The 56,827-nt window shown below is 60.4% G+C and carries 48 protein-coding genes; 25 read left to right on the top strand and 23 right to left on the bottom strand.

Features of this window, described 5'->3' with window-relative positions; genetic code table 11:
* Positions 1 to 241 precede the first annotated feature (241 nt).
* Genes ccoP through ccoN form a run of 4 tightly spaced genes read right to left on the bottom strand, consistent with a single transcriptional unit; the run spans position 242 to position 3,436 of the window.
* On the bottom strand, positions 242 to 1,198 hold the full coding sequence (ccoP, locus tag KGB07_RS14540) for a cytochrome-c oxidase, cbb3-type subunit III (RefSeq protein ID WP_223465741.1): 957 nt from the start codon (positions 1,196 to 1,198) through the stop codon (positions 242 to 244).
* Positions 1,195 to 1,389, bottom strand: coding sequence for a cbb3-type cytochrome oxidase subunit 3 (locus KGB07_RS14535; RefSeq protein ID WP_046041353.1), 195 nt, complete (start codon positions 1,387 to 1,389; stop codon positions 1,195 to 1,197). Before KGB07_RS14535 ends, ccoP begins: the two co-directional genes overlap by 4 nt.
* A gap of 3 nt (positions 1,390 to 1,392) precedes the next feature.
* Complete coding sequence (ccoO, locus tag KGB07_RS14530) at positions 1,393 to 2,001, bottom strand: cytochrome-c oxidase, cbb3-type subunit II (protein WP_008020035.1); 609 nt, start codon at positions 1,999 to 2,001, stop codon at positions 1,393 to 1,395.
* 10 nt (positions 2,002 to 2,011) lie between these two features.
* On the bottom strand, positions 2,012 to 3,436 hold the full coding sequence (gene ccoN, locus KGB07_RS14525) for a cytochrome-c oxidase, cbb3-type subunit I (protein ID WP_046041357.1): 1,425 nt from the start codon (positions 3,434 to 3,436) through the stop codon (positions 2,012 to 2,014).
* A 94-nt stretch (positions 3,437 to 3,530) separates the two neighbouring features.
* Between ccoN and KGB07_RS14520 the strand changes: the two genes are divergently transcribed.
* A complete protein-coding gene (locus KGB07_RS14520; RefSeq protein ID WP_223465738.1) occupies positions 3,531 to 4,208 on the top strand; it encodes an alpha/beta fold hydrolase in 678 nt (225 codons plus the stop codon).
* A gap of 112 nt (positions 4,209 to 4,320) precedes the next feature.
* Here KGB07_RS14520 and KGB07_RS14515 read toward each other — a convergent pair whose 3' ends face one another.
* From KGB07_RS14515 to acnA, 4 genes are all read right to left on the bottom strand, one after another.
* Positions 4,321 to 4,782, bottom strand: coding sequence for a hypothetical protein (locus tag KGB07_RS14515; RefSeq protein ID WP_046041361.1), 462 nt, complete (start codon positions 4,780 to 4,782; stop codon positions 4,321 to 4,323).
* Between the two features lie 222 nt (positions 4,783 to 5,004).
* Positions 5,005 to 6,570 (bottom strand): methyl-accepting chemotaxis protein, encoded by a 1,566-nt coding sequence (locus tag KGB07_RS14510; RefSeq protein ID WP_046041362.1) that lies wholly within the window; start codon positions 6,568 to 6,570, stop codon positions 5,005 to 5,007.
* 105 nt (positions 6,571 to 6,675) lie between these two features.
* Positions 6,676 to 7,467 carry a CPBP family intramembrane glutamic endopeptidase gene (locus tag KGB07_RS14505; RefSeq protein ID WP_046041363.1) on the bottom strand — a complete coding sequence of 264 codons (792 nt, stop codon included), beginning with the start codon at positions 7,465 to 7,467 and terminating at the stop codon, positions 6,676 to 6,678.
* A 244-nt stretch (positions 7,468 to 7,711) separates the two neighbouring features.
* A complete protein-coding gene (acnA, locus tag KGB07_RS14500) occupies positions 7,712 to 10,453 on the bottom strand; it encodes an aconitate hydratase AcnA (protein WP_046041364.1) in 2,742 nt (913 codons plus the stop codon).
* Positions 10,454 to 10,940: 487 nt separating this feature from the next.
* On the opposite strand from acnA, the gene rlmM reads away from it, so the two are divergent.
* Entirely contained in the window at positions 10,941 to 12,014 is a 1,074-nt protein-coding gene (rlmM, locus tag KGB07_RS14495) for a 23S rRNA (cytidine(2498)-2'-O)-methyltransferase RlmM (RefSeq protein ID WP_046041367.1), read from the top strand.
* A 92-nt stretch (positions 12,015 to 12,106) separates the two neighbouring features.
* Complete coding sequence (gene tusA / locus KGB07_RS14490) at positions 12,107 to 12,358, top strand: sulfurtransferase TusA (protein ID WP_056721984.1); 252 nt, start codon at positions 12,107 to 12,109, stop codon at positions 12,356 to 12,358.
* A gap of 49 nt (positions 12,359 to 12,407) precedes the next feature.
* Here tusA and KGB07_RS14485 read toward each other — a convergent pair whose 3' ends face one another.
* A complete protein-coding gene (locus KGB07_RS14485; protein WP_046041428.1) occupies positions 12,408 to 13,817 on the bottom strand; it encodes an MATE family efflux transporter in 1,410 nt (469 codons plus the stop codon).
* A gap of 164 nt (positions 13,818 to 13,981) precedes the next feature.
* Here KGB07_RS14485 and pdxB point away from each other — a divergent pair, with 164 nt between their 5' ends.
* Complete coding sequence (gene pdxB, locus KGB07_RS14480; RefSeq protein ID WP_046041372.1) at positions 13,982 to 15,124, top strand: 4-phosphoerythronate dehydrogenase PdxB; 1,143 nt, start codon at positions 13,982 to 13,984, stop codon at positions 15,122 to 15,124.
* Positions 15,125 to 15,207: 83 nt separating this feature from the next.
* Here pdxB and KGB07_RS14475 read toward each other — a convergent pair whose 3' ends face one another.
* The gene (locus KGB07_RS14475; protein WP_046041374.1) at positions 15,208 to 15,387 is read right to left on the bottom strand and encodes a PA1571 family protein; all 180 of its coding nucleotides are present in this window, start codon (positions 15,385 to 15,387) and stop codon (positions 15,208 to 15,210) included.
* Positions 15,388 to 15,638: 251 nt separating this feature from the next.
* Here KGB07_RS14475 and KGB07_RS14470 point away from each other — a divergent pair, with 251 nt between their 5' ends.
* Complete coding sequence (locus KGB07_RS14470; protein WP_185754797.1) at positions 15,639 to 17,432, top strand: ABC transporter transmembrane domain-containing protein; 1,794 nt, start codon at positions 15,639 to 15,641, stop codon at positions 17,430 to 17,432.
* 103 nt (positions 17,433 to 17,535) lie between these two features.
* Here the strand turns inward: KGB07_RS14470 and KGB07_RS14465 are convergent, their stop codons facing one another.
* A complete protein-coding gene (locus KGB07_RS14465) occupies positions 17,536 to 19,464 on the bottom strand; it encodes a transglycosylase SLT domain-containing protein (protein ID WP_046041379.1) in 1,929 nt (642 codons plus the stop codon).
* Between the two features lie 214 nt (positions 19,465 to 19,678).
* On the opposite strand from KGB07_RS14465, the gene KGB07_RS14460 reads away from it, so the two are divergent.
* Positions 19,679 to 21,598: an ATP-binding cassette domain-containing protein gene (locus KGB07_RS14460; protein WP_223465737.1), complete on the top strand. Its 1,920-nt coding sequence runs from the start codon at positions 19,679 to 19,681 to the stop codon at positions 21,596 to 21,598.
* Positions 21,599 to 21,786: 188 nt separating this feature from the next.
* Here the strand turns inward: KGB07_RS14460 and KGB07_RS14455 are convergent, their stop codons facing one another.
* Complete coding sequence (locus KGB07_RS14455) at positions 21,787 to 22,227, bottom strand: universal stress protein (RefSeq protein WP_046041383.1); 441 nt, start codon at positions 22,225 to 22,227, stop codon at positions 21,787 to 21,789.
* A 104-nt stretch (positions 22,228 to 22,331) separates the two neighbouring features.
* Between KGB07_RS14455 and KGB07_RS14450 the strand changes: the two genes are divergently transcribed.
* From KGB07_RS14450 to KGB07_RS14420, 7 genes are all read left to right on the top strand, one after another.
* A complete protein-coding gene (locus KGB07_RS14450) occupies positions 22,332 to 22,769 on the top strand; it encodes a hypothetical protein (protein WP_046041384.1) in 438 nt (145 codons plus the stop codon).
* Between the two features lie 514 nt (positions 22,770 to 23,283).
* Entirely contained in the window at positions 23,284 to 25,431 is a 2,148-nt protein-coding gene (gene fadB / locus KGB07_RS14445) for a fatty acid oxidation complex subunit alpha FadB (protein ID WP_046041387.1), read from the top strand.
* A 29-nt stretch (positions 25,432 to 25,460) separates the two neighbouring features.
* Positions 25,461 to 26,636, top strand: coding sequence for an acetyl-CoA C-acyltransferase FadA (gene fadA, locus KGB07_RS14440; protein ID WP_008023006.1), 1,176 nt, complete (start codon positions 25,461 to 25,463; stop codon positions 26,634 to 26,636).
* A 99-nt stretch (positions 26,637 to 26,735) separates the two neighbouring features.
* Positions 26,736 to 26,972 carry a DUF1653 domain-containing protein gene (locus tag KGB07_RS14435; protein ID WP_046041390.1) on the top strand — a complete coding sequence of 79 codons (237 nt, stop codon included), beginning with the start codon at positions 26,736 to 26,738 and terminating at the stop codon, positions 26,970 to 26,972.
* A 114-nt stretch (positions 26,973 to 27,086) separates the two neighbouring features.
* A complete protein-coding gene (gene topA / locus KGB07_RS14430; RefSeq protein ID WP_046041393.1) occupies positions 27,087 to 29,714 on the top strand; it encodes a type I DNA topoisomerase in 2,628 nt (875 codons plus the stop codon).
* Between the two features lie 160 nt (positions 29,715 to 29,874).
* On the top strand, positions 29,875 to 30,399 hold the full coding sequence (locus tag KGB07_RS14425) for a DUF6586 family protein (protein WP_223465736.1): 525 nt from the start codon (positions 29,875 to 29,877) through the stop codon (positions 30,397 to 30,399).
* A 94-nt stretch (positions 30,400 to 30,493) separates the two neighbouring features.
* Positions 30,494 to 30,727, top strand: coding sequence for a hypothetical protein (locus KGB07_RS14420; protein WP_046041430.1), 234 nt, complete (start codon positions 30,494 to 30,496; stop codon positions 30,725 to 30,727).
* 93 nt (positions 30,728 to 30,820) lie between these two features.
* Here the strand turns inward: KGB07_RS14420 and sulA are convergent, their stop codons facing one another.
* The gene (gene sulA, locus KGB07_RS14415; RefSeq protein ID WP_046041397.1) at positions 30,821 to 31,297 is read right to left on the bottom strand and encodes an SOS-induced cell division inhibitor SulA; all 477 of its coding nucleotides are present in this window, start codon (positions 31,295 to 31,297) and stop codon (positions 30,821 to 30,823) included.
* 10 nt (positions 31,298 to 31,307) lie between these two features.
* Positions 31,308 to 31,916, bottom strand: coding sequence for a transcriptional repressor LexA (gene lexA / locus KGB07_RS14410; RefSeq protein WP_007974043.1), 609 nt, complete (start codon positions 31,914 to 31,916; stop codon positions 31,308 to 31,310).
* A 229-nt stretch (positions 31,917 to 32,145) separates the two neighbouring features.
* On the opposite strand from lexA, the gene KGB07_RS14405 reads away from it, so the two are divergent.
* The 3 genes from KGB07_RS14405 to KGB07_RS14395 all read left to right on the top strand — a co-directional run bounded on the left by KGB07_RS14405 (position 32,146) and on the right by KGB07_RS14395 (position 34,772).
* A complete protein-coding gene (locus KGB07_RS14405; RefSeq protein WP_007974041.1) occupies positions 32,146 to 32,853 on the top strand; it encodes a TetR/AcrR family transcriptional regulator in 708 nt (235 codons plus the stop codon).
* A 170-nt stretch (positions 32,854 to 33,023) separates the two neighbouring features.
* The gene (gene nagZ / locus KGB07_RS14400; protein WP_185754798.1) at positions 33,024 to 34,022 is read left to right on the top strand and encodes a beta-N-acetylhexosaminidase; all 999 of its coding nucleotides are present in this window, start codon (positions 33,024 to 33,026) and stop codon (positions 34,020 to 34,022) included.
* A 12-nt stretch (positions 34,023 to 34,034) separates the two neighbouring features.
* Positions 34,035 to 34,772: an S-methyl-5'-thioinosine phosphorylase gene (locus tag KGB07_RS14395; protein ID WP_046041401.1), complete on the top strand. Its 738-nt coding sequence runs from the start codon at positions 34,035 to 34,037 to the stop codon at positions 34,770 to 34,772.
* 71 nt (positions 34,773 to 34,843) lie between these two features.
* On the opposite strand, the gene KGB07_RS14390 is transcribed toward KGB07_RS14395, so the two are convergent.
* From KGB07_RS14390 to mfd, 3 genes are read right to left on the bottom strand one after another with little or no spacing between them, the layout of a single operon-like run.
* Positions 34,844 to 37,537 carry a DEAD/DEAH box helicase gene (locus KGB07_RS14390; RefSeq protein WP_223465735.1) on the bottom strand — a complete coding sequence of 898 codons (2,694 nt, stop codon included), beginning with the start codon at positions 37,535 to 37,537 and terminating at the stop codon, positions 34,844 to 34,846.
* Positions 37,538 to 37,543: 6 nt separating this feature from the next.
* On the bottom strand, positions 37,544 to 38,122 hold the full coding sequence (locus KGB07_RS14385) for a CsiV family protein (RefSeq protein ID WP_046041404.1): 579 nt from the start codon (positions 38,120 to 38,122) through the stop codon (positions 37,544 to 37,546).
* A 10-nt stretch (positions 38,123 to 38,132) separates the two neighbouring features.
* Positions 38,133 to 41,582: a transcription-repair coupling factor gene (gene mfd / locus KGB07_RS14380; protein WP_223465733.1), complete on the bottom strand. Its 3,450-nt coding sequence runs from the start codon at positions 41,580 to 41,582 to the stop codon at positions 38,133 to 38,135.
* A gap of 363 nt (positions 41,583 to 41,945) precedes the next feature.
* On the opposite strand from mfd, the gene KGB07_RS14375 reads away from it, so the two are divergent.
* From KGB07_RS14375 to sthA, 3 genes are all read left to right on the top strand, one after another.
* Positions 41,946 to 43,409 carry a glyceraldehyde-3-phosphate dehydrogenase gene (locus KGB07_RS14375; protein ID WP_046041409.1) on the top strand — a complete coding sequence of 488 codons (1,464 nt, stop codon included), beginning with the start codon at positions 41,946 to 41,948 and terminating at the stop codon, positions 43,407 to 43,409.
* Positions 43,410 to 43,591: 182 nt separating this feature from the next.
* Complete coding sequence (locus KGB07_RS14370) at positions 43,592 to 44,608, top strand: FAD:protein FMN transferase (protein WP_223465731.1); 1,017 nt, start codon at positions 43,592 to 43,594, stop codon at positions 44,606 to 44,608.
* Between the two features lie 207 nt (positions 44,609 to 44,815).
* A complete protein-coding gene (gene sthA / locus KGB07_RS14365; protein WP_223465729.1) occupies positions 44,816 to 46,210 on the top strand; it encodes a Si-specific NAD(P)(+) transhydrogenase in 1,395 nt (464 codons plus the stop codon).
* Positions 46,211 to 46,252: 42 nt separating this feature from the next.
* Here sthA and KGB07_RS14360 read toward each other — a convergent pair whose 3' ends face one another.
* Positions 46,253 to 46,975 carry a glycerophosphodiester phosphodiesterase gene (locus KGB07_RS14360; RefSeq protein ID WP_223465727.1) on the bottom strand — a complete coding sequence of 241 codons (723 nt, stop codon included), beginning with the start codon at positions 46,973 to 46,975 and terminating at the stop codon, positions 46,253 to 46,255.
* A gap of 14 nt (positions 46,976 to 46,989) precedes the next feature.
* A complete protein-coding gene (locus KGB07_RS14355) occupies positions 46,990 to 47,571 on the bottom strand; it encodes a PilZ domain-containing protein (protein ID WP_046041414.1) in 582 nt (193 codons plus the stop codon).
* Positions 47,572 to 47,665: 94 nt separating this feature from the next.
* On the opposite strand from KGB07_RS14355, the gene KGB07_RS14350 reads away from it, so the two are divergent.
* The 3 genes from KGB07_RS14350 (at position 47,666) to KGB07_RS14340 (ending at position 50,915) form a co-directional block, all read left to right on the top strand.
* On the top strand, positions 47,666 to 48,916 hold the full coding sequence (locus KGB07_RS14350) for a lipoprotein-releasing ABC transporter permease subunit (RefSeq protein WP_046041416.1): 1,251 nt from the start codon (positions 47,666 to 47,668) through the stop codon (positions 48,914 to 48,916).
* Positions 48,917 to 48,923: 7 nt separating this feature from the next.
* Positions 48,924 to 49,607, top strand: a complete 684-nt coding sequence (gene lolD, locus KGB07_RS14345) for a lipoprotein-releasing ABC transporter ATP-binding protein LolD (RefSeq protein ID WP_173677889.1) — start codon at positions 48,924 to 48,926, stop codon at positions 49,605 to 49,607.
* A gap of 63 nt (positions 49,608 to 49,670) precedes the next feature.
* Positions 49,671 to 50,915, top strand: coding sequence for a lipoprotein-releasing ABC transporter permease subunit (locus KGB07_RS14340; protein WP_046041417.1), 1,245 nt, complete (start codon positions 49,671 to 49,673; stop codon positions 50,913 to 50,915).
* A gap of 113 nt (positions 50,916 to 51,028) precedes the next feature.
* On the opposite strand, the gene KGB07_RS14335 is transcribed toward KGB07_RS14340, so the two are convergent.
* Together KGB07_RS14335 and KGB07_RS14330 are read right to left on the bottom strand one after the other, a co-directional pair.
* A complete protein-coding gene (locus tag KGB07_RS14335; RefSeq protein WP_046041420.1) occupies positions 51,029 to 52,378 on the bottom strand; it encodes a heavy metal sensor histidine kinase in 1,350 nt (449 codons plus the stop codon).
* Positions 52,378 to 53,058: a heavy metal response regulator transcription factor gene (locus KGB07_RS14330; protein ID WP_008053332.1), complete on the bottom strand. Its 681-nt coding sequence runs from the start codon at positions 53,056 to 53,058 to the stop codon at positions 52,378 to 52,380. Before KGB07_RS14330 ends, KGB07_RS14335 begins: the two co-directional genes overlap by 1 nt.
* A 155-nt stretch (positions 53,059 to 53,213) precedes the next feature.
* Between KGB07_RS14330 and KGB07_RS14325 the strand changes: the two genes are divergently transcribed.
* Together KGB07_RS14325 and queF are read left to right on the top strand one after the other, a co-directional pair.
* Positions 53,214 to 53,750: a plastocyanin/azurin family copper-binding protein gene (locus KGB07_RS14325; RefSeq protein WP_046041423.1), complete on the top strand. Its 537-nt coding sequence runs from the start codon at positions 53,214 to 53,216 to the stop codon at positions 53,748 to 53,750.
* Positions 53,751 to 53,811: 61 nt separating this feature from the next.
* Positions 53,812 to 54,642, top strand: coding sequence for an NADPH-dependent 7-cyano-7-deazaguanine reductase QueF (gene queF, locus KGB07_RS14320; protein WP_223465725.1), 831 nt, complete (start codon positions 53,812 to 53,814; stop codon positions 54,640 to 54,642).
* Positions 54,643 to 54,696: 54 nt separating this feature from the next.
* Here the strand turns inward: queF and KGB07_RS14315 are convergent, their stop codons facing one another.
* Entirely contained in the window at positions 54,697 to 54,960 is a 264-nt protein-coding gene (locus KGB07_RS14315; protein WP_008053327.1) for a DUF4404 family protein, read from the bottom strand.
* A gap of 112 nt (positions 54,961 to 55,072) precedes the next feature.
* Positions 55,073 to 55,693: a hypothetical protein gene (locus KGB07_RS14310; protein ID WP_046041425.1), complete on the bottom strand. Its 621-nt coding sequence runs from the start codon at positions 55,691 to 55,693 to the stop codon at positions 55,073 to 55,075.
* A 201-nt stretch (positions 55,694 to 55,894) separates the two neighbouring features.
* Here KGB07_RS14310 and KGB07_RS14305 point away from each other — a divergent pair, with 201 nt between their 5' ends.
* The gene (locus tag KGB07_RS14305; protein WP_046041426.1) at positions 55,895 to 56,584 is read left to right on the top strand and encodes a VacJ family lipoprotein; all 690 of its coding nucleotides are present in this window, start codon (positions 55,895 to 55,897) and stop codon (positions 56,582 to 56,584) included.
* Positions 56,585 to 56,827: the final 243 nt, after the last annotated feature.

Genomic DNA, 56,827 nt, shown 5'->3' with positions numbered 1-56,827 from the left:
GACAGCCGGTATCTACCAGCCTTTGCGGCCTGTCATCGGGCAGATTCGTCGAACACATCGTTCAGGGTCGACCTGGAACCGGCACCGGCCAGTCCGCATCGGGGGAAGCTTAGACCCGAATCCGGTGATCCGAAAGAAAGAGTCAAAGAGGGTGCGACAATGCGTCGCAAAGAGGCAGCGGCAAGCTTCAAGCTGCAAGCTTCAAGAGAAATCCCGTTGCTTGCAGCTCTGGCTTTTGACTTTACTTGCCGCTTGTAGCTTGAAGCTTGCCGCTCAACGGCTCATCACCTCTGGAAAGGCTGTACACGTAAGCCGCGAGCAGCTGCACCTTATCGTTGCCGAGCAGTTCGTTCTGCGCCGGCATATGGCCCTGGCGGCCATGCCGAATCGTCTGCTCAAGCTGCGTCAGGCTTGTACCGTAAATGAAGCCGGCCGGGTGCGTCAGGTTCGGCGCGCCCATGGCTTCGGTGCCCTGGCCATTAGCTCCGTGACAGGCGACGCAGGTGGTGCTGAAGGCTTGCTGTCCGGCTTGCAGGTCGGCTTTGCTGTCGGCAGGCAATGGCAACTTGGCCAGGCCATGGCGCACATAAGCGGCGACGTTTTTCACACCGTCCTCCCCCAGGACTTCACCCCAGGCCGGCATCATCGCCATCCGGCCACCCATGATGGTGGTCTTGAGGGTTTCTGCATTGCCGCCCCAGCGCCAGTCGCTGTCGGTCAGGTTGGGGAAACCGTATGCACCCTTGGCGTCCGAGCCGTGGCACACCGAGCAGTTGGAGGCAAACAGGCGGCCGCCCATTTTCAGTGCCTGCGGGTCCTTGGCCACTTCTTCCACGGGCATCGCCGCGAACTTGGCGAAGATCGGCCCGAACTTCGCGTCAGCCTTGTCCATCTCCTTTTCCCATTCGTGCACGCCGGTCCAGCCGTTTTCGTAGCCGGGGAGGACGCCTTTCCAGCTGCCCAGGCCCGGATAAAGGATCAGATAACCGACGGCAAACACCAGGGTGCCAGCGAACAGCATGAACCACCATTGCGGCAACGGGTTGTCGTACTCCTCGATGCCGTCGAAGCTGTGGCCCATGGTCTGGTCGACACTGCCCTTGGTTTCACCCTTGCGGGTGCCGATCAACAGCCAGGTCAGGCCGATCAGGCTGCCGATGGTCAGTACGCAGATCCACGTACTCCAGAAGGTGGTCATGGCCGGGTACTCCTTGTTGCTGATTCTTCAGTGATGTCGGGTTGTGGCTCGTCGGCGAACGGCAGCAGGCGCGCTTCGGCGAATTCCGGGCTGCGCTTGCCGTTGAATACCCACAGGGTCAAGCCAATGAACGCGACGAATACGACGACAGTGCCAAGGCCGCGGATCATTCCAGTGCTCAATTCAAACATTGCTCACCTCTTGCTCTTGATGGCAGTGCCGAGCACTTGCAGGTAGGCGACCAGTGCATCCATCTCGCTCTTGCCCTTGAGGGACGCGACGGCGCCGGTGATGTCTTCGTCGGTGTACGGCACGCCCAGGGTGCGCATGGCCTTGATCTTGGTTTCGGTATGACTGCTGTCGAGTTGATTGGCCACCAGCCACGGGTAGGCCGGCATCTTCGACTCCGGCACGACGTTGCGCGGGTTGTACAAGTGCGCGCGGTGCCAGTCGTCCGAGTAGCGCGCGCCGACCCGCGCCAGGTCCGGCCCGGTGCGTTTCGAGCCCCACAGGAACGGGTGATCCCAGACGCTTTCACCGGCCACCGAGTAGTGTCCGTAGCGTTCGGTCTCGGCGCGGAACGGGCGGATCATCTGCGAGTGGCAGCCGACGCAGCCTTCGCGGATGTAGATGTCGCGACCTTCCAGTTGCAGTGCGGTGTAGGGCTTCATGCCTTCCACCGGTTTGTTGGTCACGTCCTGGAAGAACAGCGGGACGATCTGGGTCAGGCCGCCGATGCTCACGGCCAGGATCATCAGCAGCAGCAACAGGCCGACGTTTTTCTCGATAGTTTCGTGTTTCATGGCGGACTCCTCAGGCCATCTGCGCGGCAGCGGCGACTTCGGCAGGCTGCGAGGCCCGCACGGTGCGCCAAGTGTTGTAGGCCATCAGGAACATGCCGCTGAGGAAAATCGCACCGCCCACCAGCCGCACGACGAAGCCAGGGTGGCTGGCCACCAGGGTCTCGACGAAGGAGTAAGTCAGCGTGCCGTCTTCGTTCACCGCACGCCACATCAGACCCTGGGCGATGCCGTTGACCCACATCGAGGCGATGTACAGAACGGTGCCGATGGTGGCGAGCCAGAAGTGCGCGTTGATCAGGCCGATGCTGTGCATCTGCTCGCGGCCGAAGATTTTCGGGATCATGTGGTACAGCGCGCCGATGGAAATCATCGCCACCCAGCCCAAGGCGCCGGCGTGTACGTGGCCGATGGTCCAGTCGGTGTAGTGGGAGAGGGCGTTGACCGTCTTGATCGCCATCATCGGCCCTTCGAAGGTCGACATGCCGTAGAACGCCAGGGACACCACGAGGAAGCGCAGGACCGGGTCGCTGCGCAACTTATGCCAGGCACCCGAGAGGGTCATCATGCCGTTGATCATCCCGCCCCAGCTTGGTGCCAGCAGGATCAGCGACATCACCATGCCCAGCGACTGCGCCCAGTCCGGCAATGCGGTGTAGTGCAAGTGGTGCGGACCGGCCCAGATGTACAGGGTGATCAGCGCCCAGAAGTGCACGATCGACAGGCGATAGGAGTACACCGGACGCTCGGCCTGTTTCGGCACGAAGTAATACATCATCCCGAGGAAACCGGCGGTGAGGAAAAAGCCCACGGCGTTGTGCCCGTACCACCACTGCACCATCGCGTCAGTGGCACCGGAGTACAGCGAGTAGGACTTGGTGAAGCTGACCGGCAACTCCATGTTGTTGACGATGTGCAGGATCGCCACGGTGATGATGAACGCACCGAAGAACCAGTTACCGACATAAATGTGCTTGGTCTTGCGCTGCATGATCGTACCGAAGAACACGATGGCGTAAGCGACCCAGACGATGGTGATCAGGATGTCGATCGGCCATTCCAGCTCGGCGTATTCCTTGGAGCTGGTGTAGCCCAGCGGCAGGCTGATGGCTGCCAGCAGGATCACAAGCTGCCAGCCCCAGAAACAGAACGCGGCAACTGCGGGAGCAAATAAGCGTGTTTGGCACGTCCGTTGTACGGAGTACAACGAACTGGCGAACAGTGCGCAGCCGCCAAAGGCGAAGATCACCGCGTTGGTGTGTAGCGGGCGCAAGCGGCCGAAGCTGGTCCACGGCAAATTGAAGTTGAGTTCGGGCCAGACCAACTGGGCAGCGAGAAAAACCCCGAGCCCCATGCCGACGATGCCCCACACCACCGTCATAATGGCGAATTGGCGGACCACCTTGTAGTTGTAGGCGGTACTGATAGAAGTGTTCATGGTTCCCCATCCACGGTTCAGCCGAAGTGAGCGCGCAGCGCAAGGCAGTGCACCCTTCGGCCGGAGTTATAGGCAGACTAAAAGCGAGGCAAGCATGGACAAAGGGCACAAGGCCGGTATTGACGGGGATCAATGGGTGCAGTGCGTGCGGGATCATGGATGGTTGTGGAATGCCGCCGCTGGCAAGGCTACTGCGACGTTGATCCTCGCCCATGGCGCTGGCGCACCGATGGACAGCGACTGGATGAGCGACATGGCTGCACGCCTCGCCGCGCAAGGCGTCAACGTGTTGCGCTTCGAGTTTCCCTACATGGCGCAGCGGCGCCTCGATAGCGGCAAACGCCCGCCGAACCCGGCGCCGAAACTGCTGGAGTGTTGGCGTGAGGTGCATGCCATGGTGCGACGCCATGTCACTGGGCCGCTGGCCATTGGCGGCAAGTCCATGGGCGGGCGGATGGCCAGTTTGCTGGCCGAAGAATTGGGGGTGGATGCGCTGGTGTGCCTGGGGTATCCGTTTTATGCAGTGGGTAAACCGGAGAAGCCACGGGTTGAGCATTTGGCGGGGTTGAAGACACGAACCTTGATCGTGCAGGGTGAACGCGATGCATTGGGCAACCGGGAGGCGGTCGAGGGGTATGCGCTATCGCCGGGTATCGAGGTGTTCTGGCTGGTGGCGGGGGATCATGATTTGAAGCCGTTGAAGGCTTCGGGGTTTAGTCATGAGCAGCATTTGGTGGCTGCGGCACAGAAGGTGGCTTCATTCCTTCAATGAAGTTTTCGGCAGCAATCATCGCCTCATCGTGAGTAAGCCCACAATGGATTGGATATGCCTGATCCATTGTGGGGGGAACTACGCCGCTTGGGGGACTTGCGATGTACTAACTTCAGGATGTTTGTCTTGTTAAGTTGAATACGCCATTGGGGGATTCAAATTCGGGACTGAATGTCGCTTCAAAGTCGCCCGTGCTGATGCCGTCTTTCGGATCGAGTTTGATGGAAACTTTAGCTGATAGTGCGTCTATGCATTTGAAATGACCATCGCTGGTCATATAACAGTGCGTAAAGGTAAGACCCTGTTCTCCCAAGTTGAATGTCTTGTCAATGATGTTTTCGTCAATGTAGTCAAGGGTGAAGTCATAGAGGAAAATGTCCCCTGTATTATTGGAGCCTGTCGAAGCGTTCCACGCCCAGAAATCCCTCCCATTAAAGCGGATGCGTTGAAGGGATGCGGTGGTCGCTTCGATCCAGGCGGGTTCTGTGTTGAAACGCCACCTGAACGTGCCGGGGGGTACCGGATAAAGTTTTTGTTTCGTTGCCGCTAATAGGCGTTCCAGTTTGCTATCCATCTTGGTTAAAGACCTCATAGATGTTGACACGTGACGTTCTGTCGATGTCGGGATGAATAGCGTAAGATTTTTATCGGAGCAATTTAACTATCAAGGTTGATAGTGGATTTTTTGGTTTTTATGTGAGTTATGAGATGTCGTTTTTTAAGGTGAAGCTTTATGCAATAAAAAATCCCCGATCATTGGTCGGGGATTATAGGGAAGTAGACGGCGCGCAATCGGCTAGCGGTTAAACCGCTCCACTAACGAATACTGGGTATTCGCGGTTTTGGTCAGCTCTTCACTCAGCAACGCCGAGTTCTGCGCCTGTTCCGAGGTCTGGTCCGCCAGCTCCGAAATGTTGCTGATGTTGCGGCTGATTTCTTCGGCCACGGCACTTTGCTCTTCAGTCGCGGCGGCAATCTGGGTGGTCATGTCGGTGATGTTGGCCACCGCTTCACTGATCCCCACCAGTGCCTGGTCCGCTTCCAGTACCCGCGCCACGCCTTCTTCCGCCTGACGATGCCCGGCTTCCATGGTCTGCACGGCGGTGCTGGCGGTTTGCTGGAGCTTGGCGATCAGCGCATGAATCTGCCCGGTGGACTCGCTGGTACGTTGCGCCAGCTGACGGACTTCGTCGGCCACCACCGCAAAACCACGACCCATCTCGCCGGCACGGGCCGCTTCGATGGCGGCGTTCAGGGCCAGCAGGTTGGTCTGGTCGGCGATGCCTTTGATCACGTCGACCACGCCGCCGATTTCGTTGCTGTCCTTGGCCAGTTGGGTCACGGTCACGCCGGTTTCACCGACTACCACCGACAGGCGCTGGATGGCTTCGCGGGTTTCCCCGGCGATATCACGACCGCGACCGGTCAGGCGATTGGCTTCCTGGGTGGCGTCGGCGGTGCGTTGCACGTGGCTGGCGACTTCCTGGGTGGTAGCTGCCATCTGGTTGACCGCAGTGGCCACCTGTTCGGTCTCGACCCGTTGACGTTCCAGGCCGCTGGAGCTGTTGTGCGCCAGGGCGTCGGACTGCCTGGCTTGATCGGTCAGGTGTTCGGCCGTGTCCTGCAGGCGCGTCAGGCAGGTTTTCAGGCGTGCTTCCTGACTCAGGATGGACATTTCCAAACGCGCCTGGGCGCCGCGACTGTCGGTGTACATCTGTGCGATCAACGGATCGGAGGTGGTCTGCTCGGCCAGGCGCAGCAAACGCTTGAGGCCACGCTGTTGCCACTGAAGGCCCATCAGGCCCAGCGGCACCGAAAGACCGGCAGCCAGGGCAAACCCCCAATGGGAGTTCAGCGATGCACCGATCATGAAGCTTAATTGGCTGACCAGGATGAACGGCAGCCAGTCCTGCAGGATCGGCAACCATTTATCCGAGGAGGGAATGGCCGACTTGCCCTGGTTGATGCGTTGGTAGAGCGCTTCGGCACGGCGGATCTGTTCGGCGCTGGGCTTGACCCGCACCGACTCGTAACCGATCACCTGATTGCCTTCGAAGATCGGTGTCACATAGGCGTTCACCCAGTAATGATCACCGGTCTTGCAGCGATTCTTGACGATGCCCATCCATGGCAAGCCTTGTTTCAGCGTGTCCCACATGTGTGCGAACACCGCGGCCGGGACGTCGGGGTGACGGACCAGGTTGTGCGGTGCACGGATCAGTTCCTCTCGGGAAAACCCGCTGATCTCGACGAAAGCGTCGTTACAGTAGGTGATCATGCCCTTGGCATCGGTGGTGGAAATCAACCGTTGCTGAGCCGGGAAGGTCCGCTCGCGTTGTGTAATTGGCTGGTTGTTACGCATGGCTTTTTTAATCCGCAAGGCTTTCAAGTGCTGTATCGGCAAGGCCGGCGGATTGTTGAGATTATTTTTCGATAATCAGCGATGCGTCGCAAAATGACCCTTGCGTCAGCTGGTGAGCATCGGATAGGTGAACAGGCCGAAATGCAGCAGGTTCAAGCCAAAGTGGCTGGCAATGGCGGCGCCCAGCCCGCCGAACCGGTAGGCCAGGCCATAGCCGACCCCGGCCAGCGTCGCCAGCAACACCCACTGCCATCCTGCGCCGATATGGGCCAGGCCGAAGACCAATGACGCCAGCAGCAGGGCGAGGTGTTCACCGTAGGGCCGGTCTTTGAGGTACCGGCTCAGTCCGCCCTGGATGTAGCCACGGAACAGCGCTTCCTCGACCAGCGTCACCAGAAGCAGATTGTTCAGCAACCACAGCCAGGCTTGATCCGGCCATTTCGGCGCCCAGGCGATTACGCCCAGCAACAGCGCGCCGCCCAATGCCAGCACGGCGCTCAAGGTCAGTGCCAGTGCGGTGGCATACAGGGACAACCGAAGCGAACGTCGGCCGACAATCCACGGACAAACCAGTAACAGCCAGAAGCCGATCAGCGGTTTGTCCAGATTCAGGTGCATGGCGAATGACACGGCATCGTCGGTAAAGCGTTGGGGATTGATACCGCGACCGTTATAGAAACCGGGTAGCCAATGCGTCGCCAAGGCCAGGGCCAGGACGATGAACAGTCCGTGGCCGAGGTAGCGGACAAATGGGATCTCGCGTTGGCGAACCGCTGCGCCGGCGACCAGCAACAAGAACACCGAAATTGCCGAGAGCCAGCCGAGATGGCCGTAGGTCAGCGCCAGGCCGTAGCCGAAGGAAAGCAGGGCCAGAAACGTCCATGGCAGGGCAATCATTTGAAGTCCTTAGAGATGAACAGCTTTTGTGGCGAGGGAGCTTGCTCCCGCTGGGTTGCGAAGCGGCCCCAATAACAATCAACCCGTTGTGCCAGATGAAATGCATCTGCAGGGCTGGCGACTGCTTCGCAGTCGAGCGGGAGCAAGCTCCCTCGCCACAGATGGGGGTATCCTGAGGGCTGCGATTATAAGCGTGGCCCAAACAAAAACACCGCCCGAAGGCGGTGTCTTTGTCAGCGGTCGGTCAGGACGCGATCAACTGCCGCAACACGTAATGCAAAATCCCTCCGGACTTGAAGTACTCCACCTCATTGAGCGTATCGATGCGGCACAACACCTCGATCTTCTCGCTACTGCCGTCTTCGCGGGTGATGACCAGCGTCAGGTTCATCCGTGGCGTCAGCTCGACGCCGGTCAAGCCGAGGATGTCCAGGGTTTCACTGCCGTTGAGCTTCAGGCTCTTGCGGTTCTGATCCAGCTTGAACTGCAACGGCAGTACGCCCATGCCGACCAGGTTGGAGCGGTGAATCCGTTCGAAGCTTTCGGCGACGACCGCTTTCACCCCCAGCAGGTTGGTGCCCTTGGCGGCCCAGTCGCGACTCGAGCCGGTGCCGTATTCCTGGCCGGCGATCACCACCAGCGGGGTACCTGAAGCCTGATAACGCATGGCGGCGTCGTAGATCGGCATTTTCTCGCCAGTGGGAATGTAGCGGGTGTTGCCGCCTTCTTCGCCGCCGAGCATTTCGTTGCGTATGCGAATGTTGGCGAAGGTGCCGCGCATCATCACTTCATGGTTGCCACGCCGCGAACCGTAGGAGTTGAAGTCCCGCGGTTCCACGCCTTTGTCGCGCAGGTATTGCCCTGCCGGGCTGTCGGCCTTGATGTTGCCGGCCGGGGAGATGTGGTCGGTGGTCACCGAGTCGCCGAGCAGTGCGAGGATCCGCGCACCGGTGATGTCCTTGACCACGGGCGGCGGGCCGCCGATGTCGTCGAAGAACGGCGGGTGCTGGATGTAAGTCGAATCGTCCTGCCAGACATAGGTCGCCGCCTGCGGAACCTTGATCGCCTGCCATTGCGCGTCTCCGGCAAACACTTCGGCGTATTCCTTGTGGAACATGGCGGTGTTGACCTGATTCACGGCGTCGGCAATTTCCTTGCTGCTTGGCCAGATGTCCCGCAGGTAAACCGGCTTGCCGTCCTTGTCATCGCCTAGCGGCTCGCGGCTGAGGTCGGTGCGCACCGTGCCGGCCAGCGCGTAGGCCACTACCAGCGGCGGGGAGGCCAGCCAGTTGGTTTTAACCAGTGGATGCACCCGGCCTTCGAAGTTGCGATTGCCTGAGAGCACGGAGGCCACGGTGAGGTCGGCTTGCTGGATGGCTTTCTCGATGGGCTCCGACAGCGGTCCCGAGTTGCCGATGCAGGTGGTGCAGCCATAGCCGACCAGGGCAAAGCCCAATTCGTCAAGGTAATGGGTCAGCCCGGCCGCCTTGTAGTAGTCGGTGACCACTTTCGAGCCGGGGGCCAGCGAGCTCTTCACCCAGGGTTTGCGTTTCAGGCCTTTTTCCACGGCCTTCTTCGCCACCAGTCCGGCCGCCATCATTACGCTGGGGTTGGAGGTGTTGGTGCAGGAGGTGATCGCGGCGATGACCACGGCGCCGTTTTTCAGGCGATAGGTCTGGCCTTCGTAGTCGTAATCCACTTCGCCGGCCATATCGGCATTACCGACGGCAACACCGCCACCGCCTTCACTTTCCAGGCGGCCTTCTTCCTTGTTGGTGGGCTTGAATTGCAGGTCGGCGAAGTCGCTGAACGCTTGCGCGACATTGGGCAGCGACACCCGGTCCTGTGGGCGTTTTGGCCCGGCGAGGCTGGCTTCGACGCTGTCCATGTCCAGCGCCAGGCTGTCGGTGAACAGCGGTTCCTGGCCGGGCAGGCGCCACAGGCCCTGGGCCTTGCTGTAGGCCTCGACCAGTTGCACCGTTTCCAGGGGCCGTCCGGACAGGCGCAGGTAGTCCAGCGTGATGTCGTCCACCGGGAAAAAACCGCAGGTGGCGCCGTATTCCGGGGCCATGTTGGCGATGGTCGCACGGTCGGCCAGGGGCAGGTCGGCAAGGCCGTCGCCGTAGAATTCGACGAATTTGCCCACCACGCCTTTCTTGCGCAGCATCTGGGTCACGGTCAGCACCAGGTCGGTGGCGGTGATGCCTTCCTTGAGTTTGCCGGTGAGTTTGAAACCGATGACTTCGGGAATCAGCATCGACACCGGTTGCCCGAGCATTGCCGCTTCCGCCTCGATACCGCCTACACCCCAGCCGAGCACGCCGAGGCCGTTGATCATGGTGGTGTGGGAATCGGTGCCCACCAAAGTGTCGGGGAAAGCATAAGTACGGCCGTCCTCGTCCTTGGTCCAGACCGTGCGGCCGAGGTATTCAAGATTCACCTGGTGGCAGATCCCGGTGCCCGGCGGCACCACGCTGAAATTGTCGAAGGCACTCTGGCCCCAGCGCAGGAACGCATAGCGCTCGCCATTGCGCTGCATTTCAATGTCGACGTTCTGCTCGAAGGCGCTGCTGCTGGCAAACTTGTCGACCATCACCGAGTGGTCGATCACCAGGTCCACCGGCGACAGCGGGTTGATCCGCTGCGGATTGCCGCCGGCCTTGGCCATCGCCGCGCGCATGGCGGCCAGGTCGACAACCGCCGGTACGCCGGTGAAGTCCTGCATCAGCACCCGCGCCGGGCGGTACTGGATTTCGCGGTCGGAGCGACGCTCCTTGAGCCACGCGGCCAGTGCCTTGAGGTCGGCGCCGGTGACGGTTTTTTCGTCCTCCCAGCGCAGCAGGTTTTCCAGCAGGACTTTCAACGACATCGGCAACTTGTCCAGATCACCCAGGCTTTTGGCGGCATCGGGCAGGCTGAAGTAGTGGTAGGTCTTGTTGCCGACTTGCAGGGTCTTGAGCGTATTCAGGCTATCGAGGGACGGCATTGCGATCACTCCTTTGAGTCCGCACGGCTACGGACAGAGGGAACGGATAGAGGACTAAACCTAGCCCTCTTTGGTGCTTAAGGCTAATAACTGGACTCTATGGGCAAGTCCAGGGTCTGTTAACGCTTGCTGTCGAACCGCGTTGCGATGCCAAAGTGTGCGAGGCAAGGCGCGGGATGCCGCCAATGGTTGTTCCCTTGGCAAATCCCGCAACGCGGCCTCGCACACTTTGGCGCGCAACCCGAAGGGACGCGCCCCATTTTCCGCTGGGCGGCGTTGCTCGGAACTTATTTGGAACAACCAAACTGCGTTCCTCGCGCCTTGCCCAGCGGAAAATGGGGCTGCGTCGCGGTCGACAGCAAGCGTTAACAGACCCTGGGTTCCGAAGTCGGCTATCATGCGCCGGTTTTCGTGACAGGCTTTGCTGTAGAGCAAGCCTGGGCATCGCGCAGTGGTTGAATGTCTCGCCATCTGCCCAGGAGTAAGAATGAACACCCTTTTTATGCATTGCCGGCCGGGCTTCGAAGGCGAAGTCTGTTCCGAGATTTCCGACCTCGCTGCGCGCTTGAACGTGGCCGGATATGCCAAGGCCAAGGCTGCAACTGCCTGCGCCGAGTTTGTCTGCACCGAAGAAGACGGCGCCGAGCGCCTGATGCGCGGGCAGCGTTTCGCCGAGCTGATCTTCCCGCGCCAGTGGGCTCGGGGGATATTCATCGATCTGCCGGAAACCGACCGCATCAGCGTGATCCTGGCGCATATGGCGGACTTTCCGCTGTGCGGCAGCCTGTGGCTGGAAATGGTCGACACCAACGACGGCAAGGAACTGTCGAACTTCTGCAAGAAATTCGAAGTTCACCTGCGCAAGGCGCTGATGGCCGCCGGCAAGCTGGTGGAAGACGCTCACAAGCCGCGCCTGCTGCTGACGTTCAAGAGCGGCCGCGAAGTGTTCATGGGCCTGGCGGAGTCGAACAACTCGGCGATGTGGCCGATGGGCATTCCGCGATTGAAATTCCCCCGCGAGGCGCCGAGCCGCTCGACCCTCAAGCTGGAAGAGGCCTGGCACCACTTCATCCCGCGCGACCAGTGGGACGAGCGCCTGCACGGCGACATGACCGGCGTCGACCTCGGGGCCGCCCCCGGTGGCTGGACCTGGCAACTGGTCAATCGCGGCATGCTGGTGACCGCCATCGACAACGGCCCGATGGCCGAAAGCCTGATGGACACCGGTCTGGTGCAGCACTTGATGGCTGACGGTTTTACCTTCAAGCCCAAGCAACCGGTGGACTGGATGGTCTGCGACATCGTCGAGAAGCCGGCGCGCAACGCCGCGATGCTGGAAGAGTGGATTGGCGAGGGGCATTGCCGCGAAGCGGTGGTCAACCTCAAGCTGCCGATGAAACAGCGCTATGCCGAAGTGAAGCGCTTGCTCGAGCGCATTGCCGATGGCTTCAAGGCCCGGGGCATCAAGGTTGAGATCGGCTGCAAGCAGCTGTACCACGACCGCGAGGAAGTGACCTGCCATTTGCGTCGACTGGATGTGAAGAAGCCGAAATCCCGCTGATATCCATCCATGGCTTTTGTGGCGAGGGAGCAAGCTCCCTCGCCACAAACCCGGCAATGCGCGACAATGCCGGCCAGTTTCAGGAGTGAATCATGAGTGAAATGCTTGATACGCCGGTAGACGGCACCCTCGACGCCACCGGCCTCAACTGCCCCGAGCCGGTGATGATGCTGCACCAGCACATCCGTGACCTGGTGCCCGGCGGCCTGCTCAAGGTGATCGCCACTGATCCGTCGACCCGTCGCGACATTCCCAAGTTCTGCGTGTTTCTCGACCATGAACTGGTGGCGCAGCACGAAGATGAGGGCACCTACCTCTACTGGATTCGCAAGAAGTCCGTTTAACGGTAGCCAAAAAAAAGACCTGCAAAAGCAGGTCTTTTTGTTTGTGCAGTCAACCCGCCGAGCGGCTGTTACGAATTCGCCTGCGCGCACTGAGCGTCAGGCGGATCGACAGCATCAGCGCCGCGCAGCTCAAGCCGGCAATCAACCCTTCCCATAGCCCGCTCGGGCCGCTGGCCGGACCGAACCAATCGGTCAGTCCCAGCACGTAACCGACCGGCAAGCCGATACCCCAATAGGCGAACAGGGTCAGGATCATCGTCACCCGGGTGTCCTGGTATCCACGCAGCGCGCCCGCGCAGATCACCTGGATGGCATCGGAAAACTGATACAGCGCGGCATACACAATCAACATCGACGCAATCTGGATCACGGCCTTGTCAGGCGTGTAGATCGAGGCGATAGGTTCGCGCAGGAGCAGGATCAGGGCCGCCGAGAACGCCGCGAACACCAGTGCCGCGCCGAGCCCGACCTTCGCTGCGAAGCGCGCCTGCCAGGGATTGCCGGCCCCCAGTGCCTGGCCGACGCGCACGGTCACCGCCATGCCCAGCGAGTAAGGAATCATGAACAGCAACGAGCTGATATTCAGGGCGATCTGGTGCCCGGCCACCACGGTAGAGCCGAGACTGCCGATCAACAGGGCAATGACCGCGAAGATGCTGGACTCGGCAAACACGGCGATACCGATCGGCAGGCCGATGCTGACCAGGCGCTTGATCACGGCCCATTTTGGCCGATCGAAGCGCACCAGCACACGGGTGCGGGCATAGAAGGGGGCCCAGAAGGTCCAGCCGGCCATGCTCAACGCCATGAACCACATCACGATGCCGCTGGCCCAGCCACAACCGACGCCGCCCAGGGCCGGTGCGCCGAAATGGCCATAGATCAACGTGTAGTTCAGCGGAATGTTCAGCAGTAGCCCGCACAAGCCGATGACCATGCTCGGACGGGTCCGCCCCATGCCATCGCTGTAGCAGCGCAGCACGTAATAGAACGCCATGCCCGGCAAGCCGAAGGCGATCCCGTGCAGGTAACCCATGCTCGGCTCGATCAATTGTGGGTCGACTTTCATCCAGTGCAGGATCGGCTCGGCGCCGAGCAGCAGGCCACTGCCGATCAACCCGACGCACAGTGCCAGCCACAGCGCCTGGCGTACCAGCGGGCCGATTTCGTCAAGCTGCCCGGCGCCAAAGCGTTGCGCGACCTTGGGTGTGGTTGCCAGCAGGACGCCGGACATCAACAGGTAGACCGGAATCCAGATCGAGTTGCCCAGGGCCACCGAGGCCAGGTCCCGTGGGCTGACGCGGCCGGCCATCACCGCATCGACGAAGCCCATGGCCGTGGTGGCCAATTGCGCGATCATGATGGGCAGGGCCAGGCTGAGCAGGCCTTTGAGCTCCAGGCGAACAGGTGTCGTCCGCGCCGGAGCAATGGCGGCGGTATTCTCAATTACAGGATTCAATGGCGAAACGTCCAAAAGGTATTGATGCACAGGCGCGCATTCTACGCGTTGACGCGCCAGTCAGGAAAAGACCCGTGTTGTGGATTTGTAATCATCTGCGAGCGGCGTGCTAGGCGCGATGAGGTATCTACGCCTAAACTGCCGATCCGCCAAAGGAGCCTGCCATGCTGATTGTTGCCGACGAAAATATCCCCCTGCTCGATGCCTTCTTCGGAGGCTTCGGAGAAATCCGCCGGGTACCGGGTCGCGCCATCGACCGTGCCACGGTCGAGCAGGCCGATGTGCTGTTGGTGCGCTCGGTGACCAACGTCAATCGCGCGCTGCTAGAGGGCAGCAAGGTGCGCTTTGTCGGTACGTGCACCATTGGCACCGATCATCTGGACCTGAATTACTTTCAGCAGACCGGTATCACCTGGTCCAGCGCACCAGGCTGCAATGCCCGCGGCGTGGTCGACTATGTGCTCGGCAGTCTGCTGACCCTGGCCGAAATCGAAGGTGTCGACCTGACCCGGCGTACCTACGGCGTGGTTGGTGCCGGCGAAGTGGGTGGACGGCTGGTCAAGGTCCTGCAAGGCCTGGGCTGGAAGGTGCTGGTGTGCGATCCACCTCGGCAAGCTGCAGAAGGTGGGGATTACGTCAGCCTCGAGCAGATCATCGACGAGTGCGACGTCATCAGCCTGCACACGCCATTGACTAAACAGGGTCCGCAATCGACCTGGCATTTGTTCGATGAAAAACGCCTGAACCAGCTCAGGTCCGGCACCTGGCTGATCAATGCCAGTCGCGGGCCGGTGGTCAACAACGCGGCGCTGCGCGATGTGCTGCTGGAGCGCGAAGACCTGCAAGCAGTGCTCGATGTCTGGGAAGGCGAGCCAGAAGTCGACGTGGCGCTGGCCGAACTCTGCGTGCTGGCAACGCCACACATTGCCGGCTACAGCCTCGACGGCAAGCAGCGGGGGACCGCGCAGATCTATCAGGCCTATTGCGATTTCCTCGGGCAACCGGCCCGCGTCAGCCTGGGCGATTTGCTGCCGGCACCGTGGCTGTCGCACGTGACCCTCAATGCGCAAAGCGACCCGGCCTGGGCGTTGGCCATGCTGTGCCGTGGCGTGTATGACCCGCGTCGTGACGATGCGGATTTCCGTCGCAGCCTTGTCGGCAATGTCAGCGAACAGCGTGCGGCATTCGATGTGCTGCGCAAGCAATACCCGTCGCGCCGTGAGATCGACGGGTTGCAGGTGCGAATCGAGGGAGATGCGCCTGAGTTGCAGAAAATTGTGGCGGCGTTGGGGGCGACGGCAATCTGATAGGCCGTGGCGGCCCCGGATTGGATAAGCAGGCATAAAAAACCCGGCCAACAAAGGGCCGGGTCAAGAAGACGGTGGCTATATCACTTTTGTTCGGCAGGTTTGACCAATCGCTTTTCCAGTTCGCTGCAAGCTTTCTGGATCATTTCTTCAGTGATCGGTACTTCGCGGCCCTGCTCGTCAATAATCGAGCAACCCAGAGACTGGTCTGGTTGCGTGCGGATCACTTGAATCTTGTCATCGCTGCTGTGTTGCAAGGACATGGCCTGTCTCCTCATCAGGTTGTTAGCTTACTGTAGAACCACCAGGTGACCGGGCTATGACAACTCCCTGCGATCTTTCCGGGGGGACAGAACCAGTCCAGCAGAAATGCCTTCGCCTGGCTACCCGAACTTTAGACCAATAATGTCTAGCCTCTAGTGTTGCTGGACATAATCAACCCGACTCATTGTGATTTACAACGAGCCACCCCATTGAGCGGTATAGGCTGACCCTAATGACTGCCTTGTCCAGGATGATTACGATGCTCTCTGCCCGTCACCGCCGTGCCATTCGCCTGGCCAGTCGTTTCATCGCGCCGTATCGCTGGCAGGCCTTTGGCGCCTTGCTGGCGTTGATCGCCACCGCCGGCATTACCTTGTCCATGGGGCAGGGCATCCGTCTGCTGGTGGACAAGGGGTTCATGACCCAGTCACCGCACCTGCTCAATCAGTCCATCGGTCTGTTCATGCTGCTGGTGGCGGGGTTGGCGATCGGAACCTTTGCACGGTTTTACCTGGTGTCGTGGATCGGCGAGCGCTGTGTCGCCGACATCCGGCGCAACGTGTTCAATCATCTGATTTACCTGCACCCGGGGTTTTACGAAGACAATCGCAGCTCGGAAATCCAGTCCCGCCTGACCGCCGACACCACGCTGCTGCAGTCGGTCATCGGCTCTTCGCTGTCATTGTTCCTGCGCAATCTGTTGATGGTGATCGGCGGTATCGTCCTGTTGTTCATCACCAACCCCAAGCTCACCAGCATCGTGGTGGTCGCCTTGCCCCTGGTGATCGCGCCGATCCTGATCTTCGGGCGCCGGGTGCGTAACCTCTCACGTCTGAGCCAGGACCGGATTGCCGACATCGGCAGCTATGTGTCGGAAACCCTGGGGCAGATCAAGACCGTGCAGGCCTACAACCATCAGGCCCAGGACGAGCGCCGGTTTGCCGTGACGGTGGAAGATGCGTTCAACACCGCACGCAAGCGCATCTTCCAGCGGGCGTGGTTGATTACCCTGGTGATCGTGCTGGTCCTGGGTGCGGTGGGGGTGATGCTCTGGGTTGGCGGCATGGACGTCATCGCCGGGCGAATCTCCGCTGGCGAGCTGGCGGCGTTCGTGTTCTACAGCCTGATCGTCGGCAGCGCGTTCGGCACCTTGAGCGAAGTGATTGGTGAATTGCAGCGGGCAGCCGGCGCGGCCGAGCGGATTGCCGAATTGCTGCGTTCGGAAAACATCATCCTGCCCCCGGTGGCGGGCGCGGTGAAACTGCCGGAGCGGGTCGATGGCCAACTGCAACTGCACAATGTGCGTTTTTCCTACCCGTCGCGGCCGGAAAGCTATGCCGTCGACGGGTTGAGCCTGACCATCAATGCCGGTGAGACGCTGGCGCTGGTCGGGCCATCAGGGGCCGGCAAATCCACGGTGTATGACTTGCTGCTGCGTTTTTACGACCCGGCGCAGGGGCGCATCCTGCTCGATGGCGTGCCGTTGACTCAACTCGATCCGCTGGACCTGCGCCGCTGTTTCGCTCTGGTATCGCAGACTCCGGCGCTGTTTTTCGGCAGCATTGAAGAAAACATTCGCTACGGCAATCCGCAGGCGACCTTGGCCGAGGTGCAGGAAGCAGCAAAAATCGCTTACGCCCATGACTTTATCGAAGCCATGCCCAACGGTTACCAGACTCATCTGGGGGACGGCGGCCTCGGCTTGTCCGGCGGCCAGCGCCAGCGCCTGGCCATCGCCCGCGCGTTGCTGGTGGACGCCCCGATCCTGCTCCTGGACGAAGCCACCAGCGCCCTCGACGCCCAAAGCGAGCACCTGATCCAGCAGGCACTGCCGGGCCTGATGAAGAATCGAACCACCCTGGTGATCGCCCATCGCCTGGCCACGGTGAAAAACGCCGACCGAATCGCGGTGATGGACCAGGGGAAACTGGTGGCGGTGGGCACGCATCAGGAACTGATTGCCAGCAATGCCTTGTATGCGCGGTTGGCGGCGTTGCAGTTCAGTGATGGGCAGAATGCCGTTTCCGACCAAATAACCGGCTAAGAAAAGCGCAATAAAAATGCCCGCATCTTTCAATGCGGGCATTTTTATTGCGGTTTACCAGAACAGCTTGCGGCTTGTAGCTTAAAGCTTGCCGCTGCTCCTCTTATTGATCATCAAAATACCGCTCATGCCAATCCACGATCGGCTGCGGTGAGTTGAGCTTGTCGCCATAGATCACCGAATACGACAGCACGTTTTGCACGTACTGGCGGGTTTCGTCGAACGGAATGCTTTCCACCCACACGTCGAAACTCAGGTGATCGGCACCGCGCAGCCATTGGCGTACGCGGCCGGGGCCGGCGTTGTAGGCGGCGGAGGCGAGGACGCGGTTGCCGTTGAACTGGCTGTGCACCTGGCTCAGGTAAGCGGCGCCGAGCTGGATGTTCTTGTCCGGATCCAGCAGTTGCTGTGGCGAGCTGTAGGGAATGCTGAACTTGCGCGCGGTTTCCTTGGCGGTGGCGGGCATCAGTTGCATCAGGCCCGAGGCGCCGACCCCGGAGCGGGCGTCGTCCATGAACGCACTTTCCTGGCGGGTGATGGCGAACGCCCAGCTCGGATGCAGGCCGCGGTTCTTCGCTTCACGCACCAGCGTATTGCGGTGGGCCATCGGGAAACGGATATCCAGGTCATCCCAATACTGCGCCTGACTGATGGTGCGGATCGCCGGGAAATACCATTTCAGGTCGTAGGCCAGTTTGGCCTGGGCGACCATCTCGTCGCGGCTGAAGTGGCGGCTGACGTGGTACCACTCGCGGCGACCGTCGACAATTTGCCCGCGAGCGTGGAATTCCAGGGCGCGACGCACGCCGGGAGTGTTGCGCACCTTGTTGATGGTGGCCTGGCTGAGCACCAGCGGTTTGTTGAGCAGCGAGTAGGGCGACTGTGAGCGATCGGCGGCGAGGAAACCATAGAAGTCGCGTTCGCGGGCCAGGCTTTTATAGAGCGTCTGCGCTTCCGGATTCTGCGGTTGCGCCAGTTCCAGGCTGCGGGCCTGCCAGTAACGCCAGCGGTTGGTGGTGGCCAGGTCCTGGGGCAGGCGGCGGGTCAACTGATAGGCATCGTCCCAGCGCGCCAAGCGCAGGAGCAGGCGCAGGCGCCATTCGGAAACCGTGTTGTCGCGTAGCTCCGGATCGTATTTGGTCATGACGTCCAGGGCTCGGCCGTCGAAACGTTTGGCGAGGGTCAGCCCGATTTCCCGGGCGATCGCCACTTTTTCATCCCGGGAGAAGTGCATGCTGCTGGCGTAACCGTCGAGCAGGTCCATGGCCTTGTCCGGGTCCTGGCGAGCCAGGCGGCGCAGGCCGAGGCTGACCACGTCGGACATGGCTTCATCGGCCGGGGTGAAGCGTGACGGCTGGTTGAGCAGTTCCGGTTTCTGCGCCACGTCCACCAGCAAGCGACCGCGAGGGGCGAGGGTGGTCATGCCGTTGACCAGGCTGTTGGCCAGCGGATAGTTGCGCGCCTGGGCGGCGAGTTTCGCGCGTTCCCAGCGTTTTTGCTCGGTCAGCTGGCCATCGGCGGCCCACATGCCGAACAGGGCATCACAGGCTTCGGGCTGGGATTTACCGGTCAGCCAGAGTTTCTCGGTGTTGGCGTAACCTTCGGCTTTGAGGTTGTGGCTGATCTGGTACTGCGCATTCAGGCAGTCCAGTTCGGTGAAGTTCATTTTCGGGTCGTAATACTTGACGAAGGTCGCCCAATCGCCCCGGTCTGCCAGCCAGCGCAACCAGCGCAGTTTCATCCAGTTGGCCTGGGGCAGGTCGCCGTGTTCGGCGAGGAATTTCTCGATTTCGGCGTTGCTTGCGGTTTTCAGGCGCGCGGTCAGCTCGTCGTACGCCAGGTAGGGTTCCAGCGGATAATCGGCGAGGGCCTGGCTGTAACGGAAATACGGGCCGCTATCGCCCTTGGCCAAGGCGCGCTTGGCTTCATCGTAATACTGGCGTTGGGTGGACAGGTCCACCGCCTGGACGGATTGGACGGCAGCGGCGGACAGTAAAAAAGCAGATAAAAGATTGAAAAGGCGACTGCGCATGAGACGTCCGGGCAGAGAAAATCATGACAAGTACGGGCCAGGCCCGCGCTGAATTGTCTGTAGCTTAGCCTTTTGCCAGCAGCCGGTGAAAGCTTTGCGGGTCTTCCCGCATCAGTTCGCAACATTTGTCATGCAGAGTGCTACGAGAGTGAAATTGCCGGCCTTCTGAAGCCTCAAGTCAGGTAGAATGCGCGCCCGGTTTTTGGAGAAGCTCATGACCCTGCTCAAATTCAGCGATGTGTCCCTTGCTTTCGGCGCTATGCCGTTGTTGGACAAGGTGTCCTGGCAGATCGCCCGTGGTGAGCGGGTGTGCATCATCGGCCGCAACGGCACTGGCAAGTCCAGCATGATGAAGCTCGTCAAGGGCGACCAGAAGCCCGATGACGGCTCCGTTTGGCGCGCACCCGGGCTCAAGATCGGCGAATTGCCGCAAGAATTGCCGGTGGCCGACGAGCGGACAGTGTTCGACGTGGTGGCCGAAGGCCTGGACGGCGTTGGCGCCTTGCTCGCCGAATATCACCACCTGAGCCAGAACATCGTCACCGACGCCGATCTGGACAAACTGATGCACGTCCAGCACGACCTCGAAGCCCGTGATGGCTGGCGCTTGCAGACCCTCGTCGACAGCACCCTGAGCCGCCTGCAATTGCCGGCCGACAAGACCCTCGCCGAGTTGTCCGGCGGCTGGCGTCGTCGCGTCCTGCTGGCCCAGGCCCTGGTGTCCGAGCCGGACCTGCTGCTACTCGACGAACCGACCAACCACCTGGACATCGGTGCCATCGCCTGGCTTGAAGAAGCGCTGAAGGATTTCCAGGGCGCCGTGCTGTTCATCACGCACGACCGTTCTTTCCTGCAGAACCTGGCAACCCGCATCCTGGAACTGGATCGCGGTGGCCTGATCGACTGGAACGGCGACTACGCCAGTTTCCTCGTGCACAAGGAAGCTGAACTCGCTGCCGAAGCCACTGCCAACGCGCTGTTCGACAAGCGCCTGGCCCAGGAAGAAGTGTGGATTCGCCAGGGCATCAAGGCCCGTCGTACCCGTAACGAAGGTCGCGTGCGTGCACTGAAAGCCTTGCGTGTCGAGCGCAGCGAGCGTCGTGAGCGTACCGGCAAGGCCAACATTCAGCTGGATACCGCCGACAAGTCCGGCAAGCAGGTCATGGTGCTCGAGAATGTGAGCTTCGCTCACCCAGGTGGGCCGTTCCTGATCAAGGACTTCTCCATGGTGCTGCAGCGCGGTGACCGTATCGGCCTGCTCGGCGCCAACGGTACCGGCAAGACCACGTTGCTGAAGCTGATGCTCAGCGGCCTGCAACCGACCAGTGGCAAAGTGGAAGAGGGCACCAGGATCGATGTCGCCTACTTCGACCAGCTGCGCCATCAACTGGACCTGGAAAAAACCGTGATCGACAACGTGGCCGAAGGTCGCGACTTCATCGATATCGACGGCCAGAGCCGCCACGTGCTGAGCTACCTCGGCGACTTCCTGTTCAGCCCGCAGCGTGCCCGCACGCCGGTCAAGGCGCTGTCCGGTGGTGAGCGTGCCCGTCTGTTGCTGGCCAAGCTGTTCAGCAAGCCGGCGAACCTGCTGGTACTCGACGAACCGACCAACGACCTCGACGTTGAAACCCTCGAATTGCTCGAAGAGGTCTTGCTGACCTTCAACGGCACCGTACTGATGGTCAGCCACGACCGGGCATTCCTCGACAACGTGGTTACCAGCACCCTGGTCTTCGAAGGTGAAGGCAAGGTTCGCGAGTACGTCGGTGGCTATCAGGACTGGCTGCGCCAGGGCGGCTCGCCGCGCCTGCTGGGCGTGACCGAGAGCAAGTCCGGCAAGGCCGACCTGAACTCCGCGGTGGTGAAGGCCGAGCCTGCCCCGGTAGCGGCAGCGGTCGAAGCGCCAGTGGCGAAGAAAAAGCTCAGCTACAAGTTGCAGCGCGAGCTGGAAGCGTTGCCGGGGCAGATCGAAGCCATGGAGCAGCAGATTGCCTCCGTTGAAGCACAGATGGCGGATGCGGGTTTCTACCAGCGTCCTGCTGCCGAGTCCGCTGCGGTGATCGCTCAGTTGGAGCAGTTGCAGGCTGAACTCGACATCATGGTCGAGCGTTGGGCCGAGCTGGATGCCTGATTGACGCTGCAATAAAAAAGCCCGGCGCTCAGTGATGAGCGCCGGGCTTTTCGTATGAAGATTTGAAGGTTGTTACGGTTTCAATGTGGGAGCGAGCTTGCTCGCGATGGCGGCCTGTCAGTCAACATTGATATCGACTGATAGTGCCTCATCGCGAGCAGGCTCGCTCCTACAGGTGATGTACAGCGTCAGGATTTGTTCTGCAGGCGCACCGCCAGCACATCGCAAGGCGCGCCGTGCAGCACGTCATTGGCGGTGGAGCCCAGCAGCAGTGCCAGGCCATGCCGGCCATGGCTGCCCACCACGATCAGGTCGCAGGTTTGCTCCTTGGCCAGGTGGTGGATCTCCTGGCGTGGCTGGCCGTAGGTCAGGTGGCTGTATTCCCTGGAGAGCTCCGGATATTTCAGGATCAAGCGGTCAAGGCGCTCCTTGGCCTGATCGAACTGCTGCTGTTGCAGTTGTGACAGGTCCATCGGCACGTCGCCGCCGAAGGCCATCGCCATCGGTTCGACAATGTGCACCAGCGACAATTTCGCACCGTTGCTCACCGACAGTTCGCGAGCGCGGTGAATCACAGGGTCGCACTCTTCGGTCAGATCTACAGCGACCAGAATATGGTTGTAGGGCATGAGGTGCTCCTCCTGAGGGATGCAATATTGGTAAGTATGGCTGGTTTCAAGCGCATTGGCTCCAAAGTGACACAATGGGCTCATTCAAATTCGGGAGTACAGATATGACGGTCTGGATAGTGGTGTCAATCCTGCTGGTGGTGCTGAGTCCGCTGGCATGGTTGCGGCCGTCGCGAGTTCAGAGCGGGCGCATAGCCTTGCGGATGGAGGCTCGGCGCATCGGGCTGGCCATGCAACTGGCACCTCAGGAATGGCCGCACTGGCTCAGCCAGGAGCCGCCGAGCCCCTGCGCCCAGTACCATCGTCCGCGGCGTGGCAGTCGGCCGGCGTGCTGGAGTTACTGGCAAAAATCACCGGGTGTCTGGGTCAATCAATGGCAGGAAATCTGTGAAGATCGGTCGCTACTCGATCATTTCGAGAAATTGCCAGGCAATGTCTTCAAGGTCGAGGCTGACAAGCAAATAATCGCCCTGTATTGGGGCGAGAAGGGCGAGGCCGAGGTATTGCAACAGATTGATGCCACCCTCAAGGCATTGGCCTGACACCGCAAGCAGCAAAAATCATCAGGCAATAAAAAGCCCGACAAAATCATCGGGCGGGTTGGCCAGGCAGGCCGGTAAATCGGTGTTGGCTGATCTTACGCTGGGCATTCGCCAAAAGCGTTCACAATTTTCCCCTTGGTTTCGCCAGCGTAGCTTGTTAAACACGGGCTGCAGCGAATTAGGGCGACTTTTCTAACAATTGATTCTATGAATGACCTTGCATGCTTCGGCGTGTTTAAGGTCTTCGCAGTACGGAAATGACCGGAAAGTCGCGTTTCAACCCGTTTTTCAGGCGATTGACAATTGTCGGAAATTCCGTGAAGGTGACGTACCCAAATCAAACGGGCGTATGAATTGAGCGTTTGTATTTCAGACCGCTCCTACAGAATCCCGACTATCGCGTTGGCGGGTGTGCCGGGGGAATGGGCGTAGCATTGACGATCAACGTCCCTGCCGAGCCATTCGCCTGCGTCCGACGTGTACTGTTCAGCTTCCATATCGTGGAGATCAGTTGATGATTTACGAAGGTAAAGCCATCACGGTTAAGGCTCTTGAAAGTGGCATCGTCGAACTGAAGTTCGACCTCAAGGGTGAGTCCGTCAACAAGTTCAACCGTCTAACCCTGAACGAACTGCGTCAGGCCGTAGACACTATCAAGGCAGATGCTTCGATCAAGGGCGTGATCGTCAGCAGTGGCAAGGACGTGTTCATCGTCGGCGCCGACATCACCGAATTTGTCGACAACTTCAAGCTGCCGGATGCAGAACTTGTTGCTGGCAACCTCGAAGCCAACAAGATTTTCAGCGATTTCGAAGACCTCAACGTCCCGACTGTTGTTGCCATCAACGGCATCGCGTTGGGTGGCGGTCTGGAAATGTGCCTGGCGGCGGACTACCGCGTCATGTCCACCAAGGCCAAGATCGGTCTGCCGGAAGTCAAGCTGGGCATCTACCCGGGCTTCGGCGGTACTGTGCGCCTGCCGCGCCTGATCGGTGCCGACAACGCCATCGAGTGGATTGCCGCCGGCAAGGAAAACCGTCCTGAAGACGCGCTGAAAGTCGGCGCCGTCGATGCAGTGGTTGCTCCTGAGCAGCTGCAGGACGCCGCGCTGGAATTGATCAAGCGCGCCATCTCCGGCGAGTTTGACTACAAGGCCAAGCGCCAGCCGAAGCTGGAAAAGCTCAAGCTGAACGCCATCGAACAAATGATGGCTTTCGAAACCGCCAAGGGTTTCGTGGCCGGCCAGGCTGGCCCGAACTACCCGGCGCCGGTTGAAGCGATCAAGACCATCCAGAAAGCCGCGAACTTCGGTCGCGACAAGGCGCTGGAAATTGAAGCTGCCGGTTTCGTGAAGCTGGCCAAGACCTCTGCCGCGCAGAGCTTGATCGGCTTGTTCCTGAACGATCAGGAACTGAAGAAAAAGGCCAAGGCCTACGACGAAATCGCCAAGGACGTGAAGCAGGCCGCCGTACTGGGCGCCGGCATCATGGGTGGCGGTATCGCCTATCAGTCGGCTTCCAAAGGCACGCCGATCCTGATGAAGGACATCAACGAGCACGGTATCGAGCAGGGTCTGGCCGAAGCCGCCAAGCTGCTGGTTGGCCGCGTTGATAAAGGTCGCATGACCGCCGCGAAAATGGCTGAAGTGCTCAACGGCATCCGTCCAACCCTGTCTTACGGCGACTTCGGTCACGTGGACCTGGTGGTCGAAGCGGTCGTCGAGAACCCGAAGGTCAAGCAAGCGGTACTGGCTGAAGTCGAAGACAAGGTCAAGGAGGACACCATCCTGGCGTCCAACACCTCGACCATTTCCATCACCTTGCTGGCCAAGGCCCTCAAGCGTCCGGAAAACTTCGTCGGCATGCACTTCTTCAACCCGGTGCACATGATGCCGCTGGTGGAAGTGATCCGTGGTGAGAAGTCCAGCGAGCTGGCGGTTGCCACCACCGTTGCCTACGCCAAGAAAATGGGCAAGAACCCGATCGTCGTCAACGATTGCCCGGGCTTCCTGGTCAACCGCGTCCTGTTCCCGTACTTCGGCGGTTTCGCCAAGCTGGTCAGCGCCGGTGTGGACTTCGTCCGTATCGACAAGATCATGGAAAAATTCGGCTGGCCGATGGGCCCGGCATACCTGATGGACGTGGTCGGCATCGACACCGGCCACCACGGTCGTGACGTGATGGCTGAAGGCTTCCCGGACCGCATGAAGGACGACCGTCGCTCGGCCGTCGACGTGCTCTATGAAGCCAAGCGCCTGGGCCAGAAGAACGGCAAGGGCTTCTACGCCTACGAGACCGACAAGAAGGGCAAGCAGAAGAAAGTTGCCGATCCTTCGGTGCTGGAGGTGCTCAAGCCGATCGTTTACGAGCAGCGCGAAGTCACCGACGAAGACATCATCAACTGGATGATGATCCCGCTGTGCCTGGAAACCGTGCGTTGCCTGGAAGACGGCATCGTCGAAACCGCTGCCGAAGCCGACATGGGTCTGGTCTACGGTATTGGTTTCCCTCCATTCCGTGGCGGTGCGCTGCGTTACATCGACTCGCTCGGTGTGGCAGAGTTCGTTGCCCTGGCTGACCAGTACGCTGATTTGGGCGCGCTGTACCACCCGACCGCGAAGCTGCGCGAAATGGCCAAGAACGGCCAGAGCTTCTTCGGTTAAGCGCCCCCAACTAGAGTGAGAGTGAACTTATGAGCTTGAATCCTAGAGACGTCGTGATTGTCGACTTCGGTCGTACTCCGATGGGCCGCTCCAAGGGCGGCATGCACCGCAACACCCGCGCCGAAGACATGTCGGCGCACCTGATCAGCAAACTGCTGGAACGTAACGTCAAGGTCGACCCGAACGAAGTCGAAGATGTGATCTGGGGCTGTGTGAACCAGACCCTGGAGCAGGGCTGGAACATCGCGCGCATGGCGTCGCTGATGACCCAGATCCCGCACACTTCGGCCGGCCAGACTGTCAGCCGCCTGTGTGGCTCGTCCATGAGTGCTCTGCACACTGCTGCACAAGCGATCATGACCGGCAACGGTGACGTTTTCGTGGTTGGTGGCGTCGAGCATATGGGCCACGTGAGCATGATGCACGGTGTCGATCCGAACCCGCATATGTCGCTGTACGCGGCGAAAGCCTCGGGCATGATGGGCTTGACCGCGGAAATGCTGGGCAAGATGCACGGCATCACTCGCGAGCAACAGGACGCTTTCGGCGTGCGCTCCCACCAACTCGCCCACAAGGCGACCGTGGAAGGCAAGTTCAAAGACGAAATCATCCCGATGCAGGGCTATGACGAGAACGGTTTCCTGAAAACCTTCGACTACGACGAAACCATTCGTCCGGAAACCACCCTGGAAAGCCTGGCGGCTCTCAAGCCAGCGTTCAATCCAAAGGGCGGCACCGTGACAGCCGGTACCTCGTCGCAGATCACCGATGGTGCCTCGTGCATGATCGTGATGTCGGCGCAGCGTGCACAGGACCTGGGCATTCAGCCTCTGGCGGTGATTCGCTCGATGGCGGTGGCAGGTGTGGATCCGGCAATCATGGGCTATGGTCCAGTACCGGCCACACAAAAAGCACTGAAGCGCGCGGGTCTGGGCATCTCCGACATCGACTTCTTCGAGCTCAACGAAGCTTTCGCCGCACAGGCCCTGCCAGTGCTGAAAGATCTGAAAGTGCTCGACAAGATGAACGAGAAGGTTAACCTGCACGGCGGCGCGATCGCCCTGGGTCACCCGTTCGGTTGCTCTGGTGCGCGTATCTCCGGCACTTTGCTCAATGTGATGAAGCAGAATGGCGGTACCTTCGGGGTAGCCACCATGTGCATTGGTCTCGGCCAAGGCATCTCCACCGTCTTCGAACGCGTTTAAGCGTCTCGTTGATGGAAGCCGGGGCCAAGTGCCCCGGTTTTTGTTTTTCCGGATTTATTTTTGTTTTTATTTTGAAGAAATTTCAGTGAGGGCCAAAGCATGCCGATACAACCTGGGCTCTACCAACATTACAAAGGTCCGCAGTACCGCGTATTCAGTGTTGCGCGGCATTCGGAAACCGAAGAAGAAGTGGTCTTCTATCAAGCCCTGTATGGCGATTACGGCTTTTGGGTGCGTCCCTTGAGCATGTTCCTGGAGTCCGTCGAAGTTGACGGCGAACAGGTGCCACGCTTTGCTTTGGTGCAGGCCGAAGAAAGCCTTTTCAACAAGGCATAAGCTGAGTGCGCGCAAAACCCTGCGCTTGACCTCACCTTGTTGCCACTATATATAGCGGTGCCGCGTCAGGCGCCAACCGCCTTTCACTTCTCGAATTCAGGAATTTTCTGATCCATGGGCAAATCGCTGGTCATTGTGGAATCCCCGGCTAAGGCCAAGACCATCAACAAGTATTTGGGCAACGAATACGTGGTGAAGTCGAGTATCGGCCATATCCGAGACCTGCCCACCAGCGGTTCGGCTAGCGCCAGCAAAGAGCCAGCCGCCAAGCGCGGCAAGGCTGCTGCGGGTGAAGTGCCGGCACTGTCGCCGAAAGAAAAAGCGCGCAAGCAGCTGGTCGCACGCATGGGTGTCGATCCGGACCATGGCTGGAAAGCCAAGTACGAGATCCTCCCGGGCAAGGAAAAAGTCATCGAAGAGCTGCGCCGGCTCGCCAAGGATGCTGACACCATCTATCTCGCAACCGACTTGGACCGCGAGGGGGAAGCCATTGCCTGGCACCTGCGCGAAGCCATCGGTGGTGACGACACCCGCTACAAGCGCGTGGTGTTCAACGAAATCACCAAGAAGGCGATTCAGGAAGCCTTCTCGAAACCGGGCGAGCTGGATATCGACCGCGTCAACGCCCAGCAGGCGCGTCGCTTCCTCGACCGCGTCGTGGGCTATATGGTTTCGCCGCTGCTGTGGGCCAAGATCGCTCGCGGTCTGTCCGCCGGTCGCGTGCAATCGGTTGCCGTGAAGCTGGTGGTCGAGCGTGAACGTGAAATCCGCGCGTTCATCCCTGAAGAATACTGGGAAGTTCATGCCGACCTCGGTACCGCCAAAGGCGCGACCGTGCGTTTCGACGTGGCTCGCGAAAAGGGCGAAGCCTTCAAGCCGCTCAACGAAACCCAGGCCATGGCCGCGCTGGAGAAGCTCAAGGCTTCCAGCTACAGCATCGTCAAGCGCGAAGACAAGCCGACCAGCAGCAAGCCGTCGGCGCCATTCATCACCTCCACCCTGCAGCAGGCCGCGAGTAACCGCCTGGGCTTCGGTGTGAAGAAGACCATGATGATGGCCCAGCGTTTGTACGAAGCTGGCTATATCACCTATATGCGTACCGACTCCACCAACCTTTCGGTTGATGCCGTGGCGATGGCGCGTACCTATATTGAAGGCGAGTTCGGCAAGAAGTACCTGCCGGAAACCCCGAACGTCTACAGCAGCAAGGAAGGCGCACAAGAGGCTCACGAAGCGATTCGTCCGTCCGACGCCAATACCGAGCCAAGCAAGCTGTCGGGCATGGAGCGTGACGCTGAGCGCCTCTACGAGCTCATCTGGCGCCAGTTCCTCGCTTGCCAGATGCTGCCGGCGCAATACCTGTCGACCACGGTCACTGTGGGTGCCGGCGACTTCGAGCTGCGCGCCAAGGGCCGCATCCTGAAGTTCGACGGTTACACCCGCGTCATGCCGCAAATCGCCAAGCCAGGTGATGACGACGTACTGCCGGACATGGCCCAGGGCGACGCGATGAAGCTGATCAAGCTTGATCCGACCCAGCACTTCACCAAGCCGCCGGCACGTTACTCGGAAGCCAGCCTGGTAAAAGAAATGGAAAAACGCGGCATCGGTCGTCCTTCGACCTATGCGGCGATCATTTCGACCATCCAGGACCGCGGCTATGTGGCGCTGCACAACCGTCGTTTCTACTCGGAAAAGATGGGCGACATCGTCACCGAGCGTCTGGCTGAGAGCTTCTCCAACCTGATGGACTACGGCTTCACCGCCGGCATGGAAGAGCACCTCGATGACGTGGCCCAGGGCGAACGCGACTGGAAAAACGTGCTCGACGAGTTCTACGGTGACTTCAAGAAGAAACTCGAAGTGGCCGAAAGCCCGGAACACGGCATGCGTGCCAATCAGCCTGTCATGACTGACATTCCGTGCACCACTTGCGGCCGGCCGATGCAGATTCGTACCGCATCGACTGGTGTGTTCCTCGGTTGCTCGGGCTACAGCCTGCCGCCGAAAGAGCGCTGCAAGGCCACCGTCAACCTGGTGCCGGGCGACGAGATCGCTGCGGACGACGAGGGTGAATCGGAATCGCTGGTGTTGCGTGGCAAGCATCGTTGCCCGATCTGCAGCACGGCGATGGATGCCTACCTGCTCGATGAAAAGCGCAAGCTGCACATCTGCGGTAACAACCCGGATTGCGATGGCTACGAAATCGAAGAGGGCACTTATCGCATCAAGGGCTATGAAGGTCCGAGCCTGGAGTGCGACAAGTGTGGCAGCGAGATGCAACTCAAGACCGGCCGTTTCGGCAAGTTCTTCGGTTGCACCAATGCCACCTGCAAGAACACCCGCAAACTGCTGAAGAGCGGTGACGCGGCGCCGCCGAAGATGGATCCGGTGAAGATGCCTGAGCTGAAATGCGAAAAGGTCAACGACACCTACATCCTGCGCGACGGTGCATCCGGCCTGTTCCTGGCGGCCAGCCAGTTCCCGAAAAACCGTGAGACTCGTGCTCCGCTGGTGATGGAAATCATCCCGCACAAGGATGAGATCGATCCGAAGTATCACTTCCTCTGCGAAGCGCCGAAGAAAGATCCGGATGGCCTCCCGACTGTGATTCGTTACAGTCGCAAGACCAAGGAACAGTACGTGCAGACTGAGGTTGACGGTAAGCCGACTGGCTGGAAAGCGTTCTACGATGGTGGCAAGTGGACGGTCGAAGACAAGCGTCCAGCTGCGAAAGCGTAAAGCGTCACAGCAATGAAAAGGCCGCATGAGAACCCTCGGGTTTTCATGCGGCCTTTGTTGTGCTCCTGTAAAAAAAAGGGGGGGCTTGCGGTTGGATCGGCTGATCCACGACACTGTCCAACCTGCATGAAGCAATTATTTCGTTGTGGAGGCTGCCGTCATGGCCCACGAACTGTATACCCGCACCAATCAGAAGATTTATTTCGCCGGCTTGTCGCTCGAAGCACTGGCCCGCACTGAAGAGGGGCGGGCGATGAATTCGCTGGCGCTGATCCAGGCTGGACGCGAATCCGCGCTGTTTCACCTGTACGGCGCGCTGTTGGGTCTGTGTCACGAAATCGCCGGTTTCTATCGCTTGCCTCAGGCCAATGCGCCCCGTGCGGAGTTGTTGCTGACTCGCGAGGTGCTGGAAACCATCGCCATTCCGGAAATGGCTGAGCTGGTCGAACTGGCCAATAATCCGGAAACCTGGTTGGCCAAGTTGTTGGCTGCCCATGCTGCGTTGTTTCAGCCGCCGCGCGCGCCCCACAAGCCGAAAGGGGACGTGACCCAGCCACTGATCCTGGCTGTCAATCTGGATGAAGAGGAAGCGCCGGAAGAGCTGAGTCGGGAGGAGTTGGAGAGCTGGCGTCAGAATCTGAAAGGATTGGCGATCCGCTTTCGCGAAGGCCTGAACGAGTGCTGACAGAAACAGTTTTGGGATGGCATCTGGTCAAGATCCCGAGCGAAGCCTGGCCGATGCCTATATAATCCCCGCCTTTCGTGGAGAACAGTCCTTTATGCCAACGTCCTTTCTAGAAATTGTCGAGTTACCAGACGGCCGTATCGAGCTGCGCAGGGCCGAGGACGAGGGTTCTCTGGTTACTTTGGATTTCTCCGAGGACGCCAAGGCATTCCTGCAAGGGCAGCACGTGGAAGTCGCCAAGGCGATGTTGAGCGTCGGTGTTCAGATGGCCGGTCGCCTGGTTGAAGGCGAATTCGACAAGGAAGAGGGGTCGCGGGTTCTTCATTGACCCCCGTCTGTCGCTTTTCTTGATGTCGTTACTCATCGGCTTCTCTGTCCCTGGAGAAGCCTGGCGCGGTGAAGCGCGCGTCTTGCTTGTCGGTTAACCCAGTCGAATATTCAGGCTCTGAGCGTCCCCGGTGCGGGCGGCGCTGATCAGTTGTTGCCGCGATTGGGGGCTCAACGGGTTGATCCAGCTGACCACCGTGTGGCTACGACCCAGGCGCAGGGCTTCGCAGGTCAGTTGCTGGGCGCTCTGGGTGCCCCGCGGTTGCAGCAACAGAATGCGCTCGCGGTTGAGGCCGGCATCTCGCAGCCAGGCTTGGGTCAGGCTGGCGGGCGGCGCGATCAGTGTCAGCCAGCGTGCATCCTGGTCCTGGCTCAATTCCCTGAGGATCGGTGCCAGAAGGCTCAGGCAGTTCCCGGTTGCACCACGCAGTGACAGCTCGCTGAAAACGTCAGGTTCGGCGCTCCAGGGGGACTCGACTACGTCTTTCAGAATCGGCGCCAATGGCTGTGCCATGAACGCTTCGAACAACGGCAGTTGGGTTTGCTGTGGTGATGTCTGTGGGAACTGCATGGTGCCTCCTTTAGCGGCGAATGACGCCGACACTCAAGCCTTCGATCACCAGTTCCTGGTCTTGAAGGTTCACTTCAATAGGGGCGAACTCGGGGTTCTCGGCGATCAGCCAGACTTTGCTGCCGTCACGCTTGAAGCGCTTGACGGTCACTTCGTCGCCGATTCGCGCAACCACGATCTGACCGTTACGGGCTTCGCGGGTGGTGTGAACCGCCAGCAGGTCGCCGTCGAAAATGCCAACATCCTTCATGCTCATCCCATGGACGCGCAGCAGGTAGTCGGCGCGCGGATGGAAGAAGGCGGGATTGATGTTGCAGGACTCTTCGATGTGTTGCTGCGCAAGAATCGGGGCGCCGGCTGCGACCCGGCCAATGATCGGCAGGGTGGAATCGTCGGCCTTGGCTTCGAATCCTGGGATGCGAATGCCACGGGAGGCGCCAGGCGTCATCTCGATTGCACCCTTGCGGGCCAGTGCCTTGAGGTGTTCTTCCGCCGCATTGGGCGATTTGAAACCCAGTTCCTGAGCGATTTCCGCACGGGTGGGTGGATACCCGTTGTCTTCCAGGCAGCGTTTGATGAAAGCCAGAATCTCTGCTTGTCGTGGCGTCAGCTTTAGCATATCGATCGCTCTGTTTTTTTATACAGTGACTGGGATTATATACAGTGCGGCGGTCTTGGCAATGCCCCATTTTTCAGTCGCCGCCGGACGGTCAAACAGTCAGTGGATTGAAGCTTCGCCGTTGTGTGGTTAAATGTCTGACCGACCATTCCCAAAACGAACTGCCAGACTTGACAATGCACAGGCTGAAACGTATGTTTCAAACAAGTGTTTGTCAGGCGGAGTAGCCATGGCCCAGTCGGAAACCGTTGAACGCATTCTTGATGCAGCCGAGCAGTTGTTCGCGGAAAAAGGTTTCGCCGAAACCTCGTTGCGTCTGATCACCAGCAAGGCGGGTGTCAACCTGGCGGCGGTGAACTATCACTTCGGTTCGAAGAAGGCGTTGATTCAAGCGGTTTTCTCGCGGTTCCTCGGGCCGTTCTGCATCAGCCTCGATAAAGAGCTGGAGCGGCGTCAGGCCAAGCCTGAAATCAAGCCGACGCTCGAAGAGTTGCTGGAAATCCTCGTCGAGCAGGCACTGGTGGTGCAGCCGCGCAGTGGCAACGATCTTTCTATTTTCATGCGTCTGCTGGGGCTGGCGTTCAGTCAGAGTCAGGGGCACTTGCGTCGTTATCTGGAAGACATGTACGGCAAGGTGTTCCGCCGCTACATGATGCTGGTCAACGAAGCGGCGCCGCGTATTCCGCCCATCGAACTGTTCTGGCGCGTGCACTTCATGCTGGGTGCGGCGGCGTTCAGCATGTCCGGTATCAAGGCCTTGCGCGCGATTGCCGAAACCGATTTCGGCGTGAACACCTCCATCGAGCAGGTCATGCGCCTGATGGTGCCATTCCTGGCTGCCGGCATGCGTGCCGAATCCGGCGTTACTGACACGGCCATGGCTACGGCCCAGTTGCGTCCGCGTAGCAAATCGACACCGGTTGCCGCCAAGGTTTAACCGCACACGGGTGGGCGCGGCAGCTGACATCCGCTAAGCTAGCCGCCCATGCCGACTCTCGTTCTGAACCCGTTTCCCATTGATATCGCCGACCTGCCGGGCATAGCGTCTGGCGGCGAATTCGTGTAGGCCGGGTTTTCTGTTATCAAGGAATTTTTATGACTGCTGGCTTGCAAGGCTCGTTGATGGTGGACGTCGCCGGTACCTGGCTGACGGCTGAAGATCGCCAATTGTTGCGCCAGCCCGAGGTGGGCGGCCTGATCATCTTTGCCCGCAACATCGAGCATCCGCGTCAAGTGCGCGAGCTGAGTGCGGCCATCCGCGCTATTCGTCCCGATCTGTTGCTGGCGGTGGATCAAGAGGGCGGCCGCGTGCAGCGCCTGCGCCAAGGGTTCGTGCGCTTGCCAGCCATGCGCGCCATTGCCGATAACCCGAACGCCGAATACCTGGCCGAGCAGTGCGGCTGGATCATGGCCACCGAAGTGTTGGCCGTTGGCCTGGACCTGAGCTTTGCCCCGGTGCTGGACCTGGATTACCAGCGCAGCGCCGTTGTCGGCACCCGTTCGTTCGAAGGTGATCCCGAGCGCGCTGCCTTGCTCGCGGGTGCATTCATCCGTGGCATGAACAGCGCCGGGATGGCGGCCACCGGCAAGCACTTCCCTGGTCATGGCTGGGCTGAAGCGGATTCCCACGTCGCGATCCCGAATGATGAGCGCAGTCTCGACGAGATCCGCGCCAAGGACCTGGTGCCGTTTGCCAAACTGAGCAAGCAACTGGCGGCGGTCATGCCGGCCCACGTTATTTATCCACAAGTCGATTCCCAGCCCGCAGGTTTCTCCCGCCGCTGGTTGCAGGACATCCTGCGCGGCGAGTTGCAGTTCGATGGCGTGATCTTCAGTGACGACCTGTCCATGGCGGGCGCCCACGTGGTCGGCGATGCCGCCAGCCGTATCGAAGCGGCACTGACTGCCGGTTGCGACATGGGCCTGGTGTGCAACGACCGTGCGGCCGCCGAACTGGCCCTGAGCGCTGCGCAACGCCTGAAGGTCAAGCCTTCCGAGCGCATTGCGCGGATGCGCGGCCAGTCGTTCGCCAACACCGAATACCGTCAAGACCCGCGCTGGCTGGCCGCTGTCAGCGCGCTCAAAGAAGCTCAATTGATTGATTAAGGACTGTTCGTTATGACGGTTTACGCGATTATCGGTGGCACTGGCCTGACTCAACTCGAAGGCCTGAGCATTCGCCAGTCACTGGCAGTGGACACGCCTTATGGCGCACCTTCGGCCGAGGTGCAGATCGGCGAGTATGCCGGCAAGGAAGTACTGTTCCTCGCGCGTCACGGCCATCCCCATCGTTTTCCGCCGCATCAGGTCAACTACCGCGCCAATCTCTGGGCGCTGAAGCAGGCCGGAGCCGAAGCCATTCTGGCGGTCAACGCTGTGGGTGGCATTCATGCCACCATGGGCACCGGGCATTTCTGCGTGCCGCATCAGTTGATCGACTACACCAGCGGTCGTGAGCACACCTACTTTGCCGATGACCTGGAGCACGTCACCCATATCGACTTCAGCTACCCCTACAGCGAACCGTTGCGTCAGCAACTGATTGCGGCATTGGCGGCGGAAGGCGTGGGCTACAGCAGTCATGGCGTGTATGCCTGCACTCAAGGGCCTCGCCTGGAAACGGTGGCTGAAATCGCCCGGCTGGAGCGTGACGGCTGCGACATCGTCGGCATGACCGGTATGCCGGAAGCGGCCCTGGCCCGCGAACTGGAACTGGATTACGCCTGTCTGGCGCTGGTGGTGAACCCGGCGGCGGGCAAGTCGACGGCCGTGATCACCATGGCCGAGATCGAGCAGGCCTTGCATGACGGCATGGGCAAGGTGAAATCGACGCTGGCGCGGGTGCTCAAGGGCTGAGTCCCGCTTGAAACCGAGTTGACCTCATCGCGAGCTTGCTCGCGATGGCGGTCTAAAAAACGCCGAAAGTCTCAGCGTTTTTCAAGGTTTTCCGGCAGCGGCGCAAACAACGCCTCGATATCATCGCTCTGCAGTTTCCAGTCCCCGGCCTTGCGCCCATCCAGCACGCCGGCCGCGAGGTCGGATTTTTCCTTTTGCAGGTGCTGAATCTTCTCTTCCACAGTGCCGCGCGCAATCAACTTATAGACGAACACCGGCTTCTCCTGGCCGATGCGGTACGCCCGGTCGGTCGCCTGGTTTTCCGTCGCCGGGTTCCACCATGGGTCGTAATGAATCACCGTGTCCGCTTCGGTCAGGTTCAGGCCAACGCCACCGGCCTTCAGGCTGATCAGAAAGATCTGACGCTTGCCGCTCTGGAATTCCTTCACCGGTGTGCGGCGGTCGCGGGTCTGGCCGGTCAGCAGGGCGTAGGCCACGCCGCGTTTGTTCAGTTCGTCTTCGATCAGTGACAGCATCGAGGTGAACTGCGAGAACAGCAGGATTCGCCGACCTTCCTCGAACAACTCTTCGAGCATTTCCATCAGGCTGTCGAGCTTGCCCGACGTGCTGCCACGGCTTGGCAGGGTTGCCTCGTTGACCAGGCGCAAGTCGCAGCACACCTGGCGCAGCTTGAGCAGTGCTTCGAGAATGATGATCTGGCTGCGGGCCACGCCTTTGCGGGTGATTTCGTCGCGGACCTTCTTGTCCATGGCCAGGCGCATGGTTTCGTACACATCGCGCTGGGCCTCGTTGAGTTCGACCCAGTGGATGATCTCGGTTTTCGGCGGCAACTCGGTGGCCACTTGTTCCTTGGTGCGGCGCAGCAGGAAAGGTTTGATCCGGCCGTTGAGGTGCTGAAGCCTGACCTCGCTGGTGCGTTTTTCAATCGGCACGCGGTAATCGCGGTTGAAGCTTTTGACGTCACCCAGCCAGCCGGGTAACAGGAAGTGAAACAGCGACCAGAGTTCGCCCAGATGGTTTTCCAACGGCGTGCCGCTCAGGCACAGGCGCTGCCGGGCGTTGAGCTCGCGAGCAGCCTGGGCGGCCTTGCTGGTCGGGTTCTTGATGTATTGCGCTTCGTCCAGCACCAGTATGTGCAAGGGCTGCGCCGCCAGGCGTTCGACATCCTTGGGCAGCAGCGCATAGGTGGTCAGGATCAGGTCGTAATCGGCCAGCTTGTCGAAGTGCTTTTTGCGGCTGGCACCGTATAGCGCCAGTACCTTGAGCTGCGGCGTAAAGTGCGCCGCTTCGTCGAGCCAGTTGGGGATCAGGCTGGTCGGCATCACCACCATGCACGGCCGATCGAGGCGCCCGGCGTTTTTCTCGCTCAGCACGTGGGCCAGTGTCTGCAGGGTTTTGCCCAGGCCCATGTCGTCCGCGAGAATTCCACCCACTTCCAGCTGCCGCAACGATTGCATCCAGCTCAAGCCTTCGAGCTGATACGGACGCAGCGTCGCATTCAGGCCTTCCGGGGCGGTGGCCGTGTGGTCCTTGATGTCGCGCAGGCGCTGGGCAAAGGTGCGGATCTGTTCGCCACCCTCCCAGAGCAGTGGCATGTCTTCCAGCGGGTTCAGGCGCGTGGCATCGGCCTTGCTCAGGCGCAGTGTGGTGTCGCCGGGCTCCTGCAGGTAGAACTCGCCGAGGGTGGCCAGCACCGGTTTCAAGCGACCGAAGGGCAGGGCGACTTGCAGCGGGCCGTACTCGGAGTTCGGGCGATTGGGGATGTTGACCAGGATCAGCTCGTCGTCGCGGCGTCGGGCAAGGCGTTCCGGGTTGAGGATTTCGGTGTGCGAGCGCATCAGGTTGAGCAGGATCGGTAACAGGCTCAGGCGTTCGCCGTTGACGATGATCCCCAGTTCCAGGTCGAACCAGTCGCGCTCCGGAGCCTGTTCGACCGTAGCGTACCAGTCGTCTACCGCCGTCAGGTCGAAACCGAAGTCCTCGTCGATCTGCAATTCCCAGCCCTGGGTGCGCAACTTCGGCAGTTCATTGAGGGTAAAGGTCAGCCAGGCGCTGTCATTGACCATCTCAAAAAGCTCGCCGGCGCTTTCCGGCAAGGCCTTGCTTTGCCGGGTGGCGATTTTGAAGCCGAGGATTCGCAACTGTTCCCGGTAGGACTGTTCCACGTCCGGGTGGCGTTTTATCCGCAGCGTCTGGGTTTCCTGGCGAATCAGGATGTCGGTGTTTTTCTGTCCGGAAACGTACTCGTCCAGATAACTGAAAGATAGCGCCGCACGATGCTGGATGTAACGCTGCATTCGACCGTTGCGCGGTTCGAACGCGCTGAACTCGATGCTCGCCAGCCACAGGCGCGGGACGGGCTGCACATTGTCCACCAGCACTTGCGGCGGGGCTTTCGGGCTGCGGTTTTCCAGGACGGCCTGGAGCTTTTCCAGGAGTTCGGCGTCTTTGGCTGCGGCGGGGTAGTCGAGGGTTTCCTGCACTTGCAGAAGCACCGCCGCGCAATGTTTGCAGTTGCTGTGGACCGGGCAGGAGCAGGTGGCGTCGACCATCAGCAGCGTGCCCTTGGCTGACTCGCGCAGGCGAATGGTCTGACGGTAAACGTTACCGCCAGAGCCTTCGCAGGCAGCAATGATCGTGGCGTCGCCGGCCTCGACGATCCTGACGCGATTCTCCAGCGCGTAACGGCGACCACGCTCCAGGCTCTGTTCCTTGAATCGGCTGACCCAGGATGGTGCCAGGGGTTTGCTCAGGGTCGCGGACATAGGGAATCAGTCCGGAATTTCTTCGGGAGCTGCTCGGGGTGCGGGGGCGGTCAGCGAAGTGATCTTGATCAGCAGGCCGAGGTGGCCGTTATCGAGAAAATTCAGCTGGCCGTTCTTGGTGTGGCTTTCCTGTTTCAAGCGCTCGCTGGCGGTCACCATGCCATTGGCATCGATCTGGTTGACCCAGAAATCGGCGTCGACGTCGGTAAAGCGTCCCAGTGTCATGTTCAGTGTGCCCTCGATCGGGAACTGACCATATTGTTCCTTGCCGTCGCTGATCGCCACTTTGCTGGCCGTTTCGCCGAGGGGCTGTTGCCAGGCCTTGTGCAGCAACACCGTGTAGTCGGCGCTGCTGGTGAGTTTTTCCACTTCGCCATTGAGGCTTGGCGTGCGCAGGCTGTCGGCGCTGACTGGCTGAGCGCCAGCCGCCCAGTCTTCCGGCGCGGCGCGGCTGACAATCGCCGGTACGGCGTTTTGACGGACCAGAATCATTTCGACCTGGTACAGGTCATCGGCAAATGCCGTGGATGCGACCAGCGCTGGCATCAACAGGGTCAGCAGGGTCAGTGAGCGAAACAGGCGCATGTGGCGTCCTTCAAGCAGTTTTCGGAACGAGGCGCTCGAACAGCGCCTCTACAGTATTAAAGCGCTCTTCCGGGCGCTCCATCGGAACCATGAACTTGAACATCGTGGCGCCTTCGAATTTGTAGCGTTTTGGCTGGCTCTGGATCAGTTTGATCAGGGTCAGCGGGTCGACCGGCGTCTGTGCGGCGAACTCGACGCGACCGCCCTGGGGGCCGCCATCGACTTTTTTGATGCCCAGTTGCTCGGCCTGCAATTTCAATGCTGTGATGCGGATCAGGTTCTTGGTCGGTTCCGGCAACAGGCCGAAACGGTCGATCATCTCCACCTGCAAATCCTTCAGGCCGTCCTCGTCGGTGGCCGAGGCAATGCGCTTGTAGAGAATCAGGCGGGCGTGGACATCCGGCAGGTAGTCTTCCGGGATCAACGCCGGTACCCGCAAGTTGACTTCCGGACCGCCGCCGAGCGGTTGATCGAGGTTCGGCTGCTCGCCCTTGCGGATCGACTTCACCGCGCGCTCGAGCATTTCCATGTACAGCGTAAAGCCGACGGCCTGGATCTGCCCGCTCTGGCCATCGCCGAGCAATTCGCCGGCGCCACGGATTTCCAGGTCGTTGGTGGCGAGCACGAAGCCCGCGCCGAGGTCCTGGGTGTTGGCAATCGCCTCCAGGCGCTTTTCCGCGTCCGGGGTGATTTGCTGGCGTGGCGGCGTCAGCAGGTAGGCATACGCCTGGTGGTGGCTGCGTCCGACCCGGCCGCGCAACTGGTGCAATTGTGCCAGGCCGAACTTGTCGGCACGCTCGATGATGATGGTGTTGGCGCTCGGTACGTCGATGCCGGTCTCGATGATGGTCGAGGCGATCAGCACGTTGAAGCGCTTGTGGTAGAAGTCGCTCATCACCTGTTCGAGATCGCGTTCACGCATCTGCCCGTGGCCGATACCGATCCGTGCTTCCGGCACCAGTTCGGCGAGGTCGGCGGCGCATTTCTCGATGGTCTTCACGTCGTTGTGCAGGTAATAGACCTGACCGCCACGCAGCAACTCACGCAGCAAGGCCTCTTTGACCGTGCTCTTGTTCTGTTCCATGACGAAGGTGCGGACCGACAGGCGGCGGGCCGGCGGCGTGGCGATGATCGACAGGTCGCGCATGCCCGATACCGCCATGTTCAGCGTTCGCGGAATCGGCGTGGCGGTCAGGGTCAGGATGTCGACTTCGCTGCGCAGGGCCTTGAGCTGTTCTTTCTGGCGCACGCCGAAGCGGTGTTCCTCGTCGATGATCACCAGGCCAAGGTTTTTGATCTTCACGTCGTCCTGCAGCAGCTTGTGCGTGCCGATCACGATGTCGATCTTGCCTTCGGCCAGGTCCGCGACCGCCGCATTCACTTCCTTGGCCGACTTGAAGCGGCTCATCACTTCCACGGTCACCGGCCAGTCGGCAAAGCGGTCGCGGAAGCTGTTGTAGTGCTGCTGGGCGAGCAGGGTGGTCGGCACCAGGATCGCTACCTGGCGACCACCGTGCACGGCGATGAACGCGGCGCGCATCGCCACTTCGGTCTTGCCGAAGCCGACGTCGCCGCACACCAGGCGATCCATCGGCTTAGGCGCGAGCATGTCTTCGCGCACCGCTTCGATGGTGGTTTGCTGGTCCGGGGTTTCTTCGAACGGGAAGCCGGCGCTGAAGGTGGCGTAGTCGGCTTTCGGGTCGGCGAAAGCGTAGCCTTCGCGGGCGGCGCGGCGGGCATAGATGTCGAGCAGTTCGGCGGCCACGTCACGCACCTGTTCGGCGGCTTTGCGCTTGGCTTTCTGCCAGGTCTCGGAGCCGAGGCGGTGCAGCGGGGCCAGAGCATCGTCGCTGCCGGTGTAGCGGGCGATCAGGTGCAGGTTGGCCACCGGCACATAAAGCTTGGCGCCTTCGGCGTATTCCAGGGCAAGGAATTCGGCGGTCTGGCTGTCGATTTCCAGGGTCGTCAGGCCCAGGTAGCGGCCGACGCCGTGGTCGATGTGCACCACCGGCGCACCCTCGCGCAGCTCGGTGAGGTTCTTGATCACGGCATCGTTGTTGGCGTCGGTGCGCTTTTCCCGGCGACGGCGCTGCATCACGCGCTGGCCGAACAACGGGCTTTCGGCGACGAGGGCCAGGGCCGGGTCGTCGAGCAGCAAGCCTTCGTCGAGCGGGGCGATGGTGATCGCCAGGCGTTCCTTACCGGCGACAAAGTCCGGCCAGCTGTCGACGGTTTTCGGTCGCAGTTTCAGGCGTTCCAGCAGTTCCAGCAGCACCTCGCGGCGGCCTGCGGATTCGGCGGTGAACAGCACGCGACCGGGGAACTGGTCGAGGAAGTCCGCCAGTGCCGCCAGCGGTTGGGTAGCCTTGGCTTCGATGGCCAGGTTCGGCAGCTCCCGAGCGGGGAAGCGCTCGCGACCGCTACCGCTTTCCACGTCCTGTTGACTGGCCACCACGCGCGGCCAGTTCTTCAGGCGCGCGAAGCAGTCTTCCACCGGCAGGAACAGCTCTGCAGGCGGTAATAAAGGACGGGACGGGTCGACGCGGCGTTCTTCGTAGCGATTGCGCACGTCGTTCCAGAAGTTTTCCGCGGCCTGTTCGATGCCGGGCAGCGAGAACACTTGGGTGTCCTGGGGCAGGTAATCGAAAAGCGTCGAGGTTTCTTCGAAGAACAGCGGCAGGTAGTACTCGATACCGGCCGGGGTAATCCCGCTGCTCAAATCCTGGAAAATCGGGCAGCGGCGGAAGTCGACGTCAAAACGTTCGCGGAAGCGCGCCTTGAAACGGGTGACCGCTTCTTTCTGCAGCGGGAATTCCCTGGCCGGCAACAGCTTGACCGAGTCGACTTTGTCGATCGAACGCTGGTTCTCCGGGTCGAAGGTGCGCAGGGTTTCGATTTCGTCGTCGAACAGATCGATGCGATACGGCAGCTTGCTGCCCATCGGGAACAGATCGATCAGCGAGCCGCGAACGGTGAACTCGCCGTGTTCATACACCGTATCGACGTAGCGATAACCCGTGGCTTCAAGCCGGGTGCGCATTTGCTCGACGTCGAGCTTCTGGCCGATATCCAGCACCAGGCTGCTGCCGAGCAGGAATTTGGTCGGTGCGAGGCGATGCAGGGCGGTCGTGATCGGCACCACCAGCACGCCATGGCTCAGCTCCGGCAGCCGGTACAGGCTGGCGATGCGCTGGGAAATGATGTCCTGGTGCGGCGAGAACAGGTCGTAGGGCAGGGTTTCCCAGTCGGGAAAGTGCAGTACTGGCAAATCCGGGGCGAAGAAACTCAGCTCCTGTTCCAGCCGTTCGGCACTTTGGCTGTCGGCGGTCAGCAGCAGGGTAAAGCGCTTGGCAGCGCTGGCGGCCTCGGCGATGGCCAGGCTCAGGGCGGCACCGGGCAGGTTGCCCCAGTGCTGTTTACCTGCCGCGGCAGGGAGAAGCGGTAGACGCAGAACGGGCACGGAAGGTTGAGCTCCAAGCGTTGCGACAAAGTCGGCAATTGTAGCGGTCAACGATGCCGCCTGTCAGTTGCTGACTGTGTCTAAAGCACGGGTTTGGTGAAATGTAGTGGTAAAGACAAAATTCGATGGTTTTTTGCCGGAAATCATTGAATATGTAGTGGCAAATACAACGAGTGTTACGGAGGGTTACGGATAACGAGGCGCGACCTCCAAAAAATTGACTGCGCTGCAAGCCCCGGTTTTATTGGGCTTGCGCGAGGCGTAATTTTTTTGAACGACGAATTGTTACGTAAAGCACGACGGGCGCGCATTGCTACCGCGGTCACTCGGCGGCATAATGTAGCCCCTTTTTTCTGCCCCTACATGTGGAAGGTTCCCGTGACTCAGAAGCCCGACCAGTGTCTTGGTGAATGGATCGACCGTGAAGCACTCGCTGAAGCGATGATTCCGCTTATCGGTCAGCTCTACCGCAATAACAACGTGGTGAGCTCGATCTATGGCCGCAGCCTGATCAACCGTTCAGTCATTGCGATTCTCAAAGCGCACCGCTTTGCTCGTCACCGTCAGTCCGATGAAAGCGAGCTGTCCGTCCACGAAACATTCCCGCTGATCAAGGCGATGAGCGAGCTCAAGCTCGGCGCCGCTTCGGTGGACCTGGGCAAGCTGGCGGCCAAATTCAAGGCCGAAGGCAATGGCCGTACTGCCGAGCAGTTCGTCCGTGAAGAACTGGCTGACGTGGTTGGCCAGCAAAACGCATCCGCCCGCAAAGGCACCGACGTTGTCCTCTACGGCTTCGGTCGTATCGGCCGTCTGCTGGCGCGCATCCTGATCGAGAAAACCGGTGGTGGCGACGGCCTGCGTCTGCGCGCCATCGTTGTCCGCAAGGGCGCCGAGAACGACCTGGTCAAGCGTGCCAGCCTGCTGCGCCGTGACTCGGTCCATGGCCCGTTCGATGGCACCATCACCATTGATGAAGCCAACAACACCATCACCGCCAACGGCAACCTGATCCAGGTTATCTACGCCAAGAGCCCGGCCGAAGTCGACTACACCCAGTACGGCATCGAAAACGCTCTGATCGTCGACAACACCGGTGTATGGCGTGACGCTGACGGCCTGGGCCAGCACCTGGCCTGCCCGGGCGCTGCTCGCGTGATCCTCACCGCACCTGGCAAGGGCGCGCTGAAGAACATCGTGCACGGCATCAACCATGGCGAAATCACCCCTGACGACAAGATCATCTCGGCGGCTTCCTGCACCACCAACGCCATCGTGCCGGTGCTCAAGGCAGTCAACGACAAGTACGGCATCATCAACGGCCACGTCGAAACCGTTCACTCGTTCACCAACGACCAGAACCTGATCGACAACTTCCACAAGGGCAGCCGTCGTGGCCGCGCCGCGCCGTTGAACATGGTTATCACCGAGACCGGTGCCGCCACCGCAGCCGCCAAGGCGCTGCCAGTGCTCAAGGGCAAGCTGACCGGTAATGCGATTCGCGTTCCTACGCCGAACGTGTCGATGGCTATCCTGAACCTGAACCTGGAGAAGGCCACCACTCGCGAAGAGATCAACGAGTACCTGCGCCAGATGGCCATGCACTCGGACCTGCACAAGCAGATCGACTACGTGAGCTCCCAGGAAGTGGTTTCCACCGACTTCGTTGGCTCGCGCCACGCAGGCGTAGTGGACGCTGAAGCGACCATCACCCAGGATAACCGCGTTGTTCTGTACGTCTGGTACGACAACGAGTTCGGTTACAGCTGCCAGGTGGTTCGCGTGATGGAAGACATGGCCGGTGTAAACCCGCCAGCATTCCCGCGCTAAGCCTTTAGCTGTACATGAAACGCCCCGACCTTGGTCGGGGCGTTTTTGTTTGGGCTGCTTTTGTCTGTTGAGGGTTGTGTTGTTCGGCCTGGCCTCTTCGTGGGCAAGCTCGCTCCCACAGTTCTATCGCATAATGGCTGGCCTTGGCGGCGTGTCAGGGGATGTTTCGGGGAGTTCGGGAATTGTTGATCAGGTGGCAGGGGGTAGCATTTTTGTTGCTCGGCGCACTATCAGGCTGCGGCAACAGCGACACTCTGGAAAGCTTCAGCGGCCCGACCATGGGCAGCACTTACTCGATCAAGTATGTGCGCCATGCCGGCCTTCCGGCGCCGAACGAAGTCCGCGTCCAGATTGAGCAGATCCTTGCTGAAGTCGACCGGCAAATGTCGACCTACCGCAGCGACTCGGACATCGAGCGCTTCAATGCATTACCGGCCAACCGCTGTCAGGCAATGCCGGCGTCGATCCTCGAATTGGTCCGCGTGGGCGAGCAACTGTCAGTGCAAAGCGACGGTTCCTACGATCTGACGGTGGAGCCGTTGCTCAATCTCTGGGGGTTTGGTCCGCAGGCCCGTGGGGAAAAAGTCCCGACCGCCGAAGCGCTCGCCGAAGCCCGCAAGCGCGTCGGCCATGAACACTTGCGCATCGAGGGCGACCGGTTGTGCAAGGACGCCGCCGTCGAGGTCGACTTCAACAGCATCGCCGCCGGTTATGCGGTGGACACGATTGCCGCAAGACTCGAGGCGATGGGCATCCACGACTACCTCGCCGAGGCCACGGGCGAGCTCAAGGCGGCAGGCAAGAAGGCTGACGGCTCGCCATGGCGCATTGCCCTGGAAGAGCCGCGGGATGACCGGCAGGTGGCCGAGCGGGTCATTGTCGTCGACGGCTATGGCCTGTCCACTTCCGGCGACTACCGGAATTATTTCGAGCAGGACGGCCAGCGTTTTTCCCACACCTTCGATGCCCGCACCGGTGCGCCCGTCTCACATAACCTGGCATCGGTCACGGTGATTCATCCTTCCGCGTTGATGGCCGATGGCTTATCGACGCTGCTGCTGATTCTCGGCCCGGAGCGCGGTTGGGACTACGCAGAAAAACACGATATCGGCGCATTTTTTGTGATTCGTGCCGATACAGGATTCGTCACACGCAGCAGTCACGCTTTTGAACGCCTCAGTGGCAAAAAAACCGAATGATTTCGGCGATTTGAGCATTGAAAACTGGTGTTGTAGCGCAGGCAAAAGTAGCCTACGACGCGACCAAGGGTTAATGTGCGCGGCGTTGACGCTTCTATAGACTGTGTCCGGGTTCTGCACTGGCCCCAAATTGTTCCTTCATGCCACGCATTGGCGTGATTTAGCCGCAGGTGCCGAGGGTGCCGCGGCCTGTTCTGAGGAGTACGCATGGCTGTCTACAACTACGACGTGGTGGTGTTGGGTTCCGGCCCGGCGGGGGAAGGCGCGGCAATGAACGCCGCCAAGGCAGGGCGCAAGGTGGCGATGGTCGATAGCCGTCGTCAGGTCGGCGGCAACTGCACTCACTTGGGCACCATCCCGTCCAAGGCACTGCGTCACTCGGTGCGGCAGATCATGCAGTTCAACACCAACCCGATGTTCCGGGCCATTGGTGAGCCGCGCTGGTTCTCTTTCCCGGACGTGTTGAAAAGCGCCGAGAAAGTCATCGCCAAACAAGTCGCTTCGCGTACCGGTTACTACGCCCGTAACCGCGTCGACGTGTTCTTCGGCACCGGCAGCTTTGCCGACGAGCAAACCATCGAAGTGGTCTGCGCCAACGGCGTGGTCGAGAAACTGGTGGCCAAGCACATCATCATCGCCACCGGTTCGCGTCCATATCGCCCGGCGGACATCGATTTCCATCACCCGCGTATCTACGATAGCGACACCATCCTCAGCCTCGGCCACACCCCGCGTAAACTCATCGTTTACGGCGCCGGCGTGATCGGTTGCGAATACGCCTCGATCTTCAGCGGTCTGGGTGTATTGGTTGAATTGGTGGATAACCGTGGCCAGTTGCTGAGCTTCCTCGACTCGGAAATCTCCCAGGCGTTGAGCTATCACTTCAGCAACAACAACATCACGGTTCGCCATAACGAAGACTACGACCGCGTCGAAGGCGTGGACAATGGCGTGATCCTGCACCTCAAGTCCGGCAAGAAGATCAAGGCCGACGCCTTGCTCTGGTGCAACGGCCGTACCGGCAACACCGATCAGCTGGGTCTGGAGAATATCGGCGTGAAGGTCAACAGCCGTGGCCAGATCGAAGTCGACGAGGCGTACCGCACCTGCGTGCCGAACATCTACGGCGCCGGTGACGTGATCGGCTGGCCGAGCCTGGCCAGTGCTGCCCACGACCAGGGCCGTTCGGCTGCTGGCAGCATCGTCGATAACGGTAGCTGGCGCTTTGTGAATGACGTGCCGACCGGCATCTACACCATTCCGGAGATCAGCTCGATCGGCAAGAACGAGCAGGAACTGACCCAGGCCAAAGTGCCGTACGAAGTGGGCAAGGCCTTCTTCAAGAGCATGGCGCGGGCGCAGATCGCCGGCGAGCCGCAAGGCATGCTGAAGATCCTGTTCCACCGTGAAACCCTGGAAGTACTGGGCGTTCACTGCTTCGGCTATCAGGCGTCGGAGATCGTGCACATCGGTCAGGCAATCATGAGCCAGCCGGGCGAACAGAACACGTTGAAGTACTTCGTCAACACCACGTTCAACTACCCGACCATGGCCGAAGCCTATCGGGTAGCCGCGTACGACGGCCTCAACCGGCTTTTTTGACGGGCTCCGGCCGGTGGCCTGAGCCGGCCGGGGAGACCGATTTCAGCAATTCTCGAGCGTGGCGGTGGCCAAACCGGGAAAGTCTGTAATCAGGCTGTCAACGCCGAAGTCGGCGAGTCTGCGCATCAGCGCGGGCTCGTTGACGGTCCACACCGACACATGCAGCCCCTGACGCTGCGCCCGTTGCAGGCGTTCCGGCGTGCACAGGGTCCAGTTCAGCGCCAGAATCTCACAGCCATAGCTGGCCGCGACCTTCAGCGGGTCGAGCCAGGCGTACTCGGCCACCATCCCGCGGGACACGTCCGGCACCAACTCCAACGCAGCCTTGAGCACTTCACGGGAACTCGAGGTGATGGTCACCTTGTCCATCAGGCCATGACGCTGCACCATTTCGCGAATCGCCAGTACGGTGGTCGCGGCCCGCATCCTTGATGCGCTTTTGACTTCCAGCTGCCAGTGATCGAAGTCGCATTTCTCGAACAGTTCTTCCAGCGTCGGAATCGGGCACGGCTTGATCCAGCCCGGGCCACCCTGGCGTGCGTCATACGTCACAAGCTCGGCCGCCGTGTGTTCGACGACCTTGCCGCGACGGTCGGTGGTGCGCTTGAGGGTCGGGTCGTGGATGACCATCAACTCGCCGTCTATGGACAGGTGCAGGTCCAGTTCGCAGCGACGCACGCCGTGCTTGAGACATTCCTGAAAGCTGGTCAGGGTGTTTTCCGGTGCTTCGCCCTTGGCGCCGCGATGGCCGTAGATGAGGGTCACGGTTCTTCCTTAATTTAATTGCCTGATTCAAGTTGGTCGCGGGCCAGGCGTCGTTCCTGGGCCTGCTTTTGCAAGATGTGGCGGGCCAGCAGTTGGCGCTGGGCGTCGGTCAGGTGTTCGAACTCGGTGCCGACGTCATAGCCATCGCCCTTGCGGTCGCAATGGGTGACGCGGGCGCGCAGCAGCAGGCCCAGGGCTTGCGGCATCAGCACCAGCTTGACCGACAGGCGTGCGCCGGCGGCAAGGGGCGAAGGATGCTGAAAGTCGATGCCGCCTTCGGAGATGATCACCGGCTGCGGTTCGCCGATCTGCCCGAGCACGGTGATGGCGATCACCTGGCTCAGCAAATCGATGCGTTTGTTCTGGGATTTGAGGAAGGCGGCGGTCGTGCGGTCGCGTTCGCTGATCTGGCGCAACAGGTGTTGCGACTCGAATTCGCTCAGGTGCAGTTCGCTGAGCAAGTTGAAGAGTGGGGAAGCATCCTGCAACACTTCATGGCCTGCGGCTTCAGTAGCGGACAGGGGCCGAATTTCCAGTGCGATCGTATCCTCGATACGGTAGTATTCGCGGCGATCTTCTTCATCTAATGTCGACATGGCGAACCCATGGTAGCGGCGGTGGTCTGAGTGTAAAGCTGGTTATCGACCCCCGCCACAAGGACGTTCCTTTTCCCTCCGAACAAGCCCCGACATGTTCAGACCTCTCTTCGTATTTATCGGCACGCGTTACACCCGTGCAAAGCGTCGCAATCATTTTGTGTCATTCATTTCCCTGACTTCGATGATCGGGCTCGCCCTTGGCGTGGTCGTGATGATCGTGGTGCTGTCGGTGATGAACGGCTTCGATCATGAGATGCGCACCCGCGTGCTGGGCATGGTGCCCCACGCGACCATCGAGTCCGGCGAGCCGATCAGCGATTGGCAAAGCCTGGCCGCGAAGGTCAAGCAGAACCCGCAGGTGACGGCCGTGGCTCCGTTTACGCAAATGCAGGGTTTGCTGACCAACAACGGCAAGGTCTCGAAAGTCCTGCTCAATGCCATCGACCCGGTGCAAGAGCGTCAGGTGTCGATCATCGATCACTTCATGACCCAGGGAAAACTCGACGACCTGGTGCCGGGTGAGTTCGGCATCGTCATCGGCGACAAGGCCGCGACCAAGCTCGGTGCAGCCATCGGTGACAAGCTGACCTTCGTCGCGCCGGAAGTCACCGTGACCCCGGCCGGGATGTTCCCGCGCATGAAGCGCTTTACCGTGGTCGGCATCTTCCATGTCGGCGCCGGTGAGCTCGATGGCTATCTTGGCGTCACCAACCTGCAGGATCTGGCCCGGCTGCACCGCTGGAAACCGGATCAGGTCCAGGGCCTGCGCCTGAAGTTCGACGATCTGTTCCAGGCACCGCGCACCGCGTGGAGCATCGCCCGCGATCTCGGCGAAGACCGCTTCTACGCCCGCGACTGGACCCGCACCCACGGCAACCTGTACCAGGCGATCCGCATGGAAAAAGCCATGATCGGCCTGTTGCTGCTGCTGATCGTTGCCGTTGCTGCCTTCAACATCATTTCTACGCTGGTGATGGTAGTGAACGACAAGAAGGGCGACATCGCGATCCTGCGCACATTGGGCGCCACGCCGGGCACGATCATGCGCACGTTCATGGTGCAAGGCACCGTGATTGGCGTGGTCGGCACGGCCATTGGCGCCGTGGTCGGGATCTTCGCCGCGCTGAACGTCAGCGCCGCGATCTCGGCCCTCGAAGGCCTGATTGGGCACAAGTTCCTCAACGCCGACGTGTACTTCATCGATTACCTGCCGTCGCAGGTGCAGAGCCAGGACGTGGTGATGGTCTGTTCTGCGGCGTTGGTCCTGAGTTTCCTCGCCACCCTGTATCCAGCCTGGCGTGCCGCGCGCACCCAGCCTGCGGAGGCGCTACGTTATGAGTGAGTCGGGCATGAGTGATAAAGCAATCTTGAGCTGCCGCAGCCTGGGCAAGTCCTACGAGGAAGGCCCGGAATCGGTGGAAGTGTTGGCCGGCCTGCAACTGGAGTTGCACCCTGGAGAGCGTGTAGCGATTGTCGGCAAGTCGGGCTCGGGCAAAAGTACCTTGCTCAACCTGCTGGGCGGCCTCGATACACCGACCAAGGGCAGCGTCTGGCTCGACGGTGAAGAGCTGTCGGCGCTGAGCGAGAAGAAACGCGGCCTGCTGCGTAATCGCGCCCTCGGCTTCGTGTACCAGTTCCACCACTTGCTGCCGGAATTCACCGCCCTGGAAAACGTCTGCATGCCGCTGCTGATCGGCAAGACCGCGATCCCCGAAGCGCGCCAGCGTGCCACGGCGTTGCTGGAGCGGGTAGGGCTGGGCCATCGCCTGGAGCACAAGCCGGCCGAACTGTCCGGTGGTGAGCGTCAGCGCGTGGCCATCGCCCGCGCTCTGGTGAACAATCCTGGCCTGGTGATGCTCGACGAGCCGACCGGCAACCTCGATTCCCACACCGCCCAGGGGATCCAGGACTTGATGCTGGAGCTCAGCACCTCGATGCGCACGGCGTTCCTGGTGGTGACCCACGACATGAACCTGGCCCGCCAGATGGATCGCGTCCTGCATTTGCAGGAAGGTTGCCTCACTCCTATCTGATTGGCTGAAACCCGATGCCTGAAAAGGCGTCGGGTCTTTTATTTCCATACGGTGCCCCAGCGAATGTTCAGACCGTTATCGATCTTTATCGGCACGCGCTATACCCGCGCCAAGCGCCGCAATCGCTTTGTTTCCTTCATCTCGATGACCTCGATGATCGGTCTCGCCCTCGGCGTACTGGCGATGATCGTGGTGCTGTCGGTGATGAACGGCTTCCAGCGCGAAATGAGCTCGCGCATCCTCGGCATGGTGCCCCACGCCACCATCGTCGGCGTCAATCCGATTGATGACTGGAAGCCCGTGGCAGCGGCCGCGATGAAAAACCCGGAAGTGACGGCGGCGGTGCCGTTCACCGAGATGGAGGGCATGCTGTCCTACAAGGGCACGATGCAGCCGATCCAGGTCAGTGGTGTCGACCCGGCGCTTGAAGGCCAGGTGTCGATCGTCGCCAAGCACATCGTTCAGGGGAGCCTCGAAGCCCTGAAACCGGGCGAGTTCGGCGTGGTGATTGGTGAGATCACGGCGCGCCGCTTCCGCTTGAACGTCGGTGACAAGATCACCCTGATCGTGCCGGAAGTCAGCAATGCGCCGGGCGGCATCACCCCGCGCATGCAGCGACTGAATGTGGTCGGCGTGTTCAAGGTGGGCGCCGAACTGGATGGCACCATGGCGCTGATCCACATGGCCGATGCCGCGCAAATGCAGCACTGGGAGCCGAATCAGGTGCAGAGCGTGCGCCTGGCGGTGAAGGATCTGTATGCCGCGCCGCAAGTGTCGAGCGACATCGCCACGGGGCTGGGCGACGCCTACAAGGCTGACGACTGGACCCACACCCAGGGCAGCCTGTTCAGCGCGATGAAGATGGAAAAAACCATGATCGGCCTGCTATTGCTGATGATCGTCGCGGTGGCGGCGTTCAACATCATCGCGACCCTGATCATGGTGGTGAACGACAAGGGCGCGGATATCGCGATCCTGCGCACCATCGGCGCCACGCCACGGCAGATCATGGCGATCTTCGTGGTGCAGGGCACGGTGATCGGCATCGTCGGCACCCTGATTGGCGGTGTGTTGGGCGTGATTGCCGCGCTGAACGTCAGCCAGATCGTGGGCTGGATCGAGCGGGTCAGCGGTCAGCACATCTTCAGTTCCGATGTGTATTTCGTCAGCAACCTGCCGTCCGAGTTGCAAGGCGCGGATGTGGCGTTGATCTGCACGGCGGGGTTTGTCATGAGCTTTCTGGCCACGGTTTACCCGGCTTGGCGGGCGGCGAAGATCGAGCCGGCTCATGCGCTGAGATATTCGTAACCCGTAACCCGTAACATCGCCATCGCGAGCAAGCTCGCTCCCACAGTTGACCGAGTTGATTCCGATCTAATGTGGGAGCGAGCTTGCTCGCGATGAGGCCGCAACTGCTGGCCTCAATCCCCCCTTGGCAACTCGATCACAAACCGCGTCCACCCATTCTCCGATTCGCAACGAATCTGCCCGCCATGGGCGCGGATGATCGACTGGGTGATCGCCAGTCCCAGTCCCGCATGTTCGCTACTGCCTTCACGACGCGCAGGATCGGCCCGGTAAAAGCGGTCAAACAGGCGCGGCAATAGATCTTCGGAAATCTGTTGGCCCGTATTTTCAACGGTCAGGTGCAATTCTTTTGGCTGATCGACGATTCGCACCCGAACCTCGCCATCGGCCGGCGTAAAGCGCAGTGCGTTGTCCAGCAGGTTCGACAGCGCTCGCCGCAACATGCTGCGGTCACCTTCGATGCGGGCATTGCCGTCACGACTCAGTTTTACCTGCGCGTCTTCGGCCAATGGCGCAAAGAACTCCAGCAGCAGATCCGCTTCCTCCGCCAGTTCCAGTGGCTCGCATTTGGGCATTAACAAGCCGTGATCGGCTTTCGCCAGATAGAGCATGTCATTGACCAATTGCGCCATCCATTGCAGCTCTTCGAGGTTGCTGTGCAGGGCTTCGCGGTAGTCCTCGATGGGGCGAGGGCGGGTGAGGGTGACCTGGGTGTGGGTCAGCAGGTTCGACAGTGGCGTGCGCAGTTCATGGGCGATGTCGGCGGAGAATGCGGACAGGCGCTGAAAAGAGTCGTCGAGGCGTCCGAGCATGGCGTTGAAGTTGTGGGCCATTTCCGCCAGCTCCGGCGGCATGTTTTCTTCAGGCAGCCGCGAGTTCAGCGATTGCGCGGAAACACCACTGGCCACCGCGCTTATCCGCCGCAACGGGCGCAAGCTGCTGCGTGCCGCCCAGGCGCCCAGCAGTGCGGTGGCCAGGGCTGACAGGCCGACGGTCAGCCAGATCAAATGCTGCATGCGTTGCAGGAAGTGCTGGTGGTGGGTGATGTCCAACAGCAGGGTCAGTTGCGGTGACTCGGGTTTGTCCGCGAAAAGCGGCGCATTCAGCACCCGGTAATCCATGCCTTCATGGCTCACCGTCGATAACCCGGGCTGGCGCGGCAACGCCTGGGGAAGGTTGGTCGAACTGTCATACCAGCGCTGGCCGTCGCTGCCGGTGATTCGCAGGGACAGGTCAGCCTGCCGGCTCAATTCCTCGGCCAGCTTCACTTCGCTGTCACTCGACTGAAGGTCGTGCAGGGCCCGACGCAAGCCAATCAACTTGCCGTCCAGCAGTTGCTGGTCGAGTTCAACGAAGTGCGCCTCACTGGCGCGGCTGAACAGCACCCCGGCGAACAACGACACCACGGCGGTGCACGCCGCAAACAGCAGCGCCAGGCGGCTGCTCAAGGACAGCCGGCGCATCAGGCGGGGCGCTCTTCAAGGACGTAGCCCATGCCGCGCACGGTATGGATCAGCTTGTTGGGGAATTCATCGTCGATCTTCAGGCGCAGACGACGGATCGCCACCTCGATGACATTGGTGTCGCTGTCGAAATTCATGTCCCAGACCTGGGACGCAATCAGCGACTTGGGCAAGACTTCTCCCTGACGACGCAGGAGCATTTCCAGCAGGGCGAACTCCTTGGCGGTCAGGTCGATACGCTGGCCGCTGCGTTCGACCCGGCGCCGGATCAGATCCAGGCGCAAATCGGCCAGTTGCAGGCTGGTCTCCTGAGGCGTGGCGCTGCCGCGACGCAACAGGCTGCGGACCCGGGCCAGCAGTTCGGAGAAGGCAAACGGCTTGACCAGATAGTCATCGGCGCCCAGTTCGAGGCCGTGAACCCTGTCCTCCACGGCGTCACGGGCGGTCAGGAAAAGTACCGGCGTGTCCAGGCCGGCGCTGCGCACCGCTTGCAGAATCTGCCAGCCATCACGACCCGGCAGCATCACATCGAGAATCAGCAGGGCATATTCGCCGCTGAGGGCCAATTGCTGGCCGGTGGTGCCGTCGGCCACCAGTTCCGTGTTGAACCCGGCCTCGGCCAGGCCCTGGCGCAGGTAATGGCCGGTTTTCGGTTGGTCTTCGACGATCAGCAGTTTCATGGGCGACTCTTGGCAATTGGAACGAACGCTTTATACCGTGGGAAGCATTGGCACAGGGCAACCTGACAAAGTTGTAATCTGGCTGTCAGGTTACGGGCAGTGGCAGCAGTTTAGAGTTTTGCCCATGCTGAGCCTTATCTTGTTGGAGTATGACGATGTTTTTACGTAAATCCGTGGCGCAAATCCTGTGTTTGCTGGCGCTGAGTTCGCCGGTGTGGGCCGACGCCGGGCATACCTATGATTTCGGTCAACCGGCCCCGGCGGCCAAGGCGACCCGCAGCATTGAGGTGGTGATGGGTGACATGTCCTTCACGCCGCAGGCCATCGACATCAAGGCCGGGGAAACCGTGCGCTTTGTGTTGGTCAATAAAGGCCAGTTGTTGCATGAATTCAACCTGGGGGATGCGGCGATGCACGCCAAACACCAGCAGGAAATGTTGCAGATGCAACAGAGCGGCATGCTGATGCCCACCGGCATGAAGGCAATGGATCACGGCAACATGGCCGGCATGGATCACAGCAAAATGGACCACGGCATGAAGCATGACGACCCCAACAGCGTGCTGGTGGAGCCGGGCAAGACCGTCGAGCTGACCTGGACCTTCAGCAAGGCCACCAGCCTTGAGTTTGCCTGCAATATCCCCGGTCATTACCAGGCCGGCATGGTCGGCAAACTGACTGTCAGTCAGTAAGCACTCAAAGGCGGGAGCAAAGGCTGATAGAATCCGCTGATTCTTCAGTCAGGTTTCCGCCATGCATCCCGCAGCCGAACATTCGCCGCTGGGCAAGTCCAGCGAATACATCGCCACCTACACGCCGTCCTTGCTGTTCCCGATCCCGCGCACCGCGAAGTGGGCGGAACTGGGCCTGACGGCGCAAACCCTGCCGTACAAAGGCGTGGACTTCTGGAACTGCTTCGAGCTGTCCTGGCTGCTGCCGTCGGGCAAGCCGGTGGTGGCGATCGGCGAATTCAGCATTCCGGCGGATTCGCCGAACATCATCGAGTCGAAGTCGTTCAAGCTGTACCTCAACTCCCTGAACCAGACGCCGTTTGCCGATACCGCGAGCCTTGAGGCGACGCTGGTCAAGGACTTGTCGGCGGCTGCCGGCAAGCCGGTGGGTGTGCGCATTCGCAGCCTCAAGGATGTCGAGAGCGAAGGCATCGTGGCCTTGCCGGGCGTGTGCATCGATGAGCTGGATATCAGCGTCAGCAACTACGAGCATCCACGGCCGGAACTGCTGCGTTGCGATGATTCGCGCATTGTCGAGGAGAGCGTGCACAGCCATTTGCTCAAGTCCAACTGCCCGGTCACCAGCCAGCCGGACTGGGGCAGCGTGGCGGTGGAGTACCGTGGCGCGGCGCTGGATCACGCGAGCCTGCTCGAGTACATCGTCAGCTTCCGTCAGCACTCGGACTTCCATGAGCAGTGTGTAGAGCGGATTTTCCTTGACCTGCAGCGGTTGCTGAAGCCGGAGAAACTGACGGTGTATGCGCGTTATGTGCGTCGTGGCGGGCTGGATATCAACCCGTACCGCAGCACTGAAGAGGTGCAGCTGCCGAACCATCGCCTGGTCCGTCAATAAAGATCCAATGATGTAGGAGCGAGCTTGCTCGCTCCTACAAAGGCATTGTTGGGTTCAGATCCCCATGTTGGCCAAGGCCTGCCCGATGTTGCGCAGGGTGCCGGCAAGGGTAGGGTGTTCGAGTTCGAAGCGTTCCACGGCCAGGTTGACGCCATCGGCGAGGCTGGAATCCTGGGTTTTGGTTTCGAGCTCAAGCTTCAACTCGATCTGTTGCATCAGTTCGTGCAGCTCGGCGCGTTCGGCTTCAGACAATGGAGGATTCTGTTCCAATTGCTCGCGCAGGGCATTGAGCTGTTCTTGCAGTTCGCGGGCAGGCATGGCGTTCTTCCTTCTTTAATCGATAGGCACTGGCATAGACCATGGCGGCAGGCCAAAGGTCGATGGCTGACCTTTAGATTAATCCACTCGCGCCCAACGTGCATGATCTCGATCAGGGCTTTTCGCCCTTGAGCCGACGCAAGCTGATATCCGCCAGGCAGGTGTCGAGTTCACCGAGGTGATCGATCACCGAATGCACACCCAGGCCGAACAGTTGCATCGTCGCCTTACCGCGTTTGATGTCGCGCTCTTGCGGGGTCAGGGCTTGCCATTGCTTGGGCGCCAAGCCGCACAGCGAGCCGCAGGATGCCAGGCCGATGGTCCACAACCCGGCATTGAGCCCAGCCTGCAGCAAGCGGGGTTCGCCGCTCACCAGCACGCAGCCGTCGAGTCGCTCGACGTTCAGGGTCATCAAGGCTTGCCAGCAGGCATTCGGGGCGGGCCATGGGATGTTTGTTGCTGGATGTTGCGAAGGTTTGATCCATTCCGGCAATGCCGCGGCCAGGGACTGGCTGAGGGCAGGGGGCAGTTCATCGAGCCAGGCGCAGGGGATTTTCTGGTGCTGCAAGCTGCGCAGGCTATCCAGTGCGCCGGGTGTGGCCTCGGCGTGTTCGGCCGAGTGGCTACCGTGCCGGTGCGTGTGCGCGCCGAAATCCACCAGGCAGCCACTGAGGCCGAACAGTACGGCGGTCAGGCTGGGTGCGGTTTGGGGCAAGGCTTCGGCGAGCGGCATGTAGACGTCCCTGAAATAACCTGAAGGCTAGCGGGCGACGGTGACAGTTGAATGACATGGATGTGAATCGCTCACATTTGGCACCATTCCTTCGGTGTGGATTTCGTGCAAAGTGCCTTAAACGGCGTTTACGTCTTATACTTGCCAACTTATTGCCCGGGCCAGGCGCCCGAGCCAGTACAAACCAAGGAGTTTTTTTCTATGCGCTGGAGCAATCATCTAGCCAGGATTTGTGTATGCGCCAGTGCGATGCTGGTTCCGTTCGTTGCCCAGGCAGCCACGGAAGATGATCCTTGGGAAAGCGTCAACCGTCCGATTTACAAGTTCAACGACGTGATCGACACCTACGCGCTCAAACCCTTGGCCCAGGGCTACCAGTACGTGACGCCGCAGTTTGTCGAAGACGGTGTTCACAACTTCTTCCGCAACATCGGCGATGTGCGCAACCTGGCCAACGATATCCTGCAGGCCAAGCCTCGCGCCGCAGGCGTTGACACCGCACGAATCATTTTCAACACCACCTTCGGCTTGCTGGGCGTCATCGATGTCGGCACCAAAATGGGCCTGCAGCGCAATGACGAAGACTTCGGCCAGACGCTGGGTTACTGGGGGGTCGGCAGCGGCCCTTACGTGATGCTGCCATTCCTGGGGCCAAGCACCTTGCGTGATGCGCCGTCCAAGTACGTCGACAGCTACACCGGCGCTTATCGTTACGTAAACGACATTCCGGTGCGTAACTCGTTCTTCGCGCTGGACGTCGTCGATACCCGTGCCAACCTGTTGTCGAGCGAGAAGCTGATCACCGGCGACAAGTACACCTTCATCCGTAATGCGTACTTGCAGAACCGTGAATTCAAGGTGAAAGACGGTCAGGTCGAAGACGATTTCTGATCTTGACCGGTAAACTGAAAAAGGCGGCCATCAAGGGTAATGCCGATCAGTTAAGCCTCATTGCTTGACCTTTGGCCGCAAGAAATCAAAATCCGATGCCTGAATAGGCATCGGATTTTTTTATGCGTCTGGCTCGGGCACTGGAACTGACCCACAACTTCGTCTCGACTCCCAATTCCCTCGAGGGATTGGACTCGTTGCTTGATCCATCGCTGGTCGAACAGGCCTTGGAACAAGCCGGTG

The sequence above is a fragment of the Pseudomonas sp. GL-RE-26 genome (assembly GCF_019956275.1).
Lineage (GTDB): Bacteria > Pseudomonadota > Gammaproteobacteria > Pseudomonadales > Pseudomonadaceae > Aquipseudomonas > Aquipseudomonas grandcourensis.
Note: the sequence above shows the minus strand (reverse complement) of the source record. Positions and strands in the feature narration are given on the sequence as shown.

What these genes read in the sequence shown, in the direction of transcription:
- ccoP (WP_223465741.1), bottom strand. Translation starts at nt 1,198, where the DNA reads ATGACCACCTTCTGGAGTACGTGGATCTGCGTACTGACCATCGGCAGC.
- KGB07_RS14535 (WP_046041353.1), bottom strand. Translation starts at nt 1,389, where the DNA reads ATGTTTGAATTGAGCACTGGAATGATCCGCGGCCTTGGCACTGTCGTC.
- ccoO (WP_008020035.1), bottom strand. Translation starts at nt 2,001, where the DNA reads ATGAAACACGAAACTATCGAGAAAAACGTCGGCCTGTTGCTGCTGCTG.
- ccoN (WP_046041357.1), bottom strand. Translation starts at nt 3,436, where the DNA reads ATGAACACTTCTATCAGTACCGCCTACAACTACAAGGTGGTCCGCCAA.
- KGB07_RS14520 (WP_223465738.1), top strand. Translation starts at nt 3,531, where the DNA reads ATGGACAAAGGGCACAAGGCCGGTATTGACGGGGATCAATGGGTGCAG.
- KGB07_RS14515 (WP_046041361.1), bottom strand. Translation starts at nt 4,782, where the DNA reads ATGGATAGCAAACTGGAACGCCTATTAGCGGCAACGAAACAAAAACTT.
- KGB07_RS14510 (WP_046041362.1), bottom strand. Translation starts at nt 6,570, where the DNA reads ATGCGTAACAACCAGCCAATTACACAACGCGAGCGGACCTTCCCGGCT.
- KGB07_RS14505 (WP_046041363.1), bottom strand. Translation starts at nt 7,467, where the DNA reads ATGATTGCCCTGCCATGGACGTTTCTGGCCCTGCTTTCCTTCGGCTAC.
- acnA (WP_046041364.1), bottom strand. Translation starts at nt 10,453, where the DNA reads ATGCCGTCCCTCGATAGCCTGAATACGCTCAAGACCCTGCAAGTCGGC.
- rlmM (WP_046041367.1), top strand. Translation starts at nt 10,941, where the DNA reads ATGAACACCCTTTTTATGCATTGCCGGCCGGGCTTCGAAGGCGAAGTC.
- tusA (WP_056721984.1), top strand. Translation starts at nt 12,107, where the DNA reads ATGAGTGAAATGCTTGATACGCCGGTAGACGGCACCCTCGACGCCACC.
- pdxB (WP_046041372.1), top strand. Translation starts at nt 13,982, where the DNA reads ATGCTGATTGTTGCCGACGAAAATATCCCCCTGCTCGATGCCTTCTTC.
- KGB07_RS14475 (WP_046041374.1), bottom strand. Translation starts at nt 15,387, where the DNA reads ATGTCCTTGCAACACAGCAGCGATGACAAGATTCAAGTGATCCGCACG.
- KGB07_RS14470 (WP_185754797.1), top strand. Translation starts at nt 15,639, where the DNA reads ATGATTACGATGCTCTCTGCCCGTCACCGCCGTGCCATTCGCCTGGCC.
- KGB07_RS14465 (WP_046041379.1), bottom strand. Translation starts at nt 19,464, where the DNA reads ATGCGCAGTCGCCTTTTCAATCTTTTATCTGCTTTTTTACTGTCCGCC.
- KGB07_RS14460 (WP_223465737.1), top strand. Translation starts at nt 19,679, where the DNA reads ATGACCCTGCTCAAATTCAGCGATGTGTCCCTTGCTTTCGGCGCTATG.
- KGB07_RS14455 (WP_046041383.1), bottom strand. Translation starts at nt 22,227, where the DNA reads ATGCCCTACAACCATATTCTGGTCGCTGTAGATCTGACCGAAGAGTGC.
- KGB07_RS14450 (WP_046041384.1), top strand. Translation starts at nt 22,332, where the DNA reads ATGACGGTCTGGATAGTGGTGTCAATCCTGCTGGTGGTGCTGAGTCCG.
- fadB (WP_046041387.1), top strand. Translation starts at nt 23,284, where the DNA reads ATGATTTACGAAGGTAAAGCCATCACGGTTAAGGCTCTTGAAAGTGGC.
- fadA (WP_008023006.1), top strand. Translation starts at nt 25,461, where the DNA reads ATGAGCTTGAATCCTAGAGACGTCGTGATTGTCGACTTCGGTCGTACT.
- KGB07_RS14435 (WP_046041390.1), top strand. Translation starts at nt 26,736, where the DNA reads ATGCCGATACAACCTGGGCTCTACCAACATTACAAAGGTCCGCAGTAC.
- topA (WP_046041393.1), top strand. Translation starts at nt 27,087, where the DNA reads ATGGGCAAATCGCTGGTCATTGTGGAATCCCCGGCTAAGGCCAAGACC.
- KGB07_RS14425 (WP_223465736.1), top strand. Translation starts at nt 29,875, where the DNA reads ATGGCCCACGAACTGTATACCCGCACCAATCAGAAGATTTATTTCGCC.
- KGB07_RS14420 (WP_046041430.1), top strand. Translation starts at nt 30,494, where the DNA reads ATGCCAACGTCCTTTCTAGAAATTGTCGAGTTACCAGACGGCCGTATC.
- sulA (WP_046041397.1), bottom strand. Translation starts at nt 31,297, where the DNA reads ATGCAGTTCCCACAGACATCACCACAGCAAACCCAACTGCCGTTGTTC.
- lexA (WP_007974043.1), bottom strand. Translation starts at nt 31,916, where the DNA reads ATGCTAAAGCTGACGCCACGACAAGCAGAGATTCTGGCTTTCATCAAA.
- KGB07_RS14405 (WP_007974041.1), top strand. Translation starts at nt 32,146, where the DNA reads ATGGCCCAGTCGGAAACCGTTGAACGCATTCTTGATGCAGCCGAGCAG.
- KGB07_RS14395 (WP_046041401.1), top strand. Translation starts at nt 34,035, where the DNA reads ATGACGGTTTACGCGATTATCGGTGGCACTGGCCTGACTCAACTCGAA.
- KGB07_RS14390 (WP_223465735.1), bottom strand. Translation starts at nt 37,537, where the DNA reads ATGTCCGCGACCCTGAGCAAACCCCTGGCACCATCCTGGGTCAGCCGA.
- KGB07_RS14385 (WP_046041404.1), bottom strand. Translation starts at nt 38,122, where the DNA reads ATGCGCCTGTTTCGCTCACTGACCCTGCTGACCCTGTTGATGCCAGCG.
- KGB07_RS14375 (WP_046041409.1), top strand. Translation starts at nt 41,946, where the DNA reads ATGTGGAAGGTTCCCGTGACTCAGAAGCCCGACCAGTGTCTTGGTGAA.
- sthA (WP_223465729.1), top strand. Translation starts at nt 44,816, where the DNA reads ATGGCTGTCTACAACTACGACGTGGTGGTGTTGGGTTCCGGCCCGGCG.
- KGB07_RS14355 (WP_046041414.1), bottom strand. Translation starts at nt 47,571, where the DNA reads ATGTCGACATTAGATGAAGAAGATCGCCGCGAATACTACCGTATCGAG.
- KGB07_RS14350 (WP_046041416.1), top strand. Translation starts at nt 47,666, where the DNA reads ATGTTCAGACCTCTCTTCGTATTTATCGGCACGCGTTACACCCGTGCA.
- lolD (WP_173677889.1), top strand. Translation starts at nt 48,924, where the DNA reads ATGAGTGATAAAGCAATCTTGAGCTGCCGCAGCCTGGGCAAGTCCTAC.
- KGB07_RS14340 (WP_046041417.1), top strand. Translation starts at nt 49,671, where the DNA reads ATGTTCAGACCGTTATCGATCTTTATCGGCACGCGCTATACCCGCGCC.
- KGB07_RS14335 (WP_046041420.1), bottom strand. Translation starts at nt 52,378, where the DNA reads ATGCGCCGGCTGTCCTTGAGCAGCCGCCTGGCGCTGCTGTTTGCGGCG.
- KGB07_RS14330 (WP_008053332.1), bottom strand. Translation starts at nt 53,058, where the DNA reads ATGAAACTGCTGATCGTCGAAGACCAACCGAAAACCGGCCATTACCTG.
- KGB07_RS14325 (WP_046041423.1), top strand. Translation starts at nt 53,214, where the DNA reads ATGTTTTTACGTAAATCCGTGGCGCAAATCCTGTGTTTGCTGGCGCTG.
- queF (WP_223465725.1), top strand. Translation starts at nt 53,812, where the DNA reads ATGCATCCCGCAGCCGAACATTCGCCGCTGGGCAAGTCCAGCGAATAC.
- KGB07_RS14315 (WP_008053327.1), bottom strand. Translation starts at nt 54,960, where the DNA reads ATGCCTGCCCGCGAACTGCAAGAACAGCTCAATGCCCTGCGCGAGCAA.
- KGB07_RS14310 (WP_046041425.1), bottom strand. Translation starts at nt 55,693, where the DNA reads ATGCCGCTCGCCGAAGCCTTGCCCCAAACCGCACCCAGCCTGACCGCC.
- KGB07_RS14305 (WP_046041426.1), top strand. Translation starts at nt 55,895, where the DNA reads ATGCGCTGGAGCAATCATCTAGCCAGGATTTGTGTATGCGCCAGTGCG.